The following is a 57671-nucleotide window of genomic DNA, read 5'->3' as shown; positions in this document are numbered from 1 at the left end:
TGATGCTGTCCCTACAAACGTATCATCGGCAGCGGTGCTAGCCAGCGGCTGGTTAAAAATTTATCCGCCATCTTGCCGCAAATAGTAAAATTGTAATCGTGGCTTAGCATAGCACAAAATTTAGGCAAAGTTACAAGCTTTATCAGCCAATTGCCGCGTTTTGTCTTACGGGTTGTTTTGGGTATCGGCTTTGACCGATCTGAGCGCAGTGTTGTAATCATCGTGCCGTTGCCCCATCAATAGTCTAGCGTAAAGCAACACCGAGATAAAAGCGCATGGACAACCGTTTGACGTTTGGTAAAATCAAATCATTTGATTTGCCGCTTTGATCCAAGCGAAGACCGTTTGTTGCTATAATGCAAGGTTCATATAATCAAAAGCTGGTGTTGGCTGGCGCGATTCACTGGTTGGCAAGAGAGGTAATCATGGCAATTCGTACAATTTTGGCTTATCCTGACCCACGGCTACGCACACTAGCACAGCCTGTGCAGGTTTTTGACACCGCTTTAAAAACGCTGATTGATGACATGTTTGCCACCATGTACGACGCCAAAGGCATTGGGCTGGCAGCCACCCAAGTGGATGAACATATTCAACTGGTGGTGATGGATTTATCCGATGACAAAAGCCAACCGCGCGTGTTTATCAACCCCAAAATCACGCCGCTGGTTGAGGATTTGCACACCTATGAAGAAGGCTGCTTGTCGGTGCCTGATTATTACGATAAAGTAGACCGTCCCAAACGGGTGCGTATCGAGGCGCAAGACGCGGACGGCAACCCGTTTGTCGAAGAGGCCGAGGGGATGCTGGCGGTATGTATCCAGCACGAATGCGACCACCTAAACGGTAAATTGTTTGTCGATTATTTATCCAAACTCAAGCAGGATCGCGCGCGTGATAAGGTGCGTAAAGTGCTAAAAAACCGCGAGCGTGAGCAAGCATAAATCCAACCATTTTTTTAATTTTTCATGTTACAAAAAATTTAGGCTAAACCCATGACCCATCGCTCTGCCCGTACCGCCAGCGTCACCCGTGATACTGCCGAAACCCAAATCCGCGTTGCCATCAATCTTGACGGTACAGGACAAGGCACGATTGACACAGGCGTGCCGTTTTTAGACCACATGTTGGAGCAAATCAAACGCCATGGCTTGATTGATATGGATATCACATGCAACGGCGATACCCATATTGATGACCACCACAGCGTGGAAGATGTCGGCATTACACTTGGGCAGGCATTCAAACAAGCCATTGGTGATAAAAAAGGTATCCGCCGTTACGGGCATTTTTATGCCCCACTTGATGAAAGCCTCAGCCGCGCGGTGGTTGATATTTCGGGTCGTCCCGGCTTGCATATGGATATTGCCTTCACCCGCGCGCGGATTGGTAGTTTTGATGTGGATTTGTTTAGCGAATTTTTTTATGGCTTTGTCAATCACGCCATGATTACACTGCATTTGGACAATCTAAAAGGCAAAAACAGCCATCATCAAATTGAAAGTATCTTTAAGGCGTTTGCGCGTGCGCTACGCATGGCGGTGGCGTATGATGAGCGCGCGCTGGATAGCTTGCCGAGTACCAAACAAGCGCTCTAAACTGGCTGTTACCACTGTATTAATGAACGCAGGCAAATGTATTATTTGACCTGCGTTTTAATTTGGCAGTTGGACTAGTTGGCTGATAGCTGTTGCTCGTTGATGTATTCGCGGTAGCCATTGACACAATCGGCATAGAATACGGCTTGGCCATTCTTGGCATCGCCTTGTTTATCAGACAGTGCTACCCAGCGCACTTCATCACATGCTGGGTTTTCGTCAGCTTTGCGTGCAACTTTGGGTAACAGCTGGTTGGTACGTTCAACAGTGGCTTGCCCTAGCTTTGCATACGTGGTTGGGTAGCTTTGTTCATTGATGGTATCGACCACGCGGCTGTAGTCTTTATTTTTCGGAATTGATTTTTTGAGCGCTGTGGTTTGCGCTGCTGCGCTTGCGCTGCTATTTTCGGCGTTTGCTGCCTTTGTCGCTTCAGTGTTTTGTGGTTTAACTTGACAACCACTTAGCAGTAGCAGACCCGCCAAAATGCAATAAGGTTTCATAATAAAATCATCCAGCTGATGAGACAAAGGGCTAGTCTTTAAAATTATTAAATTGTAGTGGCACGCCAAATTGCTTTTCTTTTAGCAATGCCATCGCCGCTTGCAGGTTGTCTTTTTTCTTGTCGGTGATGCGCACCTTATCGCCTTGAATGCTGGCAGCAACTTTAATATCCGACGCTTTTAATGCTTGGGTGATTTTTTTGGCCGTATCGCCGTCTAGCCCGTCTTTGAGGTCAATCACCTGCTTGACTTGCTTGCCCGCGCCTGCCTTGTCTTGTGGCGCTAAGGCTTGCAAATCCACGCCACGCTTAATCAAGTGTTTTTCTAGCATGGCATAGACGTTGTCAATTTGCAGCTCGTTATCTGCCGTGATGGTGAGGGTTTTGGCTTTTTCGTTGAGCTCAACGCGGATATCGCTGCCTTTAAAATCAAAACGGGTGGCAATTTCTTTTTCGGTATTTTGTACAGCGTGTTTAACCTCAAAGGTCTGTAGTTCTGATACAACGTCAAATGATGGCATGGTACGCTTCCTTTTGGCTGATTTGATGTAAATTGGGTTTATGATAACTGATTTTAGCCGCTGTCGGCAATGAAACCGCGGCTTGGTACGGGCGAATTTGCGCATTACAATTTAACAGCAGGACAGTAAACAGACAGCTGGCTTTTTATCCCTGCGTTACACCCAAATGCTTCATTTTAATAGCCATAGTCATACATTTGTTTACGCAATTTGTTTGTATAATGGTTAAGCAACGCCAAAATGTTTATCTTGATAAATAATGATTAACATAAATTTTAAAATTCGGAGCAAAATATGGCATTTAAAGATATGATTGGGCAATCAGTGCCAAGCGTCACTTTCCACACCCAACAAAACGGCAAATGGGTCGATATCACCACCGATGAACTGTTTAAAGGCAAAAAAGTGGTATTGTTTGCCCTACCAGGTGCGTTTACCCCAACCTGTTCATCCATGCATTTACCACGCTACAACGAGCTGGCAGGCGAGTTTAAGCGTCAAGGGATTGATGATATCATCTGTGTGGCGGTCAATGACACATTCGTGATGAACGCTTGGGCAAAAGACCAAGCTTGTAACAACGTCCGCGTGCTACCTGATGGCAACGGTGAATTTGCCGAAGCCATGGGACGCTTGATTGATGACTCAGCGATTGGGTTTGGTAAGCGTTCATGGCGGTATTCGATGTTGGTGGATGATGGCAAAATTATCCAGATTTTTGATGAGCCGCAAGACACTGACAGCGATGACCCGTACGAAAAATCAGACGCGGACACGATGATGAAGTATATCAACCCCGACTGGACGGACAAACCAGCGGTGGCGATTTTTACCAAGCCCGGCTGTCCTTATTGCGCTGAAGCCAAACAGACCTTGACTGATAAAGGTTATGAGTACGAGGAATTTGTCTTGAGTCAAGATGCCAGCCTCACCGCGATGCGCGCTGTATCAGGCCGCGACACCACACCGCAAGTGTTTATTAACGGTAAGCATATCGGTGGTGACGATGATTTACAGCAGTATTTTGCGGATAAATAAGCCGTTGTTCGGTGTAAAAAAAGACAGTCTACGCTGTCTTTTTTTGTGCGTTAGTCAAACCCCTGCTCCATGGCCTCAAGTTCCATCATCAAGGTCATCAAACGCTCCTCAATGTGTTCAACCTGCCCTTTTAAATGGGTTTGCTCATCCAATAATTTTAATAAATCTGCCTTGCGGCTATCATCATATAGGTTGGTATCGGCCAGTTGCTCCTCGATATTTGCCAACTTTTCGCCCAGTTTTTCAAGCTGTTGTTCGTCTTGGTCTATTTTTTTGCGAATGGGCGCGGTCAGTTTACGCTGCTCGGCAGATTTTTTACGCTGATCTTCTTTGGATAAGGTTTTTTCGATAGGCTCAATGGTTTCACGTGGAACATTTTGCTCGGCTTGTTGCTTGCGCGTCTCTGCCAGCCAGCGGCTATAGGCGCTGATGTCGTCATCAAACATCGTACAACGCCCCTCATGCACCAAATATAGCGTATCGCAAACACTGGCTATCATCTCACGGTCATGCGACACCAAAATCACCGCGCCTGCAAAATTCTGTAACGCCAGCGTCAAGGCTTGGCGCATCTGTAAGTCCAAGTGGTTGGTCGGCTCATCAAGCACTAACACATTCGGGCGTTGCCAAACGATAAGTGCCAACGTCAGCCGCGCACGCTCACCGCCTGAAAACAGCCGACTTGGTGTGTCGATACGGTCGCCGCGAAAGTCAAAACTGCCCAAAAACGCGCGTAAGTCTGCGTCTGACGTCATGCCCGCCAAACGCCGCAGCATCAGCATCGGGCTGGCCTCACTGTCAAGGCTGTTCATTTGGTGTTGATTAAAATAACCCAACGTCAAGCTGTCGGCTGCCTTGCGTGTGCCGCCCAGCAACGGCAACTCACCAACCAAGCCTTTGATAACGGTGGATTTGCCTGCGCCATTCATGCCCAACAGGCCAAGGCGCGTGTCGGGCGTGATGGTTAGGTTGATGTCTTTGACCACAGGCGTGCCGTCATAGCCAACGCTGGCGTGCTCGAGGGTGAGTAGCGGCGATGTCAGCTGTTCGGGCGGATAAAAGCGAAACGTGAACGGATTGTCCGCCATCACGGGCGCAAGCGCTGCCATGCGCTCAAGCTGCTTGACACGGCTTTGCGCTTGTTTGGCTTTACTGGCTTTGGCTTTAAAACGCCGAATAAAGTCCTCCAAATGCGCGCGCGTGGCTTGTTGTTTTTCATACGCTTGCTGCTCTTGCGCCAGTCGTTCGCTGCGCATACGCACAAACTGGCTATAGTTACCGCTATACAGCGTCAGCCGCTGCTGTTCGATGTGCAAAATATGCCCAACCACATTGTCTAAAAACGCTTGGTCATGCGAAATCAGCACCAGCGTGCCATCGTAATTGGTCAGCCAGTCTTCTAACCACAAAATTGCGTCCAAATCCAAGTGGTTGGTCGGCTCATCAAGCAGCAGTAAATCGGCGCGGCTCATCAAGGTTTTGGCAAGGTTGAGCCGCATACGCCAACCACCCGAAAAACTTGCGACGGGCTGCTGCATTTGCGCTTGGCTAAAGCCCAATCCTGCCATGATTTGTGCAGCCTTGGCAGGGATGCGGTAGCCGTCGATGTCATCAAACTGGCTATAAGCGGCAGCAAGACGTTCTGCTGGCACACCGTCAGGCTGGCTGATGAGGGCATTGAGCGCGTACCACGTCGCATCACCGCTTAAAACAAAATCTATCGCAGGCTGATTGCTGCTGGCGATTTCTTGCGCCATATGCCCAATGTGCCACGCGCTTGGTAGGTGCAGTGCCCCGCTGTCAAGCGCCAACTCACCACGCAAGGCGGCAAACAGGCTGGATTTACCTGTGCCGTTGTTGCCTGTCAAGCCGACTTTCCATGCTGGATGAATTTGTATATTGGCATCATGAAACAACACGCGCCCATCGCGCCGAATCGTGGCGTTTTTTAATTCAATCATAGCCTTGCCTTGTTGGTATGAGGTCAAATTTTTGGACAGTTTTGACGGTAAAATCTTGATAGTATAAGCCATACGCCCCATAATACCTACCGCTAACGCCAAAAATTCGCTGAGGTTTCAGCTTGGCATCTCGGGGGCAATGATGAACGATACCATGACACTGACCGACAATGCTGCCAACAAGGTGCGCCGCCTGCGCGCGCAAGAAGGCAATGATGATTTAATGCTGCGCGTGTATGTCACGGGTGGCGGCTGCTCGGGTTTTTCATACGGCTTTAATTTTGAAGAACACCTTGGCGATGATGACGCACACTTTGCCAATGGTGATGTCGCTTTGGTGGTTGATAGCTTAAGCTATCAGTATCTGCATGGCTCAACGATTGATTATATTGAAGGGCTAGAAGGCTCGCGCTTTGTGGTTGATAATCCAAACGCGACCACAACTTGCGGCTGCGGCTCGTCATTTTCGATTTGATAGTTTGATAGATAGATTAAATCTATGAACACTTGTTGGACAGCATGACCGTAATGCCAGCTTAGTTGCTGGTTGTTTGGCGGACAAGGGGTTGTCAGTTATGTTTAAATTTTGATTACCTTACACCCCATTTACAAACTTTATCTTAAAAAACCTAGCACTTGTCTGATTGTTTTTGTTAAATTAGGCGCGTTTAGTCCATAATAGCATGATGGTAGGTATGATTTAATAAGGCGCGTAATCAATGGCTTTATTAAACTTGACGTGCCAATGTGTGTTATTTGATGGTTAAAGTTTGACTGCGTGTGGGCTAATTGAGCCACGCTGCGGTTTTTAAATGCTAAAATTGAAAGAATATGAGGAATTAATCATGGCAAAGCTATCTTTAGATTCACTAACAAATATTGATGGTTTTATCGCAGCAGCATTGGTTGATAGCGAATCAGGTCTGTCATTGGCCGCAGTGGGTACAGGTTTTGACCTTGAGTTGGCTGCAGCAGGTAACACTGAGGTGGTACGTGCAAAACGTAAAGTTTCTAACGCTTTGGGTCTAAATGATAACATTGAAGATATCTTGATCACCTTAAGCAAACAATACCACTTGATTCGCCCATTGGTACGTAACGAAAACTTGTTCTTGTACTTGGTGCTTGACCGTCAAAAATCTAACCTTGCAATGGCACGCCATGAGCTAAAAGGTTTTGAAACTGAGCTTGATTTTTCTTAATACGCTGAGTTAATCAAGAGATGATACCCATGCCGCGCATGGGTATTTTTTTTGGCGGTATGGGGTCTATAGGCGCGTGATTCACGAAAAATAATACTTTCAAGCCGTATTTGATGGCATAATTCCATTATTTCCCAAACGGTTTTGTCATAGGGATGCGCTTTAGCAAAATTTGCCAAAAAGTTTAACCAACGGAAGTTTTTTATGTCACCAGCCGATGCGCCTCAAGCCTTTGTTTTGCCCAAATGGCTCAATGCTGATTTACTCACCAGTATGCGACGTGGAGTAGAAAAAGAAGGCTTACGGATGCGCCCCGATGGCTTTATTGCGCAAAGTCCTCACCCTGCACGGCTTGGCTCTAAGCTCACCCATCCGCACATCACGACAGACTATGCCGAAAGCCTGCTTGAGCTGATTACCGCGCCACAACCTAGCGTGCAGCAGATGCTAGCCCAACTGCGCGAGCTGCACATCGTGGTGCAACAGACGCTAGAAAACGATGAGCTGTTTTGGGGCATGTCGATGCCGTGCATGTTGGCAGATAGTGATGATGATATTTTGTTGGCTGACTATGGCACATCCAACAGTGGGCGGTTAAAAACCTTGTACCGCCACGGTTTGGGGCTGCGCTACGGGCGGCGAATGCAGACCATCGCTGGGCTACATTACAATTTATCCTTTGGCGATGATTTGTTTGCCGCGTGGCAAAGCCAAGCAGGTTGCCAAGATGATTTAACCACGTTTAAAAATGCCAAATACTTGGCTTTGGTGCGTAATTTTAAACGCTTGTTGCCATTGGTGTTGTATTTAACGGGCGCTAGCCCTGCTGTGTGCGCGTGTTTTTTGACCGGCCGCCAACACCACCTACAGCCGCTAAATGATAAAGGCTATTATCTGCCAAATGCCACATCGCTGCGGATGGGCAAGTTGGGCTACCAAAACAGCGTGCAGGATGATTTAGATATCCGCTACAACCGCTTGGATGAATATGTGGCAGGCTTGCAACAAGCGGTTGGCACGCCACACAAAGGCTTTACCGCGTTGGGCATTGATACATCCGATGGTACGCCAACGCAAATTAATGACCATATTTTGCAGATTGAAAATGAGTACTACAGCGCAATTCGTCCCAAACAAGCCACTCAAGGCGATGAAACCCCAAGTGAAGCACTAGCGGCGCGTGGGGTGGGCTATATTGAGCTACGCGCGCTAGACCTTGACCCGTACAGTGAGATTGGGATTAGCCTAGATACGGCGTGCTTTATGGAAATTTTGGCACTGTATTGTCTGCTTAGCCCAAGTCCTGATCTGCTGCCTGATGAGGACGCGCGTCTGTCGATGAATCAAGAACACGCGGTCAATGACGGGCGCAATCCTGATTTAACCGTTTTGACAGCCACGGGTGAGGTGCGCTTACAAGACTGGCTGGACGGGCATTTGCAAGCCATGCTGCCTGTAGCAACTTTGCTAGATGAAACATACGGCAGCAACACTTACCGCCATGCCTTGACGGTCATGTTGGGTCGCTGTCATCATGCCAAACTTACGCCATCGGCACAAGTTTTGCATGATATCATCCAAGCAGGCGGTACGTGGCAGCTTGGCAAGCAATTGGCAGAGCAACATGCGTTGAGCTTACGGGCGCAATCGCTGGGCGCGCGTGCGGCGCATTATGCGACCTTGGCGGAGCAATCTATCATTGACCAACACGCCCTTGAAGCCAATGATACGCTAAGTTTTGCTGAGTATCTCGCCCGTTTTCGCTGATTAGACTTATCTTGTATTGGGTTTATGCCATGACGATTCAGCCACTTACCCCCACGTCTCCCATGCAGCGCTCACGTTGGCAGCGTCTAACCAGCTATCGGGCGCTGGCAGGTTGGCTTGCGCTGGCAAGCGTGGTGGGCATGGGGTTTGCGTATGCTTATTTGCAGCGCACGGTTGGGCTTGACCCCTGTCCGCTGTGCATTTTTCAGCGGCTTGGACTGATTGCCATGGGGGCATTTGGCTTGTTGGCCTGTATGTTTAATCCCAAATCTATCGCGCTGCGCATTGGCTTGATGGCTGGGGCGCTGCTTGGGATGGCATGGTCGATTGGTTGGGCCTTGCGCCATGTGTGGTTACAGCATCTGCCGCCCGATCAAGTGCCATCATGTGGGCCGGGGTTGAACTACTGGGTCGATACGCTGCCGATCGCGCAGGTGATTGCGCAAGTGTTTAAAGGCTCGGGCGAATGCGCGGCCATTGATTGGACATTTTTGGGTTTTAGTATTCCCGAGTTGTCATTGGCGTTTTTTGGCGTTTTGGCGGCAATGATCATTTGGGCGATGGTGCGCGCCAAAAGAGGGTAAGCCACTTTTGATGCGTACTTTTTAATTATACGAAAATTAATATTTACTATACAAAACAATTACAATAGAAATATTTTTCAACTATATTTCAGTCTTTTGCTATATTTACAAAATTTTACATTAACTGATTGAGATGTAATATTTTCCTCAATATACTGCCGTCTATGTGAGATTTTTGTTACTTTACCCTTCAAAAAGTAAACCAATGCTGTTTACTTTGTCTTTTTAATGCTCAATTATTAAAGGATTGCCTATGAAACGCTGGGCTGGTCTAGGTATGTTCGTATGTGGTGCGGTGTTAAGCGCGTGTACACAATCGAATGTATCCAATAATCAAGATGCGGCAGCAGGTGCTGCCAGTGCGCCAACAGGTGATAGCTTTGTTTCTAAACTGCCCGCTAATGCACCTGTGGTTAAAGTTGCAACAACGGGTACGATGCCACCGTTTTCAATCCTTGATCAATACGGCAATTTAACTGGATACGATGTCGATGTGATCCGTGCGATTGGTGAGGAAGAGGGCTTTCGCGTAGAATTTGTCAAAGATCCGTTTTCAGGTTTGTTTAATTCGGTAGAATCAGGTAAAACAGACTTAGCGATTTCGGGTATTTCTTATAAACCTGAGCGCGCCGAGCGTTACGCATTATCCGACCCTTACTTTTTTAACCCCTCAGCGATTATGTATAAGGATAATAACCTAAATATACAACGCTTTGAGGATTTAAAAGGCTTACACGTTGGCGCGATGGACGGCACGATTCAGTACGAAAAAATCAAAGATGCCAATATTGCCCGTGAACTTACGGCAACGCGTAGCACTTATTTGCTTTTTCAGCAGTTGGTACAGGGTAAGGTGGATGCGATCTTGCAGGATTATCCATTGCTTAAAGAAACTGCCAATAACCATCCTGAGCAAAAAGTCAAGATTGTGCCTTATCAAGACCAAAGCGACCCAACCTCACAACAAGTCATCGTAATGAAAAAAGGCAACAATGCGCTACAGGCCAAAATCAACGACGGTATTCGTAAAATCAAAGCCGACGGTACGCTCAAAAAAATTGATGACAAATGGAACATCAGTGTCGAGCAAGATATAGCGACCCCTGCCACCCCTTAGGCCTAACGTATTATTCAACGCATTGATTTAGCATACCACTTGCAACAAATTTTTTAGGGCACGCTATTATGAAATTACCGCGCACGACCCCGTCTATGACCAAACCATTGGTGCAAGCGCCCGCCGATGACGGCTCACGTTATCGCTCGCTGATTGCCTCGATCACACTATTCTTGTCATTGATTGGTGCATTGTTGGCATTTACGTTTTATACCTCCAACATCTTGGCAAAAAACACCACCTTGATCAACACCACCAACCAAATTGCCAACAACGCCGAGTCGGTACTCAAGGATCTGTTTGACTTGCAAAACAGCTATGGTGAGGACTTTACCTCGCCGCACATGAGTACAGTTATCAAGCGTTTGCAAGATAGTAGCCAGTCAATCGAGCAAAGCCTTGATGCGCTTGAAGAAGGTGGCGTTCTGACCACTGGGATGGGTAGAACGCAAAAAATCGACCCCATCACTGATCCAGCTATTCGTCCTGCTTTGGCACAGACCCGTGAGCAATGGGAGCAGCTACGCCCTCGGGTTGATGACTATCTAAAAGTTGCCAAAGATCTTAACGTAGATGCTGCGCCTGCGCTCAACGCCGCCAACGATCAAGCCAAAACCTCAAGCTTGGTGATGAACGACACGCTCAACACCTTGACAGGTACCGTATACAACCGCGCGCAAAACGAAGCAAACTTGATTCGTTTGATCCAGCTGCTGGGTGTTGGTGCGATTTTAACCTACTTTGGTATCTTTATCTTCTTCTTTGTTCGCCGACTGCGTGAAGCCGATGCGCAAGCAGCAGCAGCACAGCGTGAAACCGCCGAGATCATGGCAAACGTGAACACAGGCTTGTTCCTGTTAAACAAAGATTTGAGTATTGGTAATCAGTACTCAGCGCAGCTCACCAACATCATGGGCACCGACCAAATCGCTGGCGAAAACTTGGCACAACTACTTAAAAATAAGGTAACTGCCAAAGACTTGGAGACTACTGAAGGTTTTGTTAAGCAGCTATACAACCCACGGGTAAAAGAAAAGCTGATCGATGACCTAAACCCTCTCAAAAAGGTGCTGTTACAAGACGAAGGCAAAACCAGTGGTGCCAACAAGTACCTTGATTTTAAATTCTCGCGCGTTTATGACCAAAACAACATCGCACGTATCTTGGTCAACGTACAAGACGTGACCCAACAAGTGCGCTTAGAACAACGTCTAGAAGAAGAACGCGCGCAAAACGACTTACAAATCGAGATGCTCACGACAATTTTGAACGTTAGCCCCACGATCATCAACGAATTTATCCAAAACACCAAACAAAATATCGTCAAAATCAACAATATTCTCAAAACACCTGGCAGTGACCAAGGCGCGTTGCGCGATAAACTTGCCCAGATGTATCGCATCATGCACAGTCTAAAAGGTGAAGCGTCAGCATTAAACCTACATACCTTCACCAACATCGCCAATAACTTTGAAGAAAAACTCAAAGGCTTACAGGCAAAAGATAAGCTTAGTGGTAACGACTTTTTGCCATTGACGATTCACCTAGACGAACTATTAAGTCTATCTAATACCATTGAGAGCTTGGGTTTGCGGATCAACCAAAACGCTGCACCTGTTGCAGATACCAGCGCAGCACCAGCGAGCAGCGGCACCAGCGAGGTGTATACCATCAAGCCGCAAATCACCGCCAATACAGCCAATGGTGGTATGAACGCATTTTATCAACAATTTGCCGACAATATTGCCACGCGCCAACAAAAACAGGTGCAGCTTAAAGCGTCAGGGTTTAACAGCATTCAACCGCCTGCTGATATCGCGGCTGTGATCAAAGATATCACCATTCAGCTGGTGCGTAACGCAGTGGTACATGGTATTGAAACGCCTGAAGTTCGTGAATCACGCGGTAAACCAGTGGTTGGAAAGATCAATCTTAGTTTGATTGAACTGTCTGAATCTTACAAACTGATGATTGAAGACGACGGTAATGGTTTGGACTTTGATGCCATCCGCACACGCGCGGTGCAGATGGGCTATGATGCCAATGACTTGGCGCAGTGGTCTGAACAGCGTTTGACTACCCTGTTGTTTAAATCAGGTTTTAGTACACGTGAACAAGCCGATGACGATGCAGGGCGCGGCGTTGGTATGGACATCATTCAGGCGCACATTGACCAAATGAATGGACAAATCAACGTTGATAGCCAAGCTGGCAAATACACGCGTATGACCGTCAAAATCCCTAAAAATCCCGTGCAATAACTAGACATTAGGCTTTAGTTTATCAATCACTACACAACAGGCAGAAAATTTATGTATCGCTTAATGATTGTCGATGATTCAAACATCATTCGTAACCGCATTCAGCGCGTGTATAACGCAGATCAGTTTACCTTGGTTGCTACAGCAAGCAACGGTCAAGATGCGCTTGACAAATTTGACCTCTACCGTCCGCAAGTCATCACCATGGATTTGACCATGCCTCAAATGGACGGCTTAGAATGTATCGAAAAACTGGTTGCTATTGATCCAGAGGTCAGAATTTTGGTTGTCTCGGCTTTATCAGATAAAGCGACGGGCATCAAGGCACTGGAATTGGGCGCGAGTGGTTTTTTGTGCAAGCCATTTTCAGAAGAAGAGCTTGGCGAAGCGCTGGATGAATTGGTCAGCGATTGATGATTACAACGTATTTGATAGACAGCCAAAATTATTTAGTGAGAAATTGACATGATAGAAAAATATTTTCAGGTATTTATTGACAGCGTCATTAATTATTTTCAACAAATGAATGATGCTGATATCATCGTGGATACCCCGTATCTCAACGAAAACCAAACACCGATTTTTGAAGAATATACAGGCGTGATCGGTATCAGCGGCAGCAATAAAGGCTTGGTGTATTTTACCGCCTCTAAACCGATGCTACTAAAAATCTTACAAATCATCCAAGAGACTGACAACAGTGAAGAAAATTTGGTTGATTTGGTTGGCGAGGTTGCTAACACCATCTCAGGCAACGCACGGCGCAAGTTTGGCGACGAATTTAATATCTCCGTACCGTTTGTGTTCAAAGGTCAGCCCGAAACCGTTTTGCTGCCCAAAGACAAGGACAAACACACGTTTATCATCCCGCTAAAATGGAATGATCATCAAGCCTTTATCGGCATTTATCTCAATGGTAAAGGCTAACTATAGCCTGATTGATCAAATGGTTGGTTATCAAGCATAAGCTGGCGTGAGACTCCAACGCCAGCTTAGCGTTATTTTGCCCACCCCATCCAAATTAAGCAACTGATGTGAGCCTTTACCATGAAAGCCGAAAAATTGCACGTTTTTGTTGAATCTGTTGCACATTTTTTTAAACAAATTCGCTCTGACGATGTCGAGGTTGATACCCCTTATCTTAACGACAACACCACGCCGCTTGCCTATGACTATAGCGGTATTATCAACATCACAGGTCCGCTAGAAGGCTGCGTGTATGTCAGCTCAGAGACACCCATGCTGCGCAACATCTTGTTGCACATGGGCGAGCCTGCCACCACCGAGGAGCTACTCAAAGACTTGGTCGGTGAGATTGCTAACACCGTGTCGGGCAATGCGCGCCGCGAGTTTGGCTCAGATTTTATTATCTCAACGCCGATTGTGGTTGAAGGTGTGCCCAATGAGACTTATCTTCCTACCAACAAACGCTCATATATCATCCCTGTCAAATGGGATCGTTACAAAACATTGATTGGGATTTGTCTAAGCTAATCCGCTCCCCATGCTTGATGAAAAAAAAGCACCTGTCTAAACGGGTGCTTTTTTTGCTTGCGCCACACTTGTCTAATTTATTCCCACTCAATCGTCGCAGGTGGCTTGCTTGACACATCATAGGTCACGCGTGAAACATCTTTGATTTCATTCATAATGCGGTTAGACACCGTTTCGATCAATTCATACGGCAAATGGGCAAAACGCGCGGTCATAAAGTCCACCGTTTCGACCGCGCGCAGGGCAATCACCCATGCATAACGCCGTCCATCCCCAACCACACCGACAGATTTAATCGGTTGGAACACCGCAAACGCTTGCGCCGTTTTGTCATACCAACCTGCGTTTTCAAGCTCTTGCATAAAAATTGCATCGGCTTGACGCAGGATATCGGCATAGTGTTTTTTGACCTCGCCCAAGATACGCACACCCAAACCTGGCCCTGGAAATGGATGGCGGTAAATCATTTTTTCGGGTAAGCCTAAGCTAACACCCAATTTACGCACCTCATCTTTGAACAAATCGCGCAATGGTTCAACCAAGGCAAACTGCAAATCCTCAGGCAAGCCGCCCACGTTGTGATGACTTTTGATAACGTGTGCTTTGCCTTGGTGGCTTTTTGCCGATTCGATGACATCGGGATAAATCGTACCTTGCGCCAAAAACTCGATGCCCTGCCCTGCGGACGACAGCTCACGCGCGGCATCACTAAACACGTCAATAAACGTTTTGCCAATGATTTTGCGTTTGGCTTCGGGGTCACTGACACCTGCCAGCGCGGACAAAAAGCGCTCTTCTGCATCCACACGCACGACTTTCACGCCCATGTTTTCAGCAAATACTTGCATGACTTGGTCGCCCTCATGCAAGCGCAGCAAGCCATTATCAACAAAAACGCAAATCAGTTGATCGCCAATTGCCTTATGAAGTAATGCCGCCACCACGGAGCTATCCACGCCACCTGATAGCCCAAGCAAAATCTGTTTGTCGCCCACGCGCTGCTTGAGCACCTCAACTTGCATGTCGATGATGTTGGTTGGCGTCCAGTCGTTGGCACAGCCGCAAATCTGATGCACAAAGCGTGCAATAATCGCCGCGCCTTGTTGGGTGTGGGTGACTTCAGGGTGAAATTGTAAGCCATAGTATTGGCGCGTATCATCCCCCATCGCCGCGATTGGGCAGCTTGGCGTACTGGCTGTTGCCACAAAACCATCAGGCAGCGCAATGACCTTATCGCCGTGGCTCATCCATACAGACAATTTATTGGGCGCGTCCTCAATTTCACCTAGTAGCGCGTCATCGGCAATTTTATCAATCACCGCCGCGCCAAATTCCTGCTGTGCACTAGCAGCAATTTGTCCGCCAAAGCGCTGTGCCATCGCCTGCATGCCGTAGCAAATACCCAGCACAGGCACGCCCAAATCAAACACGGCATCATCAATCAAAGGCGCGTCGTCCAAATACACACTCTCAGGACCGCCCGACAAAATCACGCCTTTGGCACCAAATTCGCGGATTTTATCTACACCGATGTCATAGGGGTAAAGCTCACTAAACACACCTGCTTCACGCACACGTCGCGCGATGAGCTGGCTGTATTGTGAGCCGAAATCCAAAATTAAAATGCGGTCTTGCTTAATCGCTGCTTGTGTCACCGTGGTTGTCCTTTTGCTTGCTACCAAAATTTTTTGCCTAATCGCTTACGCGCCCACTGCCATCTTAATGCCAATTGCTATCAGCACAAGCCCACCAAAGATCTCTGCTTTGCTCTCAAGCCATGTGCCTGACTGCTTGCCCAACCAAACCCCGACAAAGCTAAACCCAGCGGTCACCACGGCAATCAGCAAACACGCGCTATAAGCGTTGATGGGCAGTAAATTAAGCGTAAACCCTGCCGCCATCGCATCAATACTGGTCGCCACAGCAAGCGGCAGCATGGCTTGGTGGCTGATACGCAGCGGTATATCATCCGCGGCATCGTCGTCACCAAACGCTTCGTGTAGCATCTTAGCACCCAATGCCAACAAAATCACGCAAGCGATATACGGCGCGACCGACTCAATCCAGCCCAAAATCGTGCGCCCACCCAAATAGCCCAGTAATGGCATAATACCTTGAAACGCACCAAAATATACCGCTGCCAATATTGCCGTACGCGCGGTGTGATGGCGGTGCTTAGCACCCAAGCCGATCGCCACGGCAAAGGCATCCATCGATAAGGCGATCGCCAGCAATAACAGTTCTAACACGGTTTATGTCACCGATTTATGCCAATATCGTGTTTAAATATCAAGGTTTGCCACAGTCAAGGCATTTTCTTCGATAAACGCGCGGCGCGGCTCGACATCATCGCCCATCAAGCAGGCAAACAGATGGTCAGCAGCAATTGCATCCTCGATGGTAACTTTGAGCATGTGGCGGTTCTCGGGGTCCATCGTGGTTTCCCACAGCTGCTCAGCATTCATCTCGCCTAAGCCTTTATAACGCTGAATGGTCAAGCCGCGACGCGCCTCATGCATGAGTTGTTGCCACAGCTGTGCCATACTTTGTACGACAAGGGTTTTGTCACCGATTTGCAAATACGCGCTGTCGGTCAAGGCATGTTGCCACTGGTTGGCTAAGCGGTGCAAACGCGCGTACTCGCCCAGCCCAATAAAGTTGGTATCAAGCAGATACTGCTGCGGCAACTGATGGACATGAATCACCACCTGCGGCAAGTAATATGGGCTGACCGCACCCACCGTATCCGCATCGCTGTCTGTCGCTTGGGCGGTGGCTGGGTTAAATGCCACCAAACTTACCTGTGGTTGTAGTTCAGGCGCGACACGGTTCAACGCCGCGTCAAAATCAGCCAACCAACGCTGCATCCCGTCGTGGTCGGTCAGCTGCTCGATATTAAGCTTATCAACTTGCGTTAGCGCATCTAGCATGGCGGCAGGGTATTTGATTTGTAGCCGCGTTTTGATGGCTTGGGTGTGATTGTAGTCATTTAGCAAGGCTTCCAGTGCTTCGCCACGAATTGCAGGCGCGTCGCTGCTTGGGTGTAGCTGCACCGTGTCAATCGTTGCCGATAGCAAGTAGGATTTAAGCGCGTCATCGTCTTTGACGTACAGCTCTTGCCGCCCTTTTTTAAGTTTGTAAAGCGGTGGCTGCGCGATATAGATGTGTCCGCGCTCAAGCAGCTCTGGCATTTGGCGAAAGAAAAACGTCAAAAGCAGTGTGCGAATATGCGAACCGTCCACATCCGCGTCGGTCATGATGATGATTTTGTGATAGCGCAGCTTGTCGGCATTGTACTCTTCTGGGCCAATACCTGTGCCAAGTGCGGTAATTAAAGTACCAACCTCCGCGGATGACAGCATTTTGTCAAAACGCGCGCGTTCAACGTTAAGAATTTTACCTTTTAAAGGCAAAATCGCCTGTGTCTTACGGCTGCGTCCTTGTTTTGCTGAGCCGCCTGCTGAATCACCCTCAACGATATACAACTCAGACAATGCTGGGTCTTTTTCTTGACAGTCCGCCAATTTACCCGGCAAGCCTGCGATATCAAGCGCGGTTTTGCGCCGCGTCATCTCACGCGCTTTGCGCGCGGCTTCACGTGCACGCGCCGCGTCGATGATTTTACCTGCAATGGCTTTGGCGGCGTTTGGATTTTCCAATAAATAATCTTGAAATTGCCCGTGCATCGCGGTTTCAACGGCGGATTTGACCTCACTTGAAACCAGTTTGTCTTTGGTTTGGCTAGAGAATTTGGGGTCAGGTACTTTGACTGAGACAATTGCAGTCAAGCCCTCGCGCGCATCGTCGCCTGTCACTGCGACTTTCTCTTTTTTCATCAAGTTTTCGTTTTCCATGTAGCTATTAAGCCCACGGGTCAATGCCGCACGAAAACCTGACAAATGCGTACCGCCATCACGCTGCGGAATGTTGTTGGTGAAGCACAAAACCTTTTCGTTGTAGCTATCTGTCCATTGCAGCGCAACTTCAACACCGATACCATCGGCTTGCTGACTGGTAAAATGCAGCACATCATTGAGCGCGTTTTTGCCTGCGTTGATGTAATTGACAAACTCCGCCAAGCCACCTGCATGCTCGAACACTTGTTGCTTACCGCTGCGCTCATCGGTAATGACAATTTTGACGCCTGAGTTTAAAAAGGACAATTCACGCAAGCGTTTTGCCAAAATGTCATAGTCAAAAATTGTCGTGCTAAAAATTTGATCGCTGGGGTAAAACCGCACCTGTGTGCCGCGTTTGCTTGAAGGTTCTAAACGCTCAATCGGTGCCAGCGGTTCGCCATCTGCATAGGTTTGGCGGTGATGGTAGCCATCGCGCCAAATGTCAAGCACCAGTTTTTGTGACAGCGCATTGACCACCGACACACCCACGCCGTGCAAGCCGCCTGATACTTTATAGCTGTTGTCGTCAAACTTACCGCCTGCGTGCAGCACTGTCATGATAACTTGCGCCGCCGATACACCTTCTTCAGGATGGATATCGACAGGAATACCGCGCCCGTTATCGGTCACGCTGACCGATTCATCCTCATGAATGACCACGTCAATTTGATCACAATGCCCTGCCAGCGCTTCATCGATGGCATTATCGACCACCTCAAACACCATATGATGCAAGCCTGTGCCATCATCGGTATCACCGATATACATACCAGGGCGCACGCGCACCGCTTCTAAGCCGTGCAAAACACGGATACGGTCAGCGCCATATTGGTTGTCAGCATGGTTCACGGGCGTGTCTTGGCTCGCTGTGTCTGCGTGTGTGTTGAGTCCGTCTGCCCCATTTGCCATGTCTACCATGCTTGCTCCTGCTTGCTCGCCCACACCTGCTTTATGGGTTTGTTCAACACCAAATGGTTGCACAAACGCTCTAATTACACCAAATGTTGGCGATGTATTTTTGTCAAAAGTAAAGGGGATATTTTAGCAAATTTTGGTAAAAAAATCATCCATTGCCACAGGTTTTGCCGTGAATTTTTGGGCGTTTTTTGGGGTTTAAATGCTGTCAGCCAGCGCGCTTAGTGTACCTTGCTCAAGGTGAAACACGCTTAAGTCCTGCGCCCATATTGCTTGCAATATCGGCACGATATCTGCCGATAAACTGGTGATAAATAATTGGCATTGCACTTGTTTTAGCCCATGTAGTAGCAAGCTTAGTGCGTTTTTATCAAGCTCGGCGGTGATATCGTCAATAAGCACCAATGGCACCTTACCGACCGCTTGCAGCAGTGGCAACTGTGACAAGCGAAACGCCATCATCAGCAGCTTGCGTTCACCGCGTGACAGCATGTCCACCGCAGGCAAGCTGTGGGCATGGGCTTGCCCTGCGGCATCGGTGAGGGTCTGGTCAAGCATGACTTGGATATCAGCGCGGTGACTGCCAACCCGCGTATAGCCCATTGCGATGTCGCTATCAAGCCGCTCGGCAAGTAATGTCGCCAAACCTGTTTTGCTATCAAAACCTGCGCTATAACGCAAACGCAGCCGCTTGGCATAGTGCGGCAAAAATACCTCAACCTGTTCGGCAAAATATGGCTGCCAACGCGTCAGCAAATCTTGGCGCAACGCATGGATCTGCTCGGCATATTCAGCAAGTTGCTTATCCCACGCAGTGATTTCTTGTCGATGCAAGGCAGAGATCTGACGTTGCCCTGCCAAAGTTTTTAGGAATTGGTTGCGCTGTCTGAGCAGACGCTGATAAGCTAACCATTGCCCATGAAAATTTTGTTCCACGTGAAACGCCAACCAATCAAGCAATTCGCGACGACTTTGACTGCCCTGCTCTAGCGCGGCCAAACTTACTGGTTCAAGTAGCAGTGTAGGCAACAGCTGGGTCAGTGGGCTTTGGGTGGCCAACATGTGCCCATCTAAGCGTAGCTCAGTGGTAGCGTCTTGTGATTTTTGAACGGCAATGGTTTGATACGTTGGGCTAAGTGCGGAGTTCTCATGGCTGAAAGAAACAAGCTTGGCAAAAATAACCGTACTGCTAGCCCCGTGGGTAATGTAATATTTGGGCTGATGATGGCGAAAGCTTTTACCACGTGACAGTAGGTAAATTGCCTCTAATACTGTCGTTTTGCCGCTGCCATTATCACCCAAAAACACATTGCACGCTTTGGGGCTAATGTCGGCATACTGAATGCTGCGCAAATGATGAATGTGTAAACGGGCGATATTCACGGCATCCTTGCTCTATTGTTTCCCGTTTACCCAATCCAATTGATGACCCAGCGCAATTTAATAGATAAAAAATGACCCACTAAATACGCATTGGCATAATGACATAATCATGCTGACTGTCATTGACTTGACGGATCAACACCGAGCCATTTGCTTGTTGCATGTGCAAATCAATATCACCTTGTAGCACATTGAGCACATCGAGCAAATACGCCACGTTGAATGAAATCTCCAACGGCGCGCCTTGATAGCGAATCGGCAATACCGCGCTGGCTTCATCGTGCTCAGCGTTACTGGTACGAATGCGCACGCGCTCAGCATCGCCAAATTCAAACACCACGCCGCGCAATTTTTCGTTGCTAAGTACCGAGACACGACGCAGCATATTTGCCAGTGCGTCTTGCCCAAACCGCGCTGTTTTGTCCGTGTTGCTTGGAATCACACGGCGATAATCAGGAAATTTACCGTCTATCAAACGCGCGGTAAACGTCACCATGACAGGTGCTTGCGTGTTATTGGTCGCCTCTTCGCTTTGCCCAAATGGCAACATGACCTGCACAAACTCACGGCCGATATTAAGCGTGATAGCATTGTCTACGTTTGGCTGGGCGCGGCGCATCTCGCCAAGCAGTCGTTGCAACTCAAGTACCGCCTTACGCGGTAAAATTGCGCTTAGATCCTCCGCCGATGTCTGGGTGTTGGCCGCGCGCGCCAACGCCAAACGATGCCCATCTGTCGCAACCGCTGTAAACAGCCCGTCTTTTAGTTCGACCAACATGCCCGTCAAGTAATAACGCGCATCTTGTATGGCCATGGCAAAGTGCGTTTTTTCCAATAAATCTAGCAGCGTCTCACGCGACAACACCACAGACGTTGCAGCTTCAGGCGCGCCAATCAGTGGAAAATCCTCTGCAGGCAGGGTATTGAGGCGAAACTGGCTATCAGCAAATACGATTTGACATTGTTTGTTATCAGTGACGCTTATAGAAACTTGCGCATCTTCAGGCAGTAACTTGATGATTTCTTTGAATTTATTGGCAGGCACAGTGATTTGTCCTGCGTGTTGGCAAGCACCTGCAGGCAACGCCACATCCGCCTGCAGCTCAACTTCTAAATCTGATGCCACCAAGGTCAAACGCTCAGGGGTCAAAACCAGTTTTAGATTTGCCAAAATCGCAAGACTATTGCGTTTATCGGCGGCTTTAAAAATCAAATTCACCGCATACATAAGCATGGCTTGGGAGATGATCAGCTGCATGTCTTGCCCCTGTTGACTGACGCGGTATTTTGCGAAAAAAAGTCTAACGACTCATCGATTAACAAATAACGTACTATTATCGCCAATTAGGTTTGCAACATCAAGCGCAATGAGCGATAGTCCTTATCAAACATGCTGTCGGTGGCGCACAGTTCTTGCACCTTGTCACACGCGTGCATCACCGTGGTATGGTCACGCCCGCCAAATGATTGCCCGATCTCAATAAAGCTGTTGTTGGTTAGCTCACGCGCCAACGCCATCGCCATTTGCCGAGGACGCGCGATATGCCGCGTGCGTTTTTTACCCATCAAATCCTTGACCGAAATATCATAAAATTCTGCCACCACTTTACGAATATTTTCCATACTCACCGCTTGTACACGCATGGCAATCACGTCTTTGAGCGCAATTTGCACCATCTCTAGGTGAATAGGTTGGTTAAGTAGCCGCGCCATGGCCAGAACTTTGTTTAGCGCGCCTTCAAGCTCACGCACATTGGCAACCACGTGCTGAGCAATAAAAATCGCGCAATCTTTGGGCAGATCCATGTTTTTAGCCTTGGCTTTTTTTTGCAAAATTTGCACACGCGTTTCTAGTTCAGGCGGCTCAAGCGCCACCGACAGCCCCCAAGCAAAACGTGATTTGGTTTGTTCATCAAATTCACTAAGCGTACTGGGATGGCGATTGGATGCCAAGATAATCTGTTTGTTCTTTCGCAAAAAATCATTGAATAACTGCAAAAACTCCGCGCTACTTTTGGTCTTGCCAGCAATGACATGAATATCATCGATAATCAGCAAATCTGCCTGTTTGATTTTTTGCTTAAATTCATCAACTTGGTTGTGCTGAATCGCGCTAACCAACTTATTGACGAATTTATCTGAGGTGAAATAATAAAAACCTTTGTTTTGCTTGCTAATTTCATGGGCTACCGCTTGCATCAAGTGGGTCTTACCCAAGCCAGTCGCGCCATACAAGAACATCGGATTATTCTTTGCTGCGCCCAGATTGGCTGCCGTCTCTTTGCACATGCTGTAGGCTAGCTGATTGTTTTTGCCTGTCACAAATTGCTCAAACGTCAGACTAGGGTCTAGATTCTGTCGTGTGTCGCGCTGATTGGCCGCTGTGGTTGCAGGCGATTGCGCTGTGCCACTGGCCGCCTCCACCTGTCTTGTGGGCATATCGGGCGCTTTATCGATGGTGACTTTGACGGTTAGTGGTGCTTCTGCCGAAAACTGCGTCACCAAACTTTCAATCTGCGCTAAATAATTTTTCTCAATATACGCAGCGAAATATTGGTTAGGCACTGTAAGATAAAGCGTATCCTCCTGCTGATAGGCAGACAATGGACGAATCCACATTGTAAAAATATTATCAGGTACTAAATATTTTAATTCCTCCACGCAGCGTTGCCACACTGGATTTGCCATGATCGATCACCCCTAAACTGACGCGGCATACTTTAGCATATTTGCCAAATTTAGCAACTGATTTTGTAGTTTTAGACCTGTGGATAAGTCGGTGTATAACTTTGTGGATAATTTTTTTTGGTAAGTTACACACATTTTATCAACGCGTTTTCCACAGGGTTATCAACATCGTAAATTATTGAAAAATAATGAAATGTATCGACTTATCCACAGAAAATGCCGTGCTTAATAATAATAATATATATATAATATTTATTATTAGGGCGAAAATTTTTGTGGATAACTTTGGAATTTAAATCAAAATACTAAATTCTGAGGTAAAATTAATTAAATGAATTTTTTGATATTTTAATGTGATGTCGATCTAACCCTTATCCCACGGGTTTAAGTCAATTTATGCTTGACTGAGCGTATAAAATTTTGCATAATAGCGCACTAAATTTTATTTCAGTTTTGTTTTGGCTATTGGTCTGACTTTGTACCAATGCTGATTTGGACAGGTGGACAGTTATGAAACGTACTTTTCAGCCCAGCAATCTAAAGCGTAAGCGTACCCATGGGTTTCGTGCGCGTATGGCAACCAAAAATGGTCGTCAAGTGTTGGCACGCCGTCGTGCAAAAGGCCGCCATCGTTTGACCGTGTAATTTGTTAAGTTTAAGTATTGTAAATTATACACATTACACTTTTTTGATTGTTAGAGATTTTCGTAAGAGCGATTTAACCTAGGTTATATCGCTTTTTGCGTTACCTACCATAGGTAAAGTACTGGGTATCAGTTGTGGATAAATCGGTGGTAAACTCTGCGACAACAAATTTACCGTTGCATTCTGCTTGTTATAGTAAGTCCTTGCGTCTACTCACTGCACAGGATTTTAAACACGTATTTGATCAGACAACGTTTAAGGTACATACTTCGCATTTGCTGTTTTTTGTCCACATACCAAGTGATAAGACGGCGTTAAATCGATTGGGTCTTGCTATTGCCAAAAAGAAAATCAAGCGCGCGCATGAGCGTAACCGTCTAAAACGCCTGTTACGTGAATATTTTCGTGCGCATCAATCGCAGCTGCCTTGTACCGTTGAGCTGGTGGTGATTGCTAAGCAAGATGTATCAAGTTGTGAGAACGCTGAAATATTCACGCAAATTGCACAAGCATTTAGCCAAATCGCCCGTAAATCATTAAAAATTCTATCATCACAAACCCAATAGGTCAGGCATTGGTTATGCCGACAACGATTCTGCACTCCCCTCCCCTATCAGCGATACGGCGACGCGTCACGCACCTGTTATTGGTGTTGATTCGTGGTTATCAGCGGTATATTAGCCCCAGTTTGCCGCCACATTGTCGATTTTATCCCACTTGTTCACAGTATGCTGTACAGGCTATCATTTGGCACGGAGGCTTGCGTGGCAGTTGGCTGACGGTTAGGCGTTTGTTGCGTTGTCATCCGTGGGGCGGTTTGGGGGTTGATTGGGTGCCGCGTCCGCTGTATCGCTATCGTTTTTATGCGGTTGATGTTCGGCCGTTTAGCCCGTATTTGGTGGCGCGGCGTTTGAGGCATTGAGGTTTGATTTTAAATTGTGCATAAAAATATCTTTTTGGGAATTTTTTTAGTAAAATAACGGCTATTTTGGCTGTTCGTTGGCGTTTCGTGGACTGATGAGCGCCTGTTTTGGATTACCATTTGGTTGGCACGGCGGGGATTTGGCTATGCAAAAAATTCTGCGAATTTTGATTATCGTGGCAATGCTGATTACCAGTTATTTGTTGGTGTTGGCGTGGCGCGATGATTATATTACAGGTGGTAAGCCGCAGCCGCCAACAGCTACCGCGCCCACTGCGGTGTCTGATGTGCCTGCCGGACGTGGTACAGCCAATCCTACCAGTGATGTGCCCACAGCCAGTAATGCACCCATCACGTCCACCCAGACCAGTGGTTCTGCGCAGCAGTTGATTGAGGTGCAGACAGATAAGTATGATATTCGGATCAATCCGATGGGTGGCGATGTGGTGTATGCTGCGCTGCGTGATGAGGCGGCAACGCTCGATAACGCACAGCCGTTTGTTTTGTTGCAAGATGATAGCAACCGCGTGTATGTGGCGCAGTCGGGGTTGGTCGGGCGCGATGGTATCGACGGTGGTACGACACGCGCGCCTTATAGCACACCGCGATATCGCTATCAGATGGGCGCACAAGATAAAACCTTGGTTGTGCCGCTAACCTACCAAAAAGACGGCGTTACCATCAGCAAAACCTATACCTTTACCCAAGGGCAGTATCCCATTCAAGTTGCATACAACATCAACAACACCAGCCGCCAAACGTGGCAGGGGCAAATGTATGCTCAGCTAAAACGTGACAACAGCAAAGACCCAGGGCTTGCCGATAAAGGCGCGATTAGCATGGCGACGTATCTAGGCGGCGCGTGGGGTACACCCGAAAAGCCATACAACAAGCTTAAGTTTAGCAATTTTGATGAAAACCGCCTAAACGTCACCACGCAACAAGGCTGGGTGGCGATTGTGCAGCATTATTTCTTGTCTGCGTGGGTGCCACATGGCTACAGTGCCAATTTTTATACGCGCTCGGTTGGCAATGACCACATCATCGGCCTGATGAGTAGCCCGGTTGAAGTTGCGCCAGCCAAGCAATTGACACTTACCACAACATTGTATGCAGGGCCCAAAGATACCCACGTTTTGCGCCCGATAGCTGAGGGGCTGGATAAGACGGTTGATTACGGCGTACTGTGGCCGATTTCAAAATTCTTGTTTTGGGTGCTAGAAAGCCTGTACAAGGTAATTGGCAACTGGGGTTGGTCAATTATTGCTTTAACGTTGTTGGTCAAGCTGGCGCTGTTGCCGATTTCAAACAAAAGTTATTATTCAATGGCAAAAATGCGCGCCATCGCACCGCGTTTACAAGCACTCAAAGAAGAATATGGCGATGACCGTATGCGTATGTCGCAGGAGATGATGCGCATTTACAAAGAAGAGCAGGTCAATCCGCTGGCAGGCTGTCTGCCCGTGTTTATGCAGATGCCGATTTTTTTGGCGTTGTATTGGGTGTTGGTTGAGTCGGTGCAGCTGCGTCACGCGCCGTGGATTGGTTGGATTCATGACTTGTCATCCATGGATCCGTATTTTATCTTGCCACTGTGCATGGGTCTGGCGATGTTTGTACAACAATCGCTTAATCCACAGCCGACTGATCCCATGCAGGCGCGTGTGATGAAATTCATGCCCATTATTTTTACCGCGTTTATGCTGTTTTTCCCTGCAGGCTTGGTGTTGTATTGGACAGTCAATAACTTGTTTAGTATGGTGCAGCAGTACCTAATTAACAAACAAGTGGACAAGCAGCAAGCCGCCAAAGATGCGGCGCGGCATGTGGTCTAATGGCGGATGACTGTGGATAACCCGGTGGAAAAACAAGCCACAATGGCCGAGCCAACCATCGCTGCCATTGCCACGCCGATAGGGCGCGGCGGTATTGGGGTAATTCGGCTATCAGGTGGCGCGGCGTATAGCATTGCGCAAGCCTTGACCCAGTCGCCAAATACTGCCAAGCCACTGCATTTTCGCCCGCGCCAAGCGCAGTTTTGTCGGTTTTATGCGGCCGATGGTAGCGTGATTGATGAAGGGCTGGTGCTGTATTTTGCCGCGCCCAACTCGTTCACAGGTGAGGATGTCATCGAGCTACAAGGGCATGGCGGTGTGGTGTTGCAGCAGCAGCTGCTTTTGCGCGTCTTTGCGCTGGGTGCGACGCAGGCAGCGGCAGGTGAGTTTTCGGCGCGTGCATTTGCCAATGATAAGCTAGATTTGGTGCAAGCCGAAGCGATTGCTGATGCCATCGATGCCACCAGTGTGGCAGCGGCAAAAAGTGCCATGCGCTCGCTGAGCGGTGAGTTTTCTCATCGCATTCATGACCTACTAGGCAAGTTGATTCATTTGCGTTTGCACGTTGAAGCGGCGATTGACTTTCCTGATGAAGAAGACGTTGATTTTTTAGCCGATGGGCAAATTGCCGAGCAGCTACACGCGCTACAAACCCAGCTAAACGCCGTGCTTGCCAGTACCGAACAAGGGCAGCTACTGCGCGATGGGGTGGCAGCGGTGATTGCTGGCAGACCCAATGCAGGCAAATCCAGTTTGCTTAATCGCCTAGCAGGGCAAGAGCGCGCCATCGTCACCGATGTGGCAGGCACAACGCGTGATATTTTGCAAGAAACGGTCATCATCGATGGGTTAAAGCTCAACCTAACCGATACCGCAGGGCTACGCGACACCGCCGACCACGTCGAGCAAATTGGTATTGCACGTGCGCACAACGCCATTGCCCAAGCTGATATGGTGCTGCTGGTGTATGATGTCAGCCAAACCGCTGACCCACTGGCGTTGGCGCGTGAGCTATTGGGCGAATTGCCATCAGCCAAACGCTTACTGCTGATTGGTAATAAAGCCGACTTGCTCAGCCCCGACCAACAAGCCGCCCTAGCCGCTTATGATTGGCAAGGCTATGCACAAGTAACGGTATCCTGCGCGACGGGTGTGGGGCTAAATGAGTTTAGCCAGACCCTACGCGCCATCGTGGGTTTTCATCCGGCTGAAGGCACGTGGTTGGCACGCGCGCGCCATTTGGACGCGCTACGTCGTGTGCAAACCGCACTCATCGAGGCAGACACGCAGCTACACACGTTTCATGCAGGTGAATTGGTTGCCGAAAGTCTGCGTCAAGCCCAACAAGCGTTGGGCGAAATCACAGGTGAATTTAGCGCCGATGATTTGCTTGGGCAGATTTTTGGCAGTTTTTGTATTGGCAAGTAAACAATGAGTCACACGCAGCATGTATTGCCCGTTTTGTAACGCTGAGGACACCAAAGTCATCGATTCGCGCTTGGCAGCAGAGGGCGCGCAAGTGCGCAGACGGCGGCAATGCGTGCAATGTCAAGAGCGTTTTACCACGTTTGAAGTCATTGAGGCGGTCATGCCGCGCATCATCAAAAGCAACGGGCGTATTGAACCGTATGACAACCAAAAGCTGCGCCGCTCAATTCAGCTGCCCCTACAAAAACGCCCAATCGCCACCGACCGCATCGAGGCGATGATTAGCCGTATTGAAAAACAACTACGCCAACTGGGCGAGCGTGAGGTCAAAAGCCAAGTCGTCGGTGAAATCGTCATCCGTGAATTGCGCGAATTGGATGATATCGCTTATGTGCGCTTTGCCAGCGTGTACCGCAATTTTCAAGATATTGAGGCATTTCAGCAGCTACTGGTGAGCCTATCTGATGACGTTGCCAAAGCAGAAATTCGTGAAAAATTGCAGGATTTGAGCCAAAAAACTGCCAAACCATCGACCAGCGTGTAGGAAAATCGTTAATTATTTTAAATTTTTTTAAAAAATAATCGCCGTGATAAAATCCAACAACCTGCATTGAATTTAGCCAACAAACGTATTAAAATCTAATTATCTGCTCAATTTTCTAACCATTTTTATAATGTATGTTAGCGGCATTGGCTTGCGCTTAGCCATGCTGGCTGGTCGTTTTACGCGCAAAAATTGCTAATTTAAAGTTTACAGTAACGATTTTGTAATTTGACCATTCAATAATAACCACGGATAATCATGAAACGCATTATTTTTGACCTAGATGACACGCTAACGCGCACGACCAACGGCGATTATGCCAACGCCGAACCTATCACACCGATGATTGAAAAGCTACGCGAGTACCACGCGCAAGGCTTTTGCATTGTGATTCATACCAGCCGCAATATGCGCACTTACAGTGGCAATGTCGGTGCAATCAATAAAAATACATTGCCAATTATTTTAGATTGGCTTAAATGCCATGAAGTGCCGTTTGATGAAATCTATGTCGGCAAGCCGTGGTGTGGGTTTGATGGCTTTTATGTCGATGACAAAGCCTTGCGACCCGATGAGTTTTTAGCCCTGTCATACGATGAAATCAAAACCTTGCTAAAGCTTGGCAAGGACTGAGGGTGCGCGCGCCATCACGGTTAAAAAGCGATGGCGACTATTTTATATGATAATTTGCGGCACATCGCCGCTGTGAGAACGTATTATGTTTGTCATCATGTCAGCGGCGTATGTCGGTGCTGAGCTTGAAGCCGAAATCGGCAAAATCGTGCCATGTATGCTGCCAATTGGCAACAAAAAACTGCTAGAGCTGCAAGTGCAAGCTGTGCGTGAATGCCTGCCCAATGAGGCGATTGTGTTGGCATTGCCCGAGAGTTATTCACTGCGTATCGATGAGCAGACGCTGGTTGAGCAGCTTAATTTGCGTGTGTGTGCGGTGCCTGATGGCTTGGAATTTGCTGCCGCGCTGCTGTATGTGCTGAACATCGAATGCGGTAAAGATGACGGGGCAATCGGCGTATTGCAAGGGCATACACTGATTATAGATATCCCAACAGCTTGTGATGTCATCGCGGTGGCCAATCGGCCGCAGCTTTATGAATGGCACACTGAGCCAGATCAAGACGGCGTGGATGCGGTGTGGGCAGGGTATTTTTGTTTTGCTGACTTGCCGACGCTGCTTAAGTCACTGGCGTTGTCACGCGGCAAGTTTGGTAAAGCCGTGCAGCGTTATCGCAAGGCGCGTCCGCTAGCAAGCCAATGGGTGAGTAGCTGGTATAATTGCGGTTATATCAATACGTTTTTTAACACACGCGCGACCATTACCACCCAACGCGCGTTTAATAGCCTGCTGATTGATGCAGGGGTTGTGACCAAAACCAGCGAAAACGACCACAAAATCCGTGCCGAGGCGATGTGGTATGCCAGCCTTGCGCCCACGCTCAAGCGTTTCACCCCACAGCTGATTGACCATGGCACCAATGCCGCAGGACAAGCGTTTTATCGCTTAGAATACTTGCCACTGTTGCCGCTCAATGAGCTGCTTGTTCATGGACGCAACGCGCTACCGTTTTGGACGTATATTTTTGAGCTGCTAGAAGAATACCTCACGTTATCGGTTGATAGCCAGACACTGACCGACGCCCAAAAACATGCCATTGAGGTAAGCTCAAATCAGCTATACCGTGACAAGACACTCAAGCGGCTGGCACAGTTTAGTGCAGATACGGGCACGGATTTGCACATGCCGATGCGCTACCAAGGGCGTGCTGTGGGCAGTATTGCCGAGATTTGCGAGGATTGTATCACGCGCGCGCTTGCTCTGCCCTACACCTATGCCACGTTGCACGGTGATTTGTGCTTTAGCAATGTGTTGTTTGATGCACGCGGACAGCGCATTAAGGTACTTGATCCGCGCGGTACTGATGTGGATGGCAATATCACCCATTTAGGCAACCAAAGCTATGACATGGCAAAAATCGCCCATTCAGTGATTGGGTTGTATGATTTCATCATTGCAGGGCGTTATCAGCTAGATAAACACGTCACTGACACAGGCGAGGATGTGGTGATTAATTTTGAGCTTGATACCACCACACGCGCGCTACAAAATGCCTTTATGCAGCAGTATTTTCGCCAGTATGACAAAACTGCACTGATGCCTGCGGTGGTGCTGCTGTTTTTGTCAATGTTGCCACTGCATAGCGACCGCCCAGACCGTCAGCAAGCCATGTTGGCCAATGCACTGCGCCTATATGCCGACTATGTTTTAAAAAAATTGAAATAAAAAATAAGGAAAAACAATGATTGTTATCCCAATGGCAGGGCTAAGCAGCCGTTTTTTTAAGGCAGGGTTTGATGTGCCCAAATACCAGTTGATGCTGGCAGGTCAAACCGTATTTGCGCGCGCACTGCAATCGTTCGCGCGTTATTTTGCCACCGACTTATTTGTTATCATCGTGCGCGATGTGTACGATACGCCTGCGTTTGTCCGCCAGCAGCTTGACGCATTGGGGGTGCAAAACTACCGTATTTGTATCTTACCCCAAGAAACCGACGGTCAGGCGCATACGGTGTATTTGGGACTGCAGCAGTTGGCAGAACTGCAACAGCCTGATGAAGATGAGCCGCTGTATATTTTTAATATCGACACGTTTCGCTATGACTTTGTCAAACCTGCGCAGGCGGCGACTTGGGATGGCTATTTAGAAGTGTTTCGTGGTGAGGGCGACCATTGGTCGTTTATCGCGCTCGATGACGATGGGCGCGTGGTCCGTACCACCGAAAAACAGCGTATTTCAGATCTGTGTAGCGATGGGTTGTATTATTTTAAATCCGCGCGTCGTTTTATGGCGTTGTTTGCGTATTGCCAAGCCAATGATTTGACCCACAACGGCGAGCTGTACATTGCGCCGATGTATAATTTGATGATAGCAGCAGGTGAGACCGTGGGCTATGTGCTGATTGCGCCGCAAGACATCGATTTTTGTGGTACACCTGCCGAGTACGAACACCTACTAAAACATGGTTTACAGCAAACCCTGCCGCATGATTGCTAAGTTATTGTATTTAAAAAAATTGTAAAAATGTTATGTCCACCGCTAGCTTAATTGATGTGTATTACATGCAGCGCGCCATTGAGTTGGCAAAGCGTGGGCAGTACACCACGCGTCCCAATCCCAACGTTGGCTGCGTGTTGGTGCGTGATGGGCGTATTTTGGGCGAAGGTTTTCATGCACGGGCAGGGCAGCCCCATGCCGAAATCATGGCATTACGCGCCGCCCACGCCGCGCAACAAACCACAAACGGTGCGACAGCATATGTCACTCTAGAGCCCTGTAGCCATCATGGGCGCACCCCACCCTGCGCCGACGCGCTGATAGCTGCAGGGGTGGCGCGGGTGGTGATTGCCGTCACCGACCCCAACCCAAAAGTGGCTGGCAATGGCATTGCCAAGCTACGCGCGGCAGGTATTGAGGTGCAAACAGGCGTTTGTCAGGCGCAAGCGGCAGCACTCAACGCAGGTTTTTTGCGCTGTATGCAAGGCGGCTTGCCGTGGGTACGCGCCAAAATTGCCTGTAGCCTTGATGGGCGTATTGCGCTAGCCGATGGTACGTCTAAATGGATTACGGGCGATGCCGCACGCGAGGATGGGCAGCGTTTGCGCGCCCGTGCCGGGGCAATTATCACGGGTAGTCAAACGGTGATGAGCGACGCGCCGCGCATGGATGTACGCAGCGCCAGTTTGGGTGTGCCGGCAGCAGAGATTCCTGCGCCACTGTTGGTTGTGCTTGACCGCCAAGCTCGTGTGAGTCTGGCAGGCGACTGGACACAACAGCAAGCCCAGCATCGCCCTTTGTGGTTGGTGCAATCGCCTGCGCTGACATTGGCTGAGGTGTTAGACACGCTTAAACAACGCCAAATTTATGACGTATTGATTGAAGCGGGCGCGCGCGTGACTACCGCATTTTTGCAGGCAGGTTTGGTTGATGAACTGATTGTCTATCAAGCGCCTTGTCTGTTGGGACAAAATGCGCAGCCTATGTTTGTGGCCGACATTGCTGCGCTAAACCAGCAGCTACGCTTGAATTTGGTTTCACATGAAACCATCGGGCAAGATAGCAAGTTGATATTTAACATTGCAAAGTAATGCTAAACAGTGCATTAGGTCGTCTATTTTGATGCCTTTAGCAGGATAGCCACAAGATATAGTGCGCTAAAAAGTTATCCACTGGCAAAAGTGTTTGGATTAAGTGGTGATTATGAGAAGCCTTGATTGTGGATAAGTGTTTCACATGAAACGTTTACCCATTTGTTTGACAAAATGAGTCTGGCAAAAGCCTAGCCTGCTATAGGTTTCACATGAAACACCGTGACCGACCAAAAATTAGCCGACGAGCCTGCCACAGTGGATAACTTTTTTAAACCGCCAAAATTAACCACTTGCTAAAAGTTATCCACAAATCAAATTGCGCAGTAAAACCCCATAGCACGTTGCTATAGCCTGCTAAAACCAACCAATTTAACCGCTGATTGTATCGTTTTATTAAACAATCGCTCATTACGACATCTAAGGGTTTAAACCATGTTTACAGGTATTATCGAAACAGTGGGACAAGTGGCGCGTATTGAGCCGCGCGGTGGTGATATACGTTTGACGATTCGTGCCAGTGATTTAAATTTTGCCGATGTCAAACTCGGTGACTCGATTGCCAGTAATGGCGTGTGCTTGACGGTGGTGGACTATGGTGCAGATTGGTACGCCGTGGATGTGTCGCGTGAGACGCTTACCAAGACCACACTGGGCGACTGGCAAGTCGGTACGCCCGTTAATTTAGAAAAAGCTATGTTGCCAACGACGCGTTTTGGTGGGCATATCGTCGCAGGGCATGTCGATGCGGTGGCGCATATCGCCAGCCTAAGCCAAGACGCGCGGTCTTTGTTGGTGAGTATTGGCTTACCCGATGATATCGCCAAGTATGCGGCCACCAAAGGTTCTATCACGGTTGATGGCATCAGCTTAACCAGCAACCGCGTTGAAGGCAATACGGTGTGGCTCAATATCATCCCCCACACGGCTGAGGTGACCAACATCGGGCAGCAATGGCGCGTTGGGCAGCGGGTGAATATTGAGGTTGATTTGGTGGCACGGTATTTAGAGCGGCTATTGTCAAGCGGTGCGCCGCATAATTTGCCTGTGAAGCAGTCTATTGACGCGGCGTTTTTGGCGCAGCACGGTTTTATAAAGTGAATTAAAAAATATTTTAAATTTCATGATAAATATATTTTGCAACCAATTGTAAGACTGATGGCAAACGACATTGACAAATTGTTAATTTTACGTTAATTTTTAGCAAAAAAATGAACGGGTAAATGCCCATCGCTAAGTTCTTTGGCCACAGATTGTCTTCTTGTCACCACCCTCGCCCACTCAAAGGACGCCACTATGCGCCAACCTTCCGACACCCATCAACCTGCTTTTCGTTTTGCGCAGTCAGTCGCATCAAAAACTGCTTTAGTCACCGCGCTTGGTCTTGCGCTTGTGGCCTGTGGTAGCGGTGGAGGCTCAAGTGATTCAGAGGTTGCACCCGTTGCAGCCAATCCATCGGTGAATACGCCTAGCAACACCACCGCAAGCAGCACCGTCGGCACAGCGGTTACGCCAACCGATAGCACGCCTGTAACGGCAGACAATACGCCCACCATCCCAGCCGTGAGCGTCACTGAGACAACCACACCGACCACAGCCCAAGCTGTCAATCCAACGCCTGTTGTCGTTGGCAGTGGTCAGCAAGCCGCGCTACAATTACTCAGTGATAATCGGCAAAACTGTGGTTTTGGGGCATTGACCTCTCACCCAAACTTAACCATTTCTGCTGACAATCATGCCAATTATTTGGCGTGGCTTAGCCAAAGTAACCGCCAACCGATTGCGACTCACCATGAGACGGTTTTGCAAGATACCCAAGGCAATACCATTGTCGATAGCGGTATCACCAATCCATATTTCACGGGCAATGATGTCGGCACGCGGTTAAATCCAACAACGTTGGGCGCGCGTGCGACACCCACCACTTACAATGCCTATCGCGGGTTCGTTGGTGAAAGCCTTGCCATAGCAAACTTTGGCTCTACAGGTGGCTATCCTGCGCTTGATAGCGCGGCAAATGCCAAAGATTTGCTCACAGGGCTGCTGGCCGCACCGTATCATGTGCGTGGCATGGTGCATCCGTGGTTCAGTGAAATTGGCGTAAGTTATGCTGAAGTACAATGGGATAAAATAGAACCACAAATCGACAATCGCACGTATTATTACACACAAAGCATCCTTGAGCTGGTCTTATCATTGCCTGCCAACGCTGCGCTACACACCCCCAACAGCGTGCTATCATATCCTTGTGAAGGTTCGGTGACAGCGTATGAGCTGACCCATGAAGAGCCCAATCCGTTCGGCAATACGCGCGATTTGTCACAACGTCCTATCGGGCAGCCGATTTATATTCTTGCACCTGAAAATAAAACCGTGCAAGCCGTGTCTGCCAGCCTAAGCCAAAACGGGCAAAACGTCGGCTTTATGCATACGCTGACCAAAGACAACGACCCCAATCGCTTGTTAGAAGCCAATGAAGTGATTTTAATGCCCGACACGCCGCTACAGCCCGATACCGTGTATCAAGCGCGTTATGATTTAACGTTCAGCGATGGTGAGCGTATCAGCAAACAGTTTACCTTCCGCACCAAAGCCAAAGGCTAACCAAACGCGGCGTGCTTATCGCGCGAATGATTCGTTATGCCAACAGATGCCGCTGCAGCATTTGCGCCAATTTTTCACGATGGACGGGTTTGGATAAAAATCCGTCCATCCCTGCTTGCAAACAAGCATTGCGGTCATCGTCGGTGTCACTGGCCGTTAGCGCGATGATGGGGATGCTGTCTTGTTTGGCACGAATGATGCGGCTCGCCTCTAGCCCATCCAAAATCGGCATGCGGCAGTCCATCAAAATCAGCCCAATTTGGCTGCGATTGGTGTTAAGCTGCTCGATGGCCTCCTCACCGTTGGCGGCGATGATAGAGGGGTAGCCCAAAATCGTGAGATGTTTTTCGATGATTTTTTGATTCAAGGCATTGTCTTCTGCCACCAAAATCGTTTTACGACGAAATAGCGCAGGCTGCTCGGTGCTGCTGGCTGTTTGGATTTGGTTGCTGGTTGCCACGCCGCTAGATTGCTGGCTTTGCCACTGCTGCAAAAACGCCTTAAACGCCATCTGTGGTGGTAAGCTGGGCTGCTCATTGGCATGGCTGCTGGCGTTATCTTCGCTGTGACATAGCTGCTTAATCTCACTGATAAGCACGTTTAAGAAAATCGGTTTACGCACAATCGCATCGTATTGCGCGGCTCGCTTGGGCTCGATAGAGTCGGATTGCTCCATGCTCAGCAGGATTTTTTTACAATTGGTTAGACCACGAAAATCAAGCGCTTGTTGGTCATACAAGGCATCATCCACCAGTACAATAAGCTGACAGCCAGTTAGATTGGTCTGGCGAATTTTTGCCAGTGTCTTGGCATCAAGCTGAGTAAAACTGTTGTTGGCGATATCTAACCCATTAAATACTTCTGCCAAGCGTTGATTGACCAGCTCAAATGGCGACAATGTCACAACATACACCGACAGACGCTCAGCGGTCATGCTAATAACAGGGCGGCGGCTGTAACGCTCAAGCGGTAAATACACCTGAAACTCACTGCCCTGCCCAAATGTGCTGTTAAGATGGATAAAACCACCAAGCAGATGCGAAAAACGGTTGGAAATTGCCAAACCCAAACCCGTGCCACCAAACTGCTGGCTGATGGAGGCATTGGCTTGATTGAAGTATTTAAACAGCTTGGCTTGGTCAGCGTCCTTGATACCAATCCCGGTATCTTTAACACAGATGCGTAGCCAGTATGGTGCGCTGCTGTCATTGGGGCGGTGCTGCTGAATAATGCGGTTGTGATGAGGCACGCTGTCGATGAGTACCGCCACGTAGCCTTGTTGGGTGAATTTAATCGCATTTGACAAAAGATTAAGCAAAATTTGGCGCAGCTGCCCGCCGTCGGTGTCGATAAAGTGCGGAACTTGTGGGCCAAAAAACACGTACAGCTCGATGTTTTGTTGCTTGGCGCGGCTGAGCATCAGTTCAGCGACTTGGCGCACCAGTTGCACCAAATCCAAATAGTCGATGTTGGTTTGCAGCTTGCCAGCATTGAGCTTGGCGGCATCAAGCATATCGTTGAGTAGCTGCAGCATCATCTGTACCGACTGCTGCATGGTCGTTAGCGTTTCGGCTTGCTCGCTGTCAAGTTTGGCTTGATTTTCTAGCAGCAATTCAAGCATACCGAGTGTACCAGCCAGTGGTGTGCGCAGCTCGTGGCTCATCTCTGCCCACAGTTTGTCAAATTCACCAATGCGCTCGGTCAGTTGCTTGTTGGTTTGCGCGGCATGGGCAAGTTTATTGTGATAATCCGACACCACAAACAACGCGCCGCTAAAGCCTGCCAATTTACCAAAGCGGTTATAAAACGGTTTGAGCTGTAAGGCAAAATACCCATCGCCTTGCAAGTTGGTCACCGCAAGGCTGACACGCGCTGGGTGCTCACTGATTTCTGCCAAATGCTGCTGGGCGATCTTGTCCGTGCCAAAGACAAAATCGCTTAGCATATACGTCACGTTTTTGTTAAATGAAATACCAAACGTTTGGGCAAACTGCTCGTTAAAATACGTGATTTGTCCACGCCGATTGGTCAAAAACAAGCTAACGGGCGCGTTGTCCACCAAACGCGTTTGCCGATAGTCAAGCACCGCCTGCTGCTGGCGATAACGCTCCAGTCGATAGGCATTGCGGTTGATAAGCTGCCCAAGCTTACGCAAATCCGTATAGCGCATGGCAACGCCCGTCAGCGGCTGATAACTGCGATGTTGTCCCAAACTTGCGCGGTCGGCATAGGTCAAAATCGACTCCCACGCCTCGGCACGCAGACGCAGATGATAAGCCAACCACATCAGCACCAGCACCATCAACGCCAATGGCGCAAGGTGCAACGGTGACAACAACTGGCCTAAAATTGGCTGATAAGTACCGTGAACATACGCCGAATAATCGCCCGTGAGCGTCAGCCAGCTTTCAAAGCCCTTGGGATGATAAATGGTTAAATCGCGCTGTAGATTGGATTTGACACCACTGCTGTGCCCCAAGTCCTGCTGATTGCTGCCAAGGCTCAAAATCTGCCCATCGGGCGCAAAAATCGTCAGCTGATACGCCCCAATCATTGGCGTATTGACCAGACTTAAGCGCATATTTTGCCACGGGTGCAGGTTTTGCCGCGCACTGCCGTGTTCAATGCGCACATTGAGCTCATGGGCAACGTTTTGTAAAAACGCCTGTGTTGCCAAGCGTTGGCGTTGTTTGGCAGACCAAAATAGCATAGCATATTGCATCAGCACAAATGCCATCAAAATAACCAACGCCCACCGCCAAAGCCGTCGCTGCCAAATAGAACGAGGTAGCCAGTTGTTCATCATAGCGTTATGATACCAAGCGGTGCAAGGGTAAAAGATCAGCAAACGGCTAAAGCGCGGCAAGAAAAAAACTTGTAACCAATGACCAAGTAGCACACCAACAAGCAAGTCTAACGCGCTGATTTAGCAGCAATCAGCCCCACACTAGCCACCGTAAGCGAGCACGATTATAACAATTCTGCCAAGCGGCAACAATCGCGCCTGTTTGGGAATTGACACGCGTAAGCAGAGCAGCAAATTAGCGTCCGTGCCCAATTCTGACTATAATAGTCAAAGCGCAATGAAAAACCCAATTCTTATCACTCTTACCACAGAACCCATTCAATGACAACACTCCATCCGCCTTTATCGACCAACCCACCGCTGCGCGTGGTATTTGCTGGCACGCCCGATTTTGCCGCCGCAAGTCTACAGGCACTGCTTGCCATGCCATCCAAGCAGGTGCAAGTGGTCGCTGTCTATACCCAGCCGGATCGCAAGGCAGGGCGTGGGCAAAAATTACGCGCCTCACCCGTCAAGGCGCTGGCGTTGCAACATGGCTTGCCTGTGGAGCAACCCGAAAGTTTTAGTTTAAAACACGACTTGGGCAGTGTTTCACGTGAAACATTAGCCGCCTACCAACCCGATGTCATGGTGGTGGCGGCGTATGGCTTGATTTTGCCCAAAGGCGTGCTGGCTATCCCAACGTTTGGCTGTATCAACGTGCACGCGTCATTGCTGCCGCGTTGGCGTGGCGCAGCGCCGATCCAGCGCGCGATTTTGGCAGGTGATACCCAAACGGGTGTGACCATCATGCAAATGGCGGCAGGGCTTGATACGGGCGACATGCTACATAAAGTCACCTGCCCCATTACCTCAGCCACCACCACCGCAAGCTTGCACGACACTTTGGCGACACTGGGTGGACAAGCACTGGTCAGCGTTTTGCAAGATTTGCCGCACTACCAGCGGCACGCGCAAGCACAAGATGACAGCCTGGCCAACTATGCCGAAAAAATCAGCAGCACAGAGGGACACATTGACTGGCAACAAAACGCCGCCCATATTGACCGCCAAATCCGTGCCTTAAACGCTTATACCGAGCACAACGGCACGCGCGTCAAAGTGCTTGCTTGCGCACCTGCGCCGTTTGCCGCTGCCTTAGACGACCAGCCTGCAGGCACGGTCATTGCCATCGACAACCACGCCGTGCAAGTGGTCTGTGGCGCGCCAAACCAGCCACAGCGATTGTGCTTAACCAAGCTGCAATGGGCAGGCGGCAAGCCACTCACCGCCGCCCAAATCAACGCAGGCAACAAACTACAAATCGGTGAGCGATTGGTATGACCCACACAGCTTTCAACCCAGCCCAATCACGCGACCCACGCGCACAAGTCATCACCGTGTTGGCGCAAATTCAGCATGGCACGTCACTGGCCAGTCTTACACCATCCTTGTTTGCTCAAATTGATGAATCGGCACGCGCGTTTAGCCATGAGTTGCTATACGGCACGTTGCGCCAGTGGTGGGCGCTCAGCCGTATTGTTGAAAGTCTGACCACGCGCCCTGTTGAAGACGCGCAGGTTGTCGCTGCGCTGCACGTTGGGTTGTATCAGTTGCTATACCTTGATACGCCCGATTATGCTGCGGTCAATAGCACGCTTGAGGCGCTCAAGGCACTGGGACAGACGCGCGCGACAGGATTTGTCAATGCAATTTTGCGCAAGGTACAAAAATCTGCCGCCAAATACGCCAAAAAGGTCAATCAGCACCACAGCTTACCCAACTGGCTGGCAAAGCAGCTCAAACAGGATTGGGCCGCGCACTATGACGCGCTTGGGCAAGCCTTGCGCCAACCTGCGCCGATTTTTTTGCGTGTCAATCGCCAGTACACGGACATCGCCAAGTACAGCGCGTTATTAACCGCGCACAACATCGCCCATGAGCTCACGCCTATCGGATTGGCAGATGCTAAAGCGATTCGCTTGTCGGCTAAAATCAAAATCCAAGACCTACCGCATTTTGCTGACGGCTGGGTTAGCGTACAGGATTTGCACGCGCAAATTGCAGGCTATCTGTTGGCACGGTGTAATTTTAGCCCGTTTGAGACGGGCGGCTTGGACATCCTTGATGCTTGTGCCGCCCCTGGTGGAAAAACAGCGCATTTGTTAGAACTAAGCGCAGCTGCAACCGATAAAAAGTTTCACGTGAAACATTTAACCGCGCTTGACAATGAGCCTAGCCGTTTACAACGGCTACAAGACAATATCGCCCGATTAAAGCTGACCAACGTCGCCGCGTTGCAAACGGTATGCGCCGACGCCGCCCAATTTACACACACGCCTTACACAGCGATTTTATTGGATGCGCCCTGCACCGCCACGGGGGTCATTCGTCGCCACCCCGATATTACGCTGCTGCGCCAGCCAGCAGACGTTGCCCAAACGGTCGATTTGCAAGCGGCGATTTTGGCCAACGCTTGGCGGTTATTGGCACCCAATGGCTATTTGCTTTATGTGACCTGCTCTTTATTAAAAGCCGAAAATGAACAGCAAATCAGCGCATTTTTACAGCAACATCACGATGCGCGCGCTGTCGCGTTTGATTTGGCTTTGCCCAATCAAATAGCGGTCAGTGTGGGCTATCAGTGTCTACCGCTACACCCGAACGGTGGTGATGGGTTTTATTACGCGCTGTTGCAAAAAACTGTGCGCGCATGATTGCCGCGGTAGCGCGCTGCACCAACAAAACTTTAGCATGGGCATGGCGATTGGTGCAGGTTTGGGCTACAATGCCAGTTAGGGCATCGTTTTAATTGTTTAGATAAAAGGGATTGACAACCATGCGATATATCAGCACGCGCGGACGCACCGCACCGATGGCATTTAGCGAGGTATTATTGATGGGGCTAGCCCCTGATGGCGGTTTGATGTTGCCCGAAGAATATCCCACCATCGACGCGGCAACGCTGGCACAATGGCGCACGCTCAGCTATCCTGAGCTTGCGTTTGCCATCATGCGCTTGTTTGTCGATGATATTCCCGAGACGGATTTGCGCGATATCATCAACCGCACCTATACGCCTGCCACGTTTGGTAGCGATGCTATCACCCCTGTGCGCACGCTATCTGACGGCATCAAAATTTTGGAGCTGTCCAATGGCCCCACACTGGCATTCAAAGACATTGCCATGCAGTTTTTGGGCAATGCGTTTGAATACGTGCTAAAGCGTCGCGGCGAGCGTATTACCATCATCGGTGCGACCAGTGGGGATACGGGCAGCGCGGCAGAATACGCCCTGCGCGGTAAAGACAACGTGGAAGTGTTCATGCTATCGCCGTATGGCAAAATGAGTGATTTTCAGCGCGCGCAAATGTACAGCCTGACCGATGCCAATATTCACAACATCGCCATTGAAGGCATGTTTGATGATTGCCAAGACATCGTCAAAGCCCTGCAGCAAGATGCCGACTTTAAAGCCAAACACAACCTAAGCACGGTAAATTCCATCAACTGGGGGCGGATTTTGGCGCAAATCGTGTATTATTTTAAAGGCTACTTTGCCGCGACAACAGACAACCGCGAGCGCGTGAGTTTTTGCGTACCATCGGGCAATTTTGGCAACATCTGTGCAGGGCATATTGCACGCGAAATGGGCTTGCCGATTGACCGCTTGATGGTAGCAACCAACGAAAACGACGTGTTGCACGAATTTTTTAGTACAGGCAATTATCGCCCACGCCGCGCTGCCCAGACCTTTGTCACCTCTAGCCCATCGATGGATATTTCTAAAGCATCAAACTTTGAGCGTTTCATCTATCTACTGTTGCAAAAAAATAGTGAGGATGTCACGCGTCTATGGAATGATGTCGCCAGCGGGCAAGGGTTTGGTTTGGTCGATAATTTGGCAGAAATCAGTGAGCGTTATGGCTTTGTTTCGGGCAAATCAACCCACGCCGACCGCGTGGCGACCATCCGCGCGGTGTATCAAAGCGATGGTGAGCTGATTGACCCACATACCGCTGACGGCGTTGGCGTGGCTCGGCGTTTGCGCAAGCCCAATGAAATCGTAATTTGTGCCGAAACCGCGCTACCTGCCAAATTTGCCGAAACGATTTTTGAAGCTGTCGGTGAAGTGGATATCCCACGCCCTAAAGCCAGCATAGGCTTAGAGGATTTGCCTCAGCATGTCACCGTACTTGCCAATGACGCCAACTTGGTCAAGGCAGAGATTGATGCGCTTGCGCCTGCTCGTTAGCCCGCGTTATCCGCTAAGTGATTAGCCAAATGTTTCACGTGGAACATGTTTGACAGCGTTTAGGCAAAAAAACGGATATATGTAGATACAAAAAAAGACGCTAGCCATGCCTGAGCGTCTTTTTAATGGGTGTTTGCTGGTAATTAGCGAGGACGTTTACCTGCCAGCATTTCATAAATAAACAACACGATAATCGCACCAATCACCGACAGCACCAGCCCCATAAAACCACCATTGGCGTTAAGGTTTAAAGCACTGGCAATAAAGCCACCAACAATCGCGCCTATGATACCAAGCACAATGGTCAAAACCCAGCCCATGGCATCAGAGCCAGGTTTAATCGCACGTGCAATCACACCCACGATCAAACCCATGATAATCGTATAAATAAAATTCATCATAACACTCATCCTTAACAAGTAATTTTGAACAAATAGTAATATGGGTGGCGCGCTACAACTTCCTTAATGTATGCACGTTTGCCCATTGCTTGTCGCTAGTGTACGGTTTTCATCTATAAAATCATAACGTTAGTTTGTTAAGTCTGTAGGCGTTGTGTGGTGTTACTGCATCAAAATATATTTTAGGCGCGCTGCAAACGCGTGACCAAACGCGGGTGAATGCCTTCAAAGCCGCCATTTGACATAATAATGATGACATCGTCATCACCAACATGGGCAGCGATATGCTCAATAATGTCTGCTGTTGTGTGCATGACGGACTGCCGTGCCGTGTCGCCAATCGCATGTGCCACCGACCAATCCAAACTTGGCGGTTGATACCAAATCACCGTGTCTGCGATGGCAGCTGAAGGCGCAAGTAAGGCTTGGTGCGTACCGAGTTTCATCGTATTACTGCGCGGTTCGATAATTGCCCAAATCTTGCGCGTGCCAAAGCGTTTGCGCGCGCCGTCTAAAGTGGTCATAATCGCTGTTGGATGGTGGGCAAAATCGTCATACACTTCAACATTGCCGATATGCCCAACGCGCTCCATGCGCCGCTTGATGCCTGCAAAATTTGACAACGCCTCACACGCCTGCGCCACCGATATACCCACATGGTATGCGGCTGCAATGGCCGCAAGCCCATTTTGGACGCTGTGCAAACCATTCATCTGCCAATCAACTGTGCCTTGCTCAGTCAGATGTTTCACGTGAAACATGCTACCATCTTTAGCCGCTAGCACAGCTTGCCAGTCGGCAGACGCTGAATGCTCGGTGGTAGTGGGTAGAACCTCGGTACGCCAAACGGGTGTCCAACAGCCGTGTTCTAAAACTTGCTCAAGGCTTGGCGTATGACTTGGCAAAACAATTTTGCCATGGCTAGGGATGGTGCGTACCAAATGATGAAACTGGGTCTGAATCGCCGCCAAATCGGCAAAAATATCGGCATGATCGTATTCAAGATTGTTTAAAATAGCGGTGGTCGGGCGATAATGGACGAATTTTGAGCGTTTATCAAAAAATGCGCTGTCATACTCATCCGCTTCAATGACAAAATAGCCCGTTTGCGTCTCGGTGGTGGGTTGTCCCAAGTGGCTGCTGTGGGCAAATGCCGCTTGCAAACGCGCGTCGGTGGTATTGACCAGTGGCACGCCACCAATCAAAAACCCTGTGTCAATGCCTGCATATTGTAAAATCCATGCCAGCATGGTGGTGGTTGAAGTCTTACCGTGTGTGCCTGCCACTGCCAACACATGACGGTGCTGCAACACGTGTTCTGCCAAAAATTGCGGCCCTGATGTGTAAGCAAGGCGCGCATTTAGCAGGTATTCCACCGCTGCCATGCCGCGTTTCATGGCATTGCCGACAATCACCAAATCGGGGTGTGGCTGCAAATGCTCGGCATGATAGCCCTGCATGATATCAATGCCCGCGTTTGCCAGTTGGGTGGACATGGGCGGATAGACGTTGGCATCCGAGCCCGTCACACGGTGTCCCAAATCGCGCGCCAGCAACGCCAGCGAGCCCATAAACGTGCCGCAAATGCCTAAAATATGAATGTGCATAGCCTGTCCTTTCCCCTTAACCGCCGATTGATGTCGCAAAAACACCATTGTAAGCCAGTTTTAGCAGAAAGCCAAAACCCAATTCACAATCGGCAAAAAATCGCTAAGGCCCAAGTGCTGGTCTAAGCACGGGTGGTTACAGCGTCAAGTTTTGCCTGATGCACCGCCTGAAAAAACTGCATGGTGGTATTTGGCAGCCATGTTAGGTCAAACGCGCCTTGTTGCCAGTCGATAAACCCAACATGCCCACCGTGTTTGCTATAGAGCAGACGCACCGCGTTTGACACCTCGTTGGTCGTCGCCCGAATGCCAACAAACGGATCATCTTTGGCTTGAATCAGCAGCGTGGGCTGGGTGATATTCTTGAGGACAGGCAGGGCAGAGGACTGGCGGTAATAATCGGCGGCGTCAGCAAAACCATTGCGCGGCGCGGTGTAGATATCATCAAAACCATCAATAAAGCGCAGATGTTTAAGCTTATGGCGTGTTGCAGGGTCAGTGGTTTTGTTTAACGCCTTTGCCACCAAGGGTTTGAGCAAATACGGCGTATAAACCTGCTTTGCCACCCCATGGTGCATCTTGACCGCTGCGCTGGTCAAATCCACAGGCGCGCTAATCACCACCGCTGCATCGCACAGTGCGTCGTCACCTGTTTCGCCCATATATCGTGCCAGCATATTGCCACCCAATGACACACCTGCGGCAAATACCTGCGCGTAGCGTTGTTTAAGCTGCGCAAAAACAAACTGCGCCTCACGGGTATCACCTGCATGATAATCCCGATAAGCGGTGTTCTCCACACCGCCACAGCCACGAAAATGCACAATCACCGCATCCCATCCGTGGCGTTGTGCCCCCAGTACAAACGCCTTGGCGTACGGGCTGTCGCTACCGCCTTCAAGCCCATGAAACATCATCGCCAGTGGCTTGTCGGGATTGGGTGCACCGTTTGGGTAGACAAAATCATACGCCACCAACGTCTCGCCCGTGCTATCGGGCAGCAGTTCACGTTGGTAGGCAGGCGGCTTGATGGGCACAAAGCGCGGCAAAATCGTCTGCACGTGCGGATTGGCCAACCAAAACGCAGGGGTAAAAGGCTTAAGTTTTAGCGCATGAATATTAAAAAAAGAGGCGACAGGTTGGCTCATGGTGTGTCCTTGTGTCTAAGCTGTGTTTGACGATTTAATTCATGATACATGCGTTATACTGACCGTTTTGCCCAAGCTGTCGTGCAGTTTTGCTGTCAAATCAGCCAGCGCACGCGCTGCCAATTCAACGCTCAGTTGCACCTGCTGTTGGTACGTGACGGTCAACACCTCACCATCAAACCCTGCCACAATGTGACGAATGAACGCCTCATCGGCAAATCCACAGTGAATGACAAGCTGTGCTGCAGACTCAAATGGCGTGAGCGTTGCGTCTGCCAATGCCGCTTGCGCCGCTGCCCCATACGCGCGCGCCAAGCCACCTGCGCCAAGTTTAATCCCACCAAAATAACGCACCACAACCAGCGCGCAATTACCAACCAGCTTGTGCTGCAACAGGTTTAGCATTGGCCTGCCTGCTGTGCCCGATGGCTCGCCATCATCATCAAAGCCTGCATCCGTGGTGTTGTTTGGGTCACCAATGATATACGCCCAGCAGTGATGGCGCGCATCGGGATATCGCTGGCGCAGTTGTTCCACGTGAAACAACACCTCATCGCGACTGGTCACAGGATAAGCAAACGCCAAAAACTGACTTTTTTTAATATCAATCGTGGCTGTGTGTGGACGGTTTATGGTGGAGTAGGTCATCAAGTGGCAGCTATCATTTTATGTTACGGCATTAGGTATTAATAATTAATATGGCGGCTTGCTGCGCTGTTTTAAATCCTTCTATCGGCCTAAAGTCCAGATAAATTGTACATGCTCGTCATAATATACAGCAGGCTGGTTGGTTGGCATAAAGACTCGACTTTTATCGAATTGTAAAAACATGCTAATAGGCGGTAAGTAGTTTATTGTCTTGGTAAAAATTAAGCCACTATCTAAAGTTTTGATAACAGTTATTTAGCAAAAATTTAACAAAACCTTGCTTATTTATTCTACACGCTAACCTATAATAAGCCGCAATCGAATTTGGGCAAAAATTTTTATTAGCCTTTGTGGGCATCGCAGCAAAGGTGTTTAGGAGAATAAAATGAACAATCAACCGCACGCAACCCCAGCCCGTCGTCCTTCATGGCGCGGCATTTTGGCAGGTCTACTCATGGGTCTGGTGGTATGGTTTGCCATGTTTTCGTTGGCGCTTATACTGAGTGCATTTTTATCCCTTGATTTACAAGGGGCGAGCATCACGGCAGGTATTTATACCATCGTAACGGCGTTATTAAGTGCTTACACCGCTGGCTATTTTGCAGTCAAAGCCTCAGCACCCGAAGCGTTATTCGGTGATGGTGTCGAGATTTTGCCAAAAGATGCCACTTTAACAGGTATGCTGACCGCAGCTTCTATCATTGTACTGACCACGTGGTTGGCAGTCAGTGGGCTGACAGGCGCGGTAAAAACCGCTGGCAACGTTGCAGGCGCGACCGCAAACGCTGTGGGTAGCGCAGCAGGCGCAGTAGGCAATGCCGCAGGGTCAGTGATTGGCACAACGGCAAGTCTTGCCACCACAGGGGCAACCGCTGCCGCCGCGTCGGGTCATGGTGATGATATCGGTAATAAAATCCAAGCACTTTATAAACAGGTCACGGGCGACATCAGCCGTGATGACATCGAAAGCTGGATTGCAAAAAACAATGACACTTTGAGCAAAGAACAAATCAGCGCGACAGCCAATGTGCTTGAAGGCATGGTCAATACCACCAAAACCCAAGTTGCGGACATGGACTTTAGCGACGTCGACACATGGAAAAATTTGGACACCTATGCCAAAAACCGTCTTGCGCAAATTGAAACGATCATTCAAGGCCCACAGCTGATTCAACGTCTTGAAAACGAAGGCTTAAGCGAGGCACAGGCGCGTCAAGTTCAACAAGAAACGCTAACCACCTATCAAGCCTACCGAGCCAAAACTGAGCAAAACATCGCCGATGCCAAAGCGCAGGTCGAGCAGGCCGAAGTCAAAGCCCAACAAGCGGTTGCTGAAGCCAAAGAAACCGCCCGTAAAACCGCACTCTATACTGGTTTATTCGGCTTACTTAGTATGCTATTTACTTTCTTAGCCAGTATTGCTGGCGCAAAACAAGCGGCAGCAAAATACCGTCTAGAGCGTCCGTTGGTTGTCTCCCGCACCACCACGACCAGCACAGACACCACGCATTTGTCATAATAGTGCCTGTCTTCGCTTGTCAGGCAATCAAGCCAACTACCCAAGCGTTGAAACTGGCTCATCAATTGCCAAAGCCCAGCCCTTGTGACTGGGCTTTACTGCTATCAAATGCCGATACTTAGGCCAAATTTTGACCCACGTACGCCCCACACAAAATTTTTTGCCAAAGTGTGCTACACTGTTTGACAAAACCTTAACCGATTTTAATACCCATGCGTTTAGACAAATTTTTAAGCAAAGCCACCCAACTATCGCGCAAAGACTGCAAGCGGATTTTGCACAACGATGAAATCAGCGTCAATGGTGCGATCGTACGCGATGGTAGCGTACACATTGATGAAGTCAATGATGAAATCGACTGGTTTGGCGAGCCCTTATCGGTCGCGACAGGCAACCGCTATATTTTGCTCTACAAGCCTGAAGGCTTTGAATGCACGCTCAAACCCAAAGACTACCCGATTGTCACTGAGCTGATTGACGTACCCGAAGTTCAAGCGTTGCGCATGGCAGGCAGGCTGGATGTGGACACCACAGGCGCGCTGCTGTTGTCCGATGACGGTACATTTTTGCATCGCGTGACCAGTCCTAAGCACCACGTTGCTAAGACTTACGAGCTGACCCTTGCCGAGCCGATGGACAGCACGCAGCAAGCCTATGCCATCGACGCACTGGCCAAAGGCGTTATGCTAGAAGGTGAGCGCGATAAAACCAAACCTGCACAGCTAAGCTTTACCGACCCGACCCATGCCACCTTGGTTTTGACGGAAGGCAAATACCACCAAGTCAAGCGTATGATGGCATATTTTGGCAATAAAGTCATCGCGCTACACCGCGCCCGTATCGGTCGCATCACACTTGATGGCTTGGACAAAGGTGACAGCCGCTTTTTGACCCAAGCTGAAATTGAACAGTTTTAGTCGGATATGGATTACCTAAAAGGTTTCACGTGAAACCTTTTTTTAGCTAACCATTGCAGAAAGCGCTATAGACGAGAATTACAAAAATTTACCATAAACCTTGATAAATCGTTATTAATCGCCACTAAAGCCCATATTTTAGCCAAATTTTTATTTTGACGCGGCATGACCCATGCCAATGCGTCAAACAAACCACACGCAGGCACGACCGTGTTGCCTGTAGGCGAGGAATAACGATGTCAAAGCGAGATTTTTACGAAGTATTGGGCGTGGCCCGCACCGCGGACGAAACCGAAATCAAACGCGCTTACCGCAAGCTTGCGATGAAATACCACCCCGACCGCAACCCCGATGACGCAGAAGCCGAAGAAAAATTCAAAGAAGCCGCGTTGGCGTACGAGGTGCTAAGCGACAGCAACAAGCGCGCAGCGTATGACCGCATGGGACACGCCGCGTTTGAAAACGGCATGGGCGGTGGTGGCTTTTCGGGCAACTTCCAAGACATTTTTGGTGACTTGTTTGGCGGACGCGCAGGCGGCGGTTTTCAAGATATTTTCGGCGATATCTTTGGTGGGGCGCGTGGCGGTGCAAGCCGTCAGCGACGTGGGTCAGACTTGCGCTATATGCTGGATTTGACGTTAGAAGAAGCCGTCGCAGGCACTAAAAAAGAAATCACCTATACCGCGCCTGCACCGTGTGAGGCCTGTGACGGTAAAGGGGCGAAAAATAGCAGCGATATCGCCACCTGTTCGACGTGTGGCGGGCATGGCGTGGTACGTATGCAGCAAGGTTTTTTTGCCGTGCAGCAGACCTGCCCAACCTGCCATGGCACAGGCAAAGAAATCAAAAATCCGTGTGACGTTTGCCATGGTACAGGCGTGCAAGAAAAATCACGCACGTTGGAAGTCACCATTCCTGCTGGCGTGGACACAGGCGACCGCGTGCGTTTATCGGGCGAGGGTGAGGCCATTGCAGGCGGTGAAAGCGGTGATTTATATGTAGAAATCCGCGTATTGCCTCACGCCACCTTTACCCGTGAAGGCGCGGATTTGTACATGGATGTGCCCGTCAGCTTTGCCGATGCCGCGTTGGGGCGTGAGATTGAAGTGCCAACCCTTGAGGGGCGCGTGAATTTGCGTATCCCAGAGGGCACTCAAAGCCACAAAATATTTCGTATCAAAGGCAAAGGTATCACACCGATTCGCACCACCATGCGCGGTGATCTGCTATGCCGTGTGATTGTTGAGACCCCAACCAATCTAAACAGCCAGCAAAAAGACTTGTTGCGCCAGCTGCAAGACTCGATGGGCGAGCATCAGCATTCACCGCAGAAAAAGTCGTTTTTTAACCGCTTAAAAGACGATGTCAAAGACTTGTTTGACTAAACCGATTGAGGTTTTAAAGGCAAATTGTTTCACGTGGAACAATTTGCTTTTTTATTGCCACAATTTTTTATAATAATTGATGACGCAGTGGCAGCTTTTTGGCTACAATGCAGATTAACCACAATGCAATAAGGTGCGTTGAGAAAAATAAGGTTAAAACATGACAAATATCGGTATTAGCGGTGCAGGTGGGCGCATGGGGCGGATGTTGATTCAAGCCGTCGCTGAGCACCCCGACGCCAATTTGGTTGCCGCCATTGAGCGCGCAGGCTCAAGCCTACTTGGGGTAGACGCAGGTGAACTGGTGAATTTGCCTGCCATGGGCGTGGCACTGTGTGATGATTTGCACCAAGTCATCGACCAGCTTGATGTACTGATTGACTTTAGCCATCCACAAGCCACGGTGGATAACGCCAAACTGTGCCAAGCGCACGGCGTGAATCTGGTGGTGGGTACAACGGGGCTGGATGACGCACAAAATGCGATATTGCAAGATGCCAGTAAGCACATCGCCATGGTGTATGCAGGCAACTACTCAACAGGCGTGAATCTGACATTGCAGCTACTTAAACTGGCAGCGCAGGCATTTGGTGATGAGGCAGATGTGGAAATCATTGAAGCACACCACAAGCACAAAATCGACGCGCCATCGGGCACAGCGTACATGATGGCGCAAGCGGTGGCAGACGCACGCGGGCAAAACCTCAATAATGTGGCGATATACGGGCGCAGCGGTCAGACAGGCGAGCGCACCCAAGGTAGCATAGGTATCCATGCCGTACGCGGTGGTGAAATCGTTGGCGATCACAGCGTGATGTTTATCGCCGATGGCGAGATGGTCGAAATCCGCCACCACGCGCGAGACCGTATGACGTTTGCCGCAGGCGCGGTACGGGCTGCCGTTTGGGTCGCTGCCCAGCAACACGGCATGTATGATATGCAGGACGTGCTTGGTATTAAAAACCCGCAGTAACCACCCATCAACCGTTATTTGACAAGGATGTCATATGCCAATTTCCAGTATCCTCAACACCGTTCAGCAACAGCTCAAGCGCCGCTTGAGCGTCACGCAGCACCCCGAACTACTGGCAAAACTGCTCAGCTTGTATCCGCCCTATTTGGGTGCGCGTGTGCATGTTGATGCCATGGACTTTGCCCAGCGTCGCATCCGCGTCAGTATGCCGCTATCACCGCTCAACAAAAACATCGTCGGCACTCAGTTTGGCGGCAGTTTGTATTCGATGACTGACCCATTCATGATGTTTTTGTTGATGGACGCGCTCGGTGATGATTATGTGGTGTGGGACAAAGCGGCGTGCATTGATTTTGTCAAAGCAGGCAAAAGCCGTGTGTATGCTGAGTTTCATTTAACCGACGAAGAAATCGCCCAAGTACGCGCGCTTGCCAGCGATGGACGGGCGGTGTTTCGCGACTATAATGTGACCATCACCGATACCGCAGGCCACACCGTGGCAACGGTCAAAAAAACCGTGTATATCCGTTTGCGTGCGTTTAGCAAGTCAAAAAACCAAACAGTGGTTTGGTAGGCTGGCGATGGTGACCATGTGGCGAGGCAACGGCTAAATTTACGCACGCTAAATCACTCTCACAGCGTATTAGCTGCCTGCCTTTGACCACAAATTAATCACCACCACACCTGCGATAATCAATGCCATGCCAACAATGGCGGGTAAATCCAACCGATTGCCCAGCCACAGCCAGCCAATCAGCGCGGTCAGCACAATCCCAACCCCTGACCAGATTGCATACACGATACCAAGCGGTATGCTTTTGACCACTTGCGACAAACAATAAAACGCCACCGCATAGCCCACCAAGCTTGCCAGTGTTGGCAACAGGCGCGTAAACCCATCGGATTTTGCCAAGCACGTTGAGGCAAACACCTCGGTAATAATCGCAATCGCCAACAACACAGGCGCAGGTAAATGATTGATAAACATATATTTTTAATTCACTGACAACGCCGCCTGATTAAATCACGCGGCTAAAACGCCCTGTATTGGCGTGGTTTAAATATTGGTCAAATACCATCGCCACATGACGCGCCAGCAGTTGCCCTTTGGGTAAAATCCGAATGCCTTTGGCATCCATATCAATCAGCTTATCAGCTTGCATCGGCGCAAGCTGCTGAATTTCATCAATAAAATACGTCACCGCATCAACGCTAAAGCGCACATTGATATCTTTAAAATCCACATAACGATGGCATAACAACTGCATGATGACATAGCGACGCAGCAAATCGGGCAAGCGCGCGTGAATGTGCTTGACGGCAGGCAAGCGATGTTCATGAATCGCCTGCTCATAGGCGGTCAAATCGCTGGCATTTTGCAAATAGTCTGCACCCAGTTGGCTAATTGCCGACACACCAAAGCCCAACAAATCGCAATCGCCGTGCGTCGTGTAGCCCTGAAAATTGCGCCGCAGCTTGCCTGCACGTTGGGCGATGGCAAGCGCATCATCGGGCTTAGCAAAGTGGTCAATGCCAATGTACTGATAACCTGCTGCCGTCAGTTGCGCGATGGTATTGGCAAACATCGTCAGCTTATCGGCTGCACTTGGTAGCGCAGCATCATCAATTCGCCGCTGACTGGCAAAGCGGTCAGGCAGATGGGCGTAATTAAACACCGACAAACGATCGGGCGACAGCGCGATAATTTGCGCGATGGTGTCCTGCAAGCTTGCCACCGTCTGGTGCGGCAAGCCGTACATCAAATCGATGTTGATGGACGTAAAACCCAGCGCGCGCGCCTGCTGCATAACACCTTCAATCATCGCCAGCGGCTGGTGGCGATTGACGGCAAGCTGCACATCAAGGTTTAAATCCTGCACACCAAAACTTAGCCGATTAAAACCCAGTGCGCGCAGCGTCGATAGCGTGGTATCGCGTAGTTCACGCGGGTCAATCTCAATGCTAAAATCTGCCGTCGGCTTGTCACTAAAGCGAAATTGACGTTGCAAAAATTGCCAAAAACTCACCAGCGCATCATCGCTTAAAAATGTTGGTGTACCACCGCCAAAATGCACCTGCTCGACAATCGGGTCGCCTTTAAGCAAGCTGCGTTTGTGGCGCACCTCGCGCTCGACGTACGCCATATAGTCGCCAGCGTCGCTGTTTTTCTTGGTGATGATTTTGTTACACGCGCAGTAATAGCACAAATGCCGACAAAATGGCACGTGAATATACAACGACAGCGGCGTGTTGGGGTCTTGTTGTGCCAATAGTTGCGCCTCGGTCTCATCAGCGATGGGCTTAAACTCCAGCGCAGTTGGATATGACGTGTAGCGCGGCCCTGTGCGGTCATATTTGGCGATCATCGCTGCATCATACACAGGCGTGTAAGCGTCGGCGCGTTCATCGGCGTATGGGTTGATAGTGATATCAGCTGGGCGGCTAAAAAACGGCTGCTCATCGGCGGCAAGCGGTGCGCTATCGGGTTTGGTTGGTCGTTGATTCATGATAAAATTGCAGCAAAAAATTAAAAAATAACGCCTATTATGGGCAAAATGATTTTGCTATTATACCACTGTTATCACAACAAAAACCCCAGTGTTAAACCCAAGCCAGCCACAAAAATTTGTTGAATATTATCCGTGCTGCTAGACTCGTTGCACGCTATACAATGTCTTACAAAAATCGTTCGGTTAAGATTAAGTGATAAGTTTGCATTAACCTAACGGGCAAGATTTAGCAAACACAAACTTAGGTTGGCTTGTGTCTGTTGTTAAAATAATATTTAATTAAACTATTAATAAAATAGGACAATCCTAACGGTCGGGCTTGACCGTCTGGTATAAGCGATTTCCTCCCTTTAAATCTAGAGAGGGTAGGACATCAATACGGCTAGCGACTTAACAATATTATTGGAATACAAAACCTTATGTCATTTGCCCAAGTCTATACTCGCTCGGTGGTGGGGCTCAACGCGCCCAGTGTGATGGTTGAGGTGCATCTGTCGCAAGGCTTGCCTGCGGTCACCATCGTCGGCTTGCCCGAAGCGGCGGTGCGTGAGAGCAAAGACCGAGTGCGCTCAGCGATTATCAATGCAGGCTTTAGTTTTCCCAACCGTCGCTTGACCATCAACCTTGCGCCTGCCGATTTGCCCAAAGACGGGGCGCGATTGGATTTGCCGATTGCGATTGGTATTTTGGCGGCCAGTGGGCAGCTTGATGACAGTCAGCTATCGGGCTATGAATTCATCGGCGAGTTGGCGCTCAATGGCGAATTGCGCCCGATAACAGGCGCGCTGGCGGTGGCACGCGCCATCAAAGGCGAGAGCGGTCAGCCGCGTTGTCTTGTGCTACCACAAGACAACGCGCAAGAAGCCGCCCAAGTCGATAGCGTAAGTGTGCTACCTGCTGACCATCTTAAAACCGTGTGTCAGCATCTGCAAGGTGATATCCCAATCACGCCCACGGCGCATCGGGCGCGCTACCAAGTCAATCATTACAGCGTTGATTTGGCGGATGTCAAAGGGCAGCAGCAAGCACGACGCGCACTGGAAATTGCCGCAGCAGGTGGGCATTCGTTGTTATTTTGCGGTGCGCCGGGTACGGGCAAGACGTTGTTGGCATCGCGCTTACCGACGATTCTGCCGCCGCTTAGCGATGATGAAGCGTTGGAAGTGGCGAGTATTTATTCGATTGCCAATGCCGATTATGCGTATGGCACGCGCCCTTTTCGCCAAATTCATCACACCACCTCGGCGGTGGCATTGGTGGGTGGTGGCTCATCGCCGCGCCCTGGTGAAATCACGTTGGCCAATCAAGGTGTGTTGTTCTTGGATGAAATCGCCGAATTTGACCGCAAGGTCTTGGAAGTTTTGCGCCAACCGATTGAGAGCAAAAAAATCACCATCAGCCGCGCCAATTCACAAGTGGATTTTCCTGCCAAGTTTCAGCTGATTGCTGCGATGAATCCTTGCCCCTGCGGATATTACGGTGACCAATCGGGGCGTTGCCAGTGCCGCCCTGAGCAGATTCGACGCTATCAAGACAAGCTGTCCGGGCCGCTGCTTGACCGCATTGATATTCACCTAACCGTACCTGCATTGCCTGCCAGTGATTTGCAAAACGCCCAATCGGGTGAGCCTTCGGCACAAGTGCGCGCGCGCGTGTTGGCCGCTTATCAGCGTCAGCAAGCGCGTCAAGGCAAGCCCAATAGCGACCTCACGCCAAGCGAGCTGGATCAGTTTGCCGCCTTGGGTGAGGCGCAAGCACGCGTCATGGCAATGGCGCAACAACGGCTGAATTTGTCGGCGCGTGGTTATCATCGTGTGCTGCGTGTGGCGCGTACGATTGCTGATTTGACAGGTAGCGCGGCGATTGACACGCCACATTTGACCGAAGCATTGGGCTATCGTTCACAACTGGCAAACGCGTAACAGGTTGTGAGGCAGGATTATTTTTGGGATGGGGCGGTTTTGGGTGCGGCTTTGATGAACCAGTCTTGGGGTAGGTCGGCGTATTGGTCGCTGTGCTCATAACGCGCCTTGTGCTGCTTGCGCAGACGCTGATAATCGACATTTGCGCGGCAGTCATCCCAGACGGTTTTAAAAATTTGCGCCGCCTCGGCTTTGATTTGCGCTGCCTCGCTGTCTTGTGGCTGCTGGGGCAGGGTAGCGCGTCCATGAGCACCGCTTTGCCCTTTTTTGTCAGCAGGCACTGCGCCATCGTATTTTTTGCCGCCCTTGTGATTGGCATAGCGTCGCGCGCGTGTATAGCCCATTTGGATGAATTTACGCGCCATATCTGCCCCGACAAAATCGCCTTGCGCCAAATAATCCAAAAACATGGCATAAATCGCTTGGCTGCTCGCTTGTGCGATATCGGGCGTGGCAAACCGCCAATGCGGCAAAATCTCGGATTTGTAGGGCTCAACCAACAACACGCCTTGCTCACCACGCCCCACGCGGTACAGTTCGGGGTGTTTGCGCAAATCCAAGTTGGCGTAATCCAGCTGGTAGTTAAACTCTTGCATACGCGGCTGCCATGTTCGGGCTGGTTTGGGTTTAAGGTTTACGCTGGCTTTGTTTGATGAGCGCAATCAGCCGCAGCACCTTGTTGCGGGTACGAAAACTAAGCGCGCCAATTATTAAGGTCAAGAACGCCACCGCGCCAAACACTTTGGGCAGCAGTTGGCTGCCTTGCTCGGTATAGTACATCGCCGCCAACAAACACAACAGCGTCCCTGTGAGCTGAAAGCGGGCGATTTTGCGTAGGCGCGCGGCGACCGAATTGAGCTCATCAAGTTTTAGCACCTTGATTTTGACCTTGGGCGGCTTTGGCATGGCGGCAGTCTCTGGCTAAAAAACGTTGGTAAACAGGCTTGATTTAACAGGCAATATAACCTAATGGGGGCAAGCGCGCGGATTTTAAACCGTGATTTGCCACCAATATGGCACAACGGCAGCCATCAAAGCAAAAACGCAACCAATTCACCAAAGCTGTCAAACGCTGCCGTTGGCTGCTGGGTGCGGATATCTTGCCCATAGTTGTAGCCATAACTTAGCCCTAGCGTGTCGATATGCGCCTGTTTACCTGCCAAGATATCATTTTTGGAGTCGCCAATCATGTAGGCATGTTTGGACGCGATACCCAGCTGTTGGCAGACGTGTAGCAGGGGCGCAGGGTCAGGTTTTTTGGTTGGCAGGCTATCACCGCCTAACGTCACGGCAAATATACCCTGCCAACCCATAGCTTGTACAATCGGCGCGATAAACTCAAACGGCTTGTTGGTCACCATGCTCAAGGTATAGCCTGCATGTTTTAGGGCTTGCAACCCCTCGCTAACGCCAGCATAGGCTTGCGTACGCTCACAGGTATGCGCACGATAGTGGTCAAAAAAACGCGCCAACGCGTCTTGTAAGGCGGTATCAGGCAGCGTGTCATCCACCGTCATCGCACCCGATAACGCACGCGCCACCAACATTGTCGCGCCATTGCCCACCCAGTTACGAATCGTGGTCTCATCAAACGGTGCGCGCCCCAAATCCACCAACGTGGCATTGACCGCCGCGGCAAGGTCGGGCACGCTGTCAATCAACGTACCATCTAAATCAAAAATCAGCAATGATTTGTCATCACGCATACAATTATCCTATCGGTTAGGGTTATCGCTAAGCCTGTCATCACTTGCCCTAAGGCATGCCAAAAAGCGTTGATGGCAACCACCAACGCTAACACGATACAGGGTTTAAAATCAACTCACACCAACCTCACTGAGCTTTGGCAGCCTCGCTTAGGCGTTGTCATCGCCATTTTGTGGGGTGGTGATATCGGTATTTTGTGCCTCAAGCCCTGTTGGCGTGACCATATCAGGAGTTGATTTTGGATAGCGCACGTCTTCACCTGTGATACAAAAAATCAACTGCTCAGCGATATTAAGCGCGTGGGCGGCTGAACGCTCAAGCGCGCGCAAAACCCACAAACCATCTACCACTTGCGACACTTGGCGCGGATCTTCCATGACATACGTCATCAGCGCGCGCGAGGCGGATTTATACATACTATCGATTTGGCGGGCTTGCTCAACCACTTGATAAGCCTGCTCAACTTCAAAGGTTGCAAACGATTCTAGCGCGTTTTTGAGCATGGTTTGGACAAATTTGCCCATCACCTCAGCTTCTGGGTAGCCAATCGGCGCTTGTTCGCCTTGGTAAGTGTGCCGCGCAGTTTTTGCCACGCGTTTGGCTTCATCGCCGATACGTTCGATATCGGCACTGGCTTTGCTGATGGCCATAATTAAGCGCAAGTCCGTTGCAACAGGCTGGCGGCGTGCCAAAATCGTCACCACATCTTCATCCAGCTGTTTTTCGTTGGCATTGAGTACGCGATCGCTGTCAATCACAGCATCGGCAAGTTCACGGTTGCGCCCGTTCAGGGCTTGCAAGGCACTGATAAGATTTTGCTCTGCCAT

Annotated in this window: 54 protein-coding genes (2 of these 54 cut by a window edge); 33 read left to right on the top strand and 21 right to left on the bottom strand. The window is 49.5% G+C overall.

Features of this window, described 5'->3' with window-relative positions; translation table 11 throughout:
• A protein-coding gene (locus AC5L4R_RS03510) for a LysM peptidoglycan-binding domain-containing protein (protein WP_494472687.1) crosses the window boundary here: on the bottom strand, nucleotide 1 shows a 1-nt sliver of it. 1142 nt of this gene lie to the left of the window's left edge; a 1-nt sliver of its 1143-nt coding sequence is all that appears in the window; the start codon is cut by the window's left edge — 1 of its three bases falls inside, at nucleotide 1; the stop codon falls past the left edge of the window.
• A gap of 424 nt (nucleotides 2–425) precedes the next feature.
• On the opposite strand from AC5L4R_RS03510, the gene def reads away from it, so the two are divergent.
• The gene (gene def, locus AC5L4R_RS03505; protein WP_494472686.1) at nucleotides 426–944 is read left to right on the top strand and encodes a peptide deformylase; all 519 of its coding nucleotides are present in this window, start codon (nucleotides 426–428) and stop codon (nucleotides 942–944) included.
• Nucleotides 945–995: 51 nt separating this feature from the next.
• A complete protein-coding gene (gene hisB, locus AC5L4R_RS03500; RefSeq protein ID WP_494472685.1) occupies nucleotides 996–1598 on the top strand; it encodes an imidazoleglycerol-phosphate dehydratase HisB in 603 nt (200 codons plus the stop codon).
• 74 nt (nucleotides 1599–1672) lie between these two features.
• Here the strand turns inward: hisB and AC5L4R_RS03495 are convergent, their stop codons facing one another.
• Nucleotides 1673–2098, bottom strand: a complete 426-nt coding sequence (locus AC5L4R_RS03495; protein WP_067059428.1) for a hypothetical protein — start codon at nucleotides 2096–2098, stop codon at nucleotides 1673–1675.
• Between the two features lie 31 nt (nucleotides 2099–2129).
• Nucleotides 2130–2618 carry a YajQ family cyclic di-GMP-binding protein gene (locus tag AC5L4R_RS03490; RefSeq protein WP_494472684.1) on the bottom strand — a complete coding sequence of 163 codons (489 nt, stop codon included), beginning with the start codon at nucleotides 2616–2618 and terminating at the stop codon, nucleotides 2130–2132.
• A gap of 294 nt (nucleotides 2619–2912) precedes the next feature.
• Between AC5L4R_RS03490 and AC5L4R_RS03485 the strand changes: the two genes are divergently transcribed.
• Entirely contained in the window at nucleotides 2913–3656 is a 744-nt protein-coding gene (locus AC5L4R_RS03485) for a glutathione peroxidase (RefSeq protein ID WP_494472683.1), read from the top strand.
• 50 nt (nucleotides 3657–3706) lie between these two features.
• Here AC5L4R_RS03485 and AC5L4R_RS03480 read toward each other — a convergent pair whose 3' ends face one another.
• Nucleotides 3707–5617, bottom strand: a complete 1911-nt coding sequence (locus tag AC5L4R_RS03480; protein WP_494472682.1) for an ATP-binding cassette domain-containing protein — start codon at nucleotides 5615–5617, stop codon at nucleotides 3707–3709.
• Between the two features lie 142 nt (nucleotides 5618–5759).
• On the opposite strand from AC5L4R_RS03480, the gene erpA reads away from it, so the two are divergent.
• The 9 genes from erpA (at nucleotide 5760) to AC5L4R_RS03435 (ending at nucleotide 14042) form a co-directional block, all read left to right on the top strand.
• On the top strand, nucleotides 5760–6092 hold the full coding sequence (gene erpA, locus AC5L4R_RS03475) for an iron-sulfur cluster insertion protein ErpA (RefSeq protein WP_494472681.1): 333 nt from the start codon (nucleotides 5760–5762) through the stop codon (nucleotides 6090–6092).
• Nucleotides 6093–6462: 370 nt separating this feature from the next.
• Nucleotides 6463–6819 carry a roadblock/LC7 domain-containing protein gene (locus AC5L4R_RS03470; RefSeq protein ID WP_494472702.1) on the top strand — a complete coding sequence of 119 codons (357 nt, stop codon included), beginning with the start codon at nucleotides 6463–6465 and terminating at the stop codon, nucleotides 6817–6819.
• Between the two features lie 204 nt (nucleotides 6820–7023).
• Nucleotides 7024–8586 carry a glutamate--cysteine ligase gene (gene gshA / locus AC5L4R_RS03465; protein ID WP_494472680.1) on the top strand — a complete coding sequence of 521 codons (1563 nt, stop codon included), beginning with the start codon at nucleotides 7024–7026 and terminating at the stop codon, nucleotides 8584–8586.
• 62 nt (nucleotides 8587–8648) lie between these two features.
• Nucleotides 8649–9170 (top strand): disulfide bond formation protein B, encoded by a 522-nt coding sequence (locus tag AC5L4R_RS03460; protein WP_494472701.1) that lies wholly within the window; start codon nucleotides 8649–8651, stop codon nucleotides 9168–9170.
• Between the two features lie 253 nt (nucleotides 9171–9423).
• A complete protein-coding gene (locus AC5L4R_RS03455; protein WP_494472679.1) occupies nucleotides 9424–10287 on the top strand; it encodes a substrate-binding periplasmic protein in 864 nt (287 codons plus the stop codon).
• 68 nt (nucleotides 10288–10355) lie between these two features.
• The gene (locus tag AC5L4R_RS03450) at nucleotides 10356–12548 is read left to right on the top strand and encodes an ATP-binding protein (RefSeq protein WP_494472678.1); all 2193 of its coding nucleotides are present in this window, start codon (nucleotides 10356–10358) and stop codon (nucleotides 12546–12548) included.
• Nucleotides 12549–12599: 51 nt separating this feature from the next.
• Nucleotides 12600–12962 (top strand): response regulator, encoded by a 363-nt coding sequence (locus AC5L4R_RS03445; protein ID WP_067056982.1) that lies wholly within the window; start codon nucleotides 12600–12602, stop codon nucleotides 12960–12962.
• A 51-nt stretch (nucleotides 12963–13013) separates the two neighbouring features.
• Nucleotides 13014–13475, top strand: a complete 462-nt coding sequence (locus tag AC5L4R_RS03440; protein ID WP_494472677.1) for a chemotaxis protein CheX — start codon at nucleotides 13014–13016, stop codon at nucleotides 13473–13475.
• A gap of 120 nt (nucleotides 13476–13595) precedes the next feature.
• Nucleotides 13596–14042, top strand: a complete 447-nt coding sequence (locus tag AC5L4R_RS03435) for a chemotaxis protein CheX (RefSeq protein WP_494472676.1) — start codon at nucleotides 13596–13598, stop codon at nucleotides 14040–14042.
• A gap of 77 nt (nucleotides 14043–14119) precedes the next feature.
• On the opposite strand, the gene guaA is transcribed toward AC5L4R_RS03435, so the two are convergent.
• The 6 genes from guaA to dnaA all read right to left on the bottom strand — a co-directional run bounded on the left by guaA (nucleotide 14120) and on the right by dnaA (nucleotide 22927).
• Nucleotides 14120–15697, bottom strand: coding sequence for a glutamine-hydrolyzing GMP synthase (guaA, locus tag AC5L4R_RS03430; protein WP_494472675.1), 1578 nt, complete (start codon nucleotides 15695–15697; stop codon nucleotides 14120–14122).
• Between the two features lie 45 nt (nucleotides 15698–15742).
• On the bottom strand, nucleotides 15743–16291 hold the full coding sequence (locus AC5L4R_RS03425) for a manganese efflux pump MntP (protein ID WP_494472674.1): 549 nt from the start codon (nucleotides 16289–16291) through the stop codon (nucleotides 15743–15745).
• 33 nt (nucleotides 16292–16324) lie between these two features.
• Nucleotides 16325–18850, bottom strand: a complete 2526-nt coding sequence (gyrB, locus tag AC5L4R_RS03420) for a DNA topoisomerase (ATP-hydrolyzing) subunit B (RefSeq protein WP_494472700.1) — start codon at nucleotides 18848–18850, stop codon at nucleotides 16325–16327.
• A 204-nt stretch (nucleotides 18851–19054) separates the two neighbouring features.
• Nucleotides 19055–20239, bottom strand: coding sequence for a DNA replication/repair protein RecF (recF, locus tag AC5L4R_RS03415; protein WP_494472673.1), 1185 nt, complete (start codon nucleotides 20237–20239; stop codon nucleotides 19055–19057).
• Nucleotides 20240–20318: 79 nt separating this feature from the next.
• A complete protein-coding gene (gene dnaN / locus AC5L4R_RS03410) occupies nucleotides 20319–21497 on the bottom strand; it encodes a DNA polymerase III subunit beta (protein WP_494472672.1) in 1179 nt (392 codons plus the stop codon).
• 86 nt (nucleotides 21498–21583) lie between these two features.
• On the bottom strand, nucleotides 21584–22927 hold the full coding sequence (gene dnaA, locus AC5L4R_RS03405) for a chromosomal replication initiator protein DnaA (protein ID WP_494472671.1): 1344 nt from the start codon (nucleotides 22925–22927) through the stop codon (nucleotides 21584–21586).
• A gap of 510 nt (nucleotides 22928–23437) precedes the next feature.
• On the opposite strand from dnaA, the gene rpmH reads away from it, so the two are divergent.
• The 12 genes from rpmH (at nucleotide 23438) to AC5L4R_RS03345 (ending at nucleotide 35067) form a co-directional block, all read left to right on the top strand.
• Nucleotides 23438–23572, top strand: coding sequence for a 50S ribosomal protein L34 (rpmH, locus tag AC5L4R_RS03400; RefSeq protein WP_062500206.1), 135 nt, complete (start codon nucleotides 23438–23440; stop codon nucleotides 23570–23572).
• 134 nt (nucleotides 23573–23706) lie between these two features.
• Nucleotides 23707–24138, top strand: coding sequence for a ribonuclease P protein component (rnpA, locus tag AC5L4R_RS03395; protein WP_494478028.1), 432 nt, complete (start codon nucleotides 23707–23709; stop codon nucleotides 24136–24138).
• A gap of 14 nt (nucleotides 24139–24152) precedes the next feature.
• Entirely contained in the window at nucleotides 24153–24494 is a 342-nt protein-coding gene (gene yidD / locus AC5L4R_RS03390) for a membrane protein insertion efficiency factor YidD (RefSeq protein WP_494472669.1), read from the top strand.
• A gap of 146 nt (nucleotides 24495–24640) precedes the next feature.
• Nucleotides 24641–26329 (top strand): membrane protein insertase YidC, encoded by a 1689-nt coding sequence (gene yidC / locus AC5L4R_RS03385; RefSeq protein WP_494472668.1) that lies wholly within the window; start codon nucleotides 24641–24643, stop codon nucleotides 26327–26329.
• Nucleotides 26330–26371: 42 nt separating this feature from the next.
• Nucleotides 26372–27757 carry a tRNA uridine-5-carboxymethylaminomethyl(34) synthesis GTPase MnmE gene (gene mnmE / locus AC5L4R_RS03380; protein ID WP_494472699.1) on the top strand — a complete coding sequence of 462 codons (1386 nt, stop codon included), beginning with the start codon at nucleotides 26372–26374 and terminating at the stop codon, nucleotides 27755–27757.
• 19 nt (nucleotides 27758–27776) lie between these two features.
• Nucleotides 27777–28301 carry a transcriptional regulator NrdR gene (nrdR, locus tag AC5L4R_RS03375; protein ID WP_494472667.1) on the top strand — a complete coding sequence of 175 codons (525 nt, stop codon included), beginning with the start codon at nucleotides 27777–27779 and terminating at the stop codon, nucleotides 28299–28301.
• A 258-nt stretch (nucleotides 28302–28559) separates the two neighbouring features.
• Nucleotides 28560–28934 carry an HAD family hydrolase gene (locus AC5L4R_RS03370; RefSeq protein WP_494472666.1) on the top strand — a complete coding sequence of 125 codons (375 nt, stop codon included), beginning with the start codon at nucleotides 28560–28562 and terminating at the stop codon, nucleotides 28932–28934.
• A gap of 85 nt (nucleotides 28935–29019) precedes the next feature.
• On the top strand, nucleotides 29020–30600 hold the full coding sequence (locus tag AC5L4R_RS03365) for a hypothetical protein (RefSeq protein ID WP_494472665.1): 1581 nt from the start codon (nucleotides 29020–29022) through the stop codon (nucleotides 30598–30600).
• Between the two features lie 16 nt (nucleotides 30601–30616).
• Complete coding sequence (locus AC5L4R_RS03360) at nucleotides 30617–31372, top strand: glycosyltransferase family 2 protein (RefSeq protein ID WP_494472664.1); 756 nt, start codon at nucleotides 30617–30619, stop codon at nucleotides 31370–31372.
• A gap of 32 nt (nucleotides 31373–31404) precedes the next feature.
• The gene (ribD, locus tag AC5L4R_RS03355) at nucleotides 31405–32463 is read left to right on the top strand and encodes a bifunctional diaminohydroxyphosphoribosylaminopyrimidine deaminase/5-amino-6-(5-phosphoribosylamino)uracil reductase RibD (protein WP_494472663.1); all 1059 of its coding nucleotides are present in this window, start codon (nucleotides 31405–31407) and stop codon (nucleotides 32461–32463) included.
• A gap of 435 nt (nucleotides 32464–32898) precedes the next feature.
• Nucleotides 32899–33564 (top strand): riboflavin synthase, encoded by a 666-nt coding sequence (locus AC5L4R_RS03350; protein ID WP_494472662.1) that lies wholly within the window; start codon nucleotides 32899–32901, stop codon nucleotides 33562–33564.
• Nucleotides 33565–33759: 195 nt separating this feature from the next.
• Entirely contained in the window at nucleotides 33760–35067 is a 1308-nt protein-coding gene (locus AC5L4R_RS03345; protein WP_494472661.1) for a CAP domain-containing protein, read from the top strand.
• Nucleotides 35068–35101: 34 nt separating this feature from the next.
• On the opposite strand, the gene AC5L4R_RS03340 is transcribed toward AC5L4R_RS03345, so the two are convergent.
• A complete protein-coding gene (locus AC5L4R_RS03340) occupies nucleotides 35102–37804 on the bottom strand; it encodes a hybrid sensor histidine kinase/response regulator (RefSeq protein ID WP_494472660.1) in 2703 nt (900 codons plus the stop codon).
• Nucleotides 37805–38194: 390 nt separating this feature from the next.
• Here AC5L4R_RS03340 and fmt point away from each other — a divergent pair, with 390 nt between their 5' ends.
• The 3 genes from fmt (at nucleotide 38195) to thrC (ending at nucleotide 42107) form a co-directional block, all read left to right on the top strand.
• Nucleotides 38195–39196: a methionyl-tRNA formyltransferase gene (fmt, locus tag AC5L4R_RS03335; protein ID WP_494472659.1), complete on the top strand. Its 1002-nt coding sequence runs from the start codon at nucleotides 38195–38197 to the stop codon at nucleotides 39194–39196.
• The gene (rsmB, locus tag AC5L4R_RS03330; protein ID WP_494472658.1) at nucleotides 39193–40569 is read left to right on the top strand and encodes a 16S rRNA (cytosine(967)-C(5))-methyltransferase RsmB; all 1377 of its coding nucleotides are present in this window, start codon (nucleotides 39193–39195) and stop codon (nucleotides 40567–40569) included. The genes fmt and rsmB overlap by 4 nt, the downstream gene beginning before the upstream one ends.
• A gap of 122 nt (nucleotides 40570–40691) precedes the next feature.
• Nucleotides 40692–42107 (top strand): threonine synthase, encoded by a 1416-nt coding sequence (gene thrC / locus AC5L4R_RS03325; RefSeq protein ID WP_494472657.1) that lies wholly within the window; start codon nucleotides 40692–40694, stop codon nucleotides 42105–42107.
• Nucleotides 42108–42250: 143 nt separating this feature from the next.
• Here the strand turns inward: thrC and AC5L4R_RS03320 are convergent, their stop codons facing one another.
• The 4 genes from AC5L4R_RS03320 to AC5L4R_RS03305 all read right to left on the bottom strand — a co-directional run bounded on the left by AC5L4R_RS03320 (nucleotide 42251) and on the right by AC5L4R_RS03305 (nucleotide 45911).
• Complete coding sequence (locus AC5L4R_RS03320) at nucleotides 42251–42505, bottom strand: GlsB/YeaQ/YmgE family stress response membrane protein (RefSeq protein ID WP_494472698.1); 255 nt, start codon at nucleotides 42503–42505, stop codon at nucleotides 42251–42253.
• A gap of 185 nt (nucleotides 42506–42690) precedes the next feature.
• Complete coding sequence (mpl, locus tag AC5L4R_RS03315; protein WP_494472656.1) at nucleotides 42691–44115, bottom strand: UDP-N-acetylmuramate:L-alanyl-gamma-D-glutamyl-meso-diaminopimelate ligase; 1425 nt, start codon at nucleotides 44113–44115, stop codon at nucleotides 42691–42693.
• A gap of 122 nt (nucleotides 44116–44237) precedes the next feature.
• The gene (locus AC5L4R_RS03310) at nucleotides 44238–45263 is read right to left on the bottom strand and encodes a YheT family hydrolase (protein WP_494472655.1); all 1026 of its coding nucleotides are present in this window, start codon (nucleotides 45261–45263) and stop codon (nucleotides 44238–44240) included.
• Nucleotides 45264–45302: 39 nt separating this feature from the next.
• Nucleotides 45303–45911, bottom strand: coding sequence for a YigZ family protein (locus AC5L4R_RS03305; RefSeq protein ID WP_494472654.1), 609 nt, complete (start codon nucleotides 45909–45911; stop codon nucleotides 45303–45305).
• A 385-nt stretch (nucleotides 45912–46296) separates the two neighbouring features.
• Between AC5L4R_RS03305 and AC5L4R_RS03300 the strand changes: the two genes are divergently transcribed.
• The 5 genes from AC5L4R_RS03300 to AC5L4R_RS03280 all read left to right on the top strand — a co-directional run bounded on the left by AC5L4R_RS03300 (nucleotide 46297) and on the right by AC5L4R_RS03280 (nucleotide 51279).
• The gene (locus tag AC5L4R_RS03300; protein WP_494472653.1) at nucleotides 46297–47430 is read left to right on the top strand and encodes a hypothetical protein; all 1134 of its coding nucleotides are present in this window, start codon (nucleotides 46297–46299) and stop codon (nucleotides 47428–47430) included.
• Between the two features lie 212 nt (nucleotides 47431–47642).
• Nucleotides 47643–48347 (top strand): pseudouridine synthase, encoded by a 705-nt coding sequence (locus tag AC5L4R_RS03295; RefSeq protein ID WP_494472652.1) that lies wholly within the window; start codon nucleotides 47643–47645, stop codon nucleotides 48345–48347.
• A 236-nt stretch (nucleotides 48348–48583) separates the two neighbouring features.
• Complete coding sequence (gene dnaJ / locus AC5L4R_RS03290) at nucleotides 48584–49732, top strand: molecular chaperone DnaJ (protein ID WP_494472651.1); 1149 nt, start codon at nucleotides 48584–48586, stop codon at nucleotides 49730–49732.
• Nucleotides 49733–49892: 160 nt separating this feature from the next.
• The gene (gene dapB, locus AC5L4R_RS03285; RefSeq protein WP_494472650.1) at nucleotides 49893–50705 is read left to right on the top strand and encodes a 4-hydroxy-tetrahydrodipicolinate reductase; all 813 of its coding nucleotides are present in this window, start codon (nucleotides 49893–49895) and stop codon (nucleotides 50703–50705) included.
• Nucleotides 50706–50739: 34 nt separating this feature from the next.
• The gene (locus tag AC5L4R_RS03280) at nucleotides 50740–51279 is read left to right on the top strand and encodes a DUF4442 domain-containing protein (protein WP_494472649.1); all 540 of its coding nucleotides are present in this window, start codon (nucleotides 50740–50742) and stop codon (nucleotides 51277–51279) included.
• 69 nt (nucleotides 51280–51348) lie between these two features.
• Here the strand turns inward: AC5L4R_RS03280 and AC5L4R_RS03275 are convergent, their stop codons facing one another.
• Both AC5L4R_RS03275 and hemN read right to left on the bottom strand, forming a co-directional pair.
• The gene (locus AC5L4R_RS03275; protein ID WP_494472648.1) at nucleotides 51349–51693 is read right to left on the bottom strand and encodes a DMT family transporter; all 345 of its coding nucleotides are present in this window, start codon (nucleotides 51691–51693) and stop codon (nucleotides 51349–51351) included.
• A gap of 31 nt (nucleotides 51694–51724) precedes the next feature.
• Complete coding sequence (hemN, locus tag AC5L4R_RS03270; protein WP_494472647.1) at nucleotides 51725–53212, bottom strand: oxygen-independent coproporphyrinogen III oxidase; 1488 nt, start codon at nucleotides 53210–53212, stop codon at nucleotides 51725–51727.
• Nucleotides 53213–53634: 422 nt separating this feature from the next.
• Between hemN and AC5L4R_RS03265 the strand changes: the two genes are divergently transcribed.
• Nucleotides 53635–55137: a YifB family Mg chelatase-like AAA ATPase gene (locus AC5L4R_RS03265; RefSeq protein WP_494472646.1), complete on the top strand. Its 1503-nt coding sequence runs from the start codon at nucleotides 53635–53637 to the stop codon at nucleotides 55135–55137.
• Nucleotides 55138–55154: 17 nt separating this feature from the next.
• Here AC5L4R_RS03265 and AC5L4R_RS03260 read toward each other — a convergent pair whose 3' ends face one another.
• The 4 genes from AC5L4R_RS03260 to phoU all read right to left on the bottom strand — a co-directional run.
• The gene (locus AC5L4R_RS03260; RefSeq protein WP_494472645.1) at nucleotides 55155–55733 is read right to left on the bottom strand and encodes a DUF4385 domain-containing protein; all 579 of its coding nucleotides are present in this window, start codon (nucleotides 55731–55733) and stop codon (nucleotides 55155–55157) included.
• Between the two features lie 31 nt (nucleotides 55734–55764).
• The gene (locus AC5L4R_RS03255; RefSeq protein ID WP_494472644.1) at nucleotides 55765–56043 is read right to left on the bottom strand and encodes a hypothetical protein; all 279 of its coding nucleotides are present in this window, start codon (nucleotides 56041–56043) and stop codon (nucleotides 55765–55767) included.
• 125 nt (nucleotides 56044–56168) lie between these two features.
• Nucleotides 56169–56843: a phosphoglycolate phosphatase gene (locus AC5L4R_RS03250; protein ID WP_494472643.1), complete on the bottom strand. Its 675-nt coding sequence runs from the start codon at nucleotides 56841–56843 to the stop codon at nucleotides 56169–56171.
• A 150-nt stretch (nucleotides 56844–56993) separates the two neighbouring features.
• Nucleotides 56994–57671, bottom strand: partial view of a phosphate signaling complex protein PhoU gene (gene phoU / locus AC5L4R_RS03245; RefSeq protein WP_494472642.1) — the 3' portion only. Its footprint extends 84 nt past the window's final position; 678 of the gene's 762 nt are visible here — the last part of the coding sequence; the start codon falls outside the window, past its right edge — the gene reads right to left on this strand; its stop codon occupies nucleotides 56994–56996.

The organism is Faucicola sp. SE7633 (assembly GCF_059264685.1).
Note: the sequence above shows the minus strand (reverse complement) of the source record. Positions and strands in the feature narration are given on the sequence as shown.

What these genes read in the sequence shown, in the direction of transcription:
- def (WP_494472686.1), top strand. Translation starts at nt 426, where the DNA reads ATGGCAATTCGTACAATTTTGGCTTATCCTGACCCACGGCTACGCACA.
- hisB (WP_494472685.1), top strand. Translation starts at nt 996, where the DNA reads ATGACCCATCGCTCTGCCCGTACCGCCAGCGTCACCCGTGATACTGCC.
- AC5L4R_RS03495 (WP_067059428.1), bottom strand. Translation starts at nt 2,098, where the DNA reads ATGAAACCTTATTGCATTTTGGCGGGTCTGCTACTGCTAAGTGGTTGT.
- AC5L4R_RS03490 (WP_494472684.1), bottom strand. Translation starts at nt 2,618, where the DNA reads ATGCCATCATTTGACGTTGTATCAGAACTACAGACCTTTGAGGTTAAA.
- AC5L4R_RS03485 (WP_494472683.1), top strand. Translation starts at nt 2,913, where the DNA reads ATGGCATTTAAAGATATGATTGGGCAATCAGTGCCAAGCGTCACTTTC.
- AC5L4R_RS03480 (WP_494472682.1), bottom strand. Translation starts at nt 5,617, where the DNA reads ATGATTGAATTAAAAAACGCCACGATTCGGCGCGATGGGCGCGTGTTG.
- erpA (WP_494472681.1), top strand. Translation starts at nt 5,760, where the DNA reads ATGAACGATACCATGACACTGACCGACAATGCTGCCAACAAGGTGCGC.
- AC5L4R_RS03470 (WP_494472702.1), top strand. Translation starts at nt 6,463, where the DNA reads ATGGCAAAGCTATCTTTAGATTCACTAACAAATATTGATGGTTTTATC.
- gshA (WP_494472680.1), top strand. Translation starts at nt 7,024, where the DNA reads ATGTCACCAGCCGATGCGCCTCAAGCCTTTGTTTTGCCCAAATGGCTC.
- AC5L4R_RS03460 (WP_494472701.1), top strand. Translation starts at nt 8,649, where the DNA reads ATGCAGCGCTCACGTTGGCAGCGTCTAACCAGCTATCGGGCGCTGGCA.
- AC5L4R_RS03455 (WP_494472679.1), top strand. Translation starts at nt 9,424, where the DNA reads ATGAAACGCTGGGCTGGTCTAGGTATGTTCGTATGTGGTGCGGTGTTA.
- AC5L4R_RS03450 (WP_494472678.1), top strand. Translation starts at nt 10,356, where the DNA reads ATGAAATTACCGCGCACGACCCCGTCTATGACCAAACCATTGGTGCAA.
- AC5L4R_RS03445 (WP_067056982.1), top strand. Translation starts at nt 12,600, where the DNA reads ATGTATCGCTTAATGATTGTCGATGATTCAAACATCATTCGTAACCGC.
- AC5L4R_RS03440 (WP_494472677.1), top strand. Translation starts at nt 13,014, where the DNA reads ATGATAGAAAAATATTTTCAGGTATTTATTGACAGCGTCATTAATTAT.
- AC5L4R_RS03435 (WP_494472676.1), top strand. Translation starts at nt 13,596, where the DNA reads ATGAAAGCCGAAAAATTGCACGTTTTTGTTGAATCTGTTGCACATTTT.
- gyrB (WP_494472700.1), bottom strand. Translation starts at nt 18,850, where the DNA reads ATGGCAAATGGGGCAGACGGACTCAACACACACGCAGACACAGCGAGC.
- dnaN (WP_494472672.1), bottom strand. Translation starts at nt 21,497, where the DNA reads ATGCAGCTGATCATCTCCCAAGCCATGCTTATGTATGCGGTGAATTTG.
- dnaA (WP_494472671.1), bottom strand. Translation starts at nt 22,927, where the DNA reads ATGGCAAATCCAGTGTGGCAACGCTGCGTGGAGGAATTAAAATATTTA.
- rpmH (WP_062500206.1), top strand. Translation starts at nt 23,438, where the DNA reads ATGAAACGTACTTTTCAGCCCAGCAATCTAAAGCGTAAGCGTACCCAT.
- yidD (WP_494472669.1), top strand. Translation starts at nt 24,153, where the DNA reads ATGCCGACAACGATTCTGCACTCCCCTCCCCTATCAGCGATACGGCGA.
- yidC (WP_494472668.1), top strand. Translation starts at nt 24,641, where the DNA reads ATGCAAAAAATTCTGCGAATTTTGATTATCGTGGCAATGCTGATTACC.
- mnmE (WP_494472699.1), top strand. Translation starts at nt 26,372, where the DNA reads ATGGCCGAGCCAACCATCGCTGCCATTGCCACGCCGATAGGGCGCGGC.
- nrdR (WP_494472667.1), top strand. Translation starts at nt 27,777, where the DNA reads ATGTATTGCCCGTTTTGTAACGCTGAGGACACCAAAGTCATCGATTCG.
- AC5L4R_RS03370 (WP_494472666.1), top strand. Translation starts at nt 28,560, where the DNA reads ATGAAACGCATTATTTTTGACCTAGATGACACGCTAACGCGCACGACC.
- AC5L4R_RS03365 (WP_494472665.1), top strand. Translation starts at nt 29,020, where the DNA reads ATGTTTGTCATCATGTCAGCGGCGTATGTCGGTGCTGAGCTTGAAGCC.
- AC5L4R_RS03360 (WP_494472664.1), top strand. Translation starts at nt 30,617, where the DNA reads ATGATTGTTATCCCAATGGCAGGGCTAAGCAGCCGTTTTTTTAAGGCA.
- ribD (WP_494472663.1), top strand. Translation starts at nt 31,405, where the DNA reads ATGTCCACCGCTAGCTTAATTGATGTGTATTACATGCAGCGCGCCATT.
- AC5L4R_RS03350 (WP_494472662.1), top strand. Translation starts at nt 32,899, where the DNA reads ATGTTTACAGGTATTATCGAAACAGTGGGACAAGTGGCGCGTATTGAG.
- AC5L4R_RS03345 (WP_494472661.1), top strand. Translation starts at nt 33,760, where the DNA reads ATGCGCCAACCTTCCGACACCCATCAACCTGCTTTTCGTTTTGCGCAG.
- AC5L4R_RS03340 (WP_494472660.1), bottom strand. Translation starts at nt 37,804, where the DNA reads ATGGCATTTGTGCTGATGCAATATGCTATGCTATTTTGGTCTGCCAAA.
- fmt (WP_494472659.1), top strand. Translation starts at nt 38,195, where the DNA reads ATGACAACACTCCATCCGCCTTTATCGACCAACCCACCGCTGCGCGTG.
- rsmB (WP_494472658.1), top strand. Translation starts at nt 39,193, where the DNA reads ATGACCCACACAGCTTTCAACCCAGCCCAATCACGCGACCCACGCGCA.
- thrC (WP_494472657.1), top strand. Translation starts at nt 40,692, where the DNA reads ATGCGATATATCAGCACGCGCGGACGCACCGCACCGATGGCATTTAGC.
- AC5L4R_RS03320 (WP_494472698.1), bottom strand. Translation starts at nt 42,505, where the DNA reads ATGAATTTTATTTATACGATTATCATGGGTTTGATCGTGGGTGTGATT.
- mpl (WP_494472656.1), bottom strand. Translation starts at nt 44,115, where the DNA reads ATGCACATTCATATTTTAGGCATTTGCGGCACGTTTATGGGCTCGCTG.
- AC5L4R_RS03310 (WP_494472655.1), bottom strand. Translation starts at nt 45,263, where the DNA reads ATGAGCCAACCTGTCGCCTCTTTTTTTAATATTCATGCGCTAAAACTT.
- AC5L4R_RS03305 (WP_494472654.1), bottom strand. Translation starts at nt 45,911, where the DNA reads ATGACCTACTCCACCATAAACCGTCCACACACAGCCACGATTGATATT.
- AC5L4R_RS03300 (WP_494472653.1), top strand. Translation starts at nt 46,297, where the DNA reads ATGAACAATCAACCGCACGCAACCCCAGCCCGTCGTCCTTCATGGCGC.
- AC5L4R_RS03295 (WP_494472652.1), top strand. Translation starts at nt 47,643, where the DNA reads ATGCGTTTAGACAAATTTTTAAGCAAAGCCACCCAACTATCGCGCAAA.
- dnaJ (WP_494472651.1), top strand. Translation starts at nt 48,584, where the DNA reads ATGTCAAAGCGAGATTTTTACGAAGTATTGGGCGTGGCCCGCACCGCG.
- dapB (WP_494472650.1), top strand. Translation starts at nt 49,893, where the DNA reads ATGACAAATATCGGTATTAGCGGTGCAGGTGGGCGCATGGGGCGGATG.
- AC5L4R_RS03280 (WP_494472649.1), top strand. Translation starts at nt 50,740, where the DNA reads ATGCCAATTTCCAGTATCCTCAACACCGTTCAGCAACAGCTCAAGCGC.
- AC5L4R_RS03275 (WP_494472648.1), bottom strand. Translation starts at nt 51,693, where the DNA reads ATGTTTATCAATCATTTACCTGCGCCTGTGTTGTTGGCGATTGCGATT.
- hemN (WP_494472647.1), bottom strand. Translation starts at nt 53,212, where the DNA reads ATGAATCAACGACCAACCAAACCCGATAGCGCACCGCTTGCCGCCGAT.
- AC5L4R_RS03265 (WP_494472646.1), top strand. Translation starts at nt 53,635, where the DNA reads ATGTCATTTGCCCAAGTCTATACTCGCTCGGTGGTGGGGCTCAACGCG.
- AC5L4R_RS03260 (WP_494472645.1), bottom strand. Translation starts at nt 55,733, where the DNA reads ATGCAAGAGTTTAACTACCAGCTGGATTACGCCAACTTGGATTTGCGC.
- AC5L4R_RS03255 (WP_494472644.1), bottom strand. Translation starts at nt 56,043, where the DNA reads ATGCCAAAGCCGCCCAAGGTCAAAATCAAGGTGCTAAAACTTGATGAG.
- AC5L4R_RS03250 (WP_494472643.1), bottom strand. Translation starts at nt 56,843, where the DNA reads ATGCGTGATGACAAATCATTGCTGATTTTTGATTTAGATGGTACGTTG.